Source organism: Mesorhizobium sp. AR10 (assembly GCF_024746795.1).
GTDB lineage: Bacteria > Pseudomonadota > Alphaproteobacteria > Rhizobiales > Rhizobiaceae > Mesorhizobium.
This window is the reverse complement of record NZ_CP080524.1, coordinates 1,900,001-1,956,299: the sequence shown is the minus strand read 5'-3', so window position 1 is coordinate 1,956,299 and position 56,299 is coordinate 1,900,001. Positions and strand designations below refer to the sequence as shown.

Annotated in this window: 51 protein-coding genes, 1 tRNA gene and 2 rRNA genes (2 of these 54 cut by a window edge); 26 read left to right on the top strand and 28 right to left on the bottom strand. The window is 62.8% G+C overall.

All coding sequences use genetic code 11. The features are described 5' to 3' along the window. Positions 1-900: the 5' portion of an MFS transporter gene (locus LHFGNBLO_RS12965; RefSeq protein WP_258607851.1), read on the bottom strand. It extends 315 nt beyond the left edge of the window; 900 of the gene's 1,215 nt are visible here — the first part of the coding sequence; the start codon lies at positions 898-900; the stop codon falls past the left edge of the window. Between the two features lie 180 nt (positions 901-1,080). Between LHFGNBLO_RS12965 and LHFGNBLO_RS12960 the strand changes: the two genes are divergently transcribed. Together LHFGNBLO_RS12960 and LHFGNBLO_RS12955 are read left to right on the top strand one after the other, a co-directional pair. After that, positions 1,081-2,046: an AraC family transcriptional regulator gene (locus LHFGNBLO_RS12960; RefSeq protein ID WP_258607841.1), complete on the top strand. Its 966-nt coding sequence runs from the start codon at positions 1,081-1,083 to the stop codon at positions 2,044-2,046. Positions 2,047-2,182: 136 nt separating this feature from the next. After that, a complete protein-coding gene (locus LHFGNBLO_RS12955) occupies positions 2,183-2,614 on the top strand; it encodes a DUF4437 domain-containing protein (protein WP_258607838.1) in 432 nt (143 codons plus the stop codon). Positions 2,615-2,627: 13 nt separating this feature from the next. On the opposite strand, the gene LHFGNBLO_RS12950 is transcribed toward LHFGNBLO_RS12955, so the two are convergent. The 7 genes from LHFGNBLO_RS12950 to LHFGNBLO_RS12920 all read right to left on the bottom strand — a co-directional run bounded on the left by LHFGNBLO_RS12950 (position 2,628) and on the right by LHFGNBLO_RS12920 (position 9,322). Further along, the gene (locus LHFGNBLO_RS12950; RefSeq protein WP_258607836.1) at positions 2,628-3,713 is read right to left on the bottom strand and encodes an ABC transporter ATP-binding protein; all 1,086 of its coding nucleotides are present in this window, start codon (positions 3,711-3,713) and stop codon (positions 2,628-2,630) included. After that, positions 3,713-4,816: an ABC transporter ATP-binding protein gene (locus tag LHFGNBLO_RS12945; protein WP_258607834.1), complete on the bottom strand. Its 1,104-nt coding sequence runs from the start codon at positions 4,814-4,816 to the stop codon at positions 3,713-3,715. Before LHFGNBLO_RS12945 ends, LHFGNBLO_RS12950 begins: the two co-directional genes overlap by 1 nt. Then, positions 4,813-5,034 carry a hypothetical protein gene (locus LHFGNBLO_RS12940; protein WP_258607832.1) on the bottom strand — a complete coding sequence of 74 codons (222 nt, stop codon included), beginning with the start codon at positions 5,032-5,034 and terminating at the stop codon, positions 4,813-4,815. Before LHFGNBLO_RS12940 ends, LHFGNBLO_RS12945 begins: the two co-directional genes overlap by 4 nt. Next, positions 5,031-5,990 carry a carbohydrate ABC transporter permease gene (locus LHFGNBLO_RS12935; RefSeq protein ID WP_258607829.1) on the bottom strand — a complete coding sequence of 320 codons (960 nt, stop codon included), beginning with the start codon at positions 5,988-5,990 and terminating at the stop codon, positions 5,031-5,033. The genes LHFGNBLO_RS12940 and LHFGNBLO_RS12935 overlap by 4 nt, the downstream gene beginning before the upstream one ends. A gap of 1 nt (position 5,991) precedes the next feature. Further along, positions 5,992-6,897, bottom strand: coding sequence for a carbohydrate ABC transporter permease (locus LHFGNBLO_RS12930; RefSeq protein WP_258607827.1), 906 nt, complete (start codon positions 6,895-6,897; stop codon positions 5,992-5,994). Between the two features lie 66 nt (positions 6,898-6,963). Continuing rightward, complete coding sequence (locus tag LHFGNBLO_RS12925; protein ID WP_258607825.1) at positions 6,964-8,280, bottom strand: ABC transporter substrate-binding protein; 1,317 nt, start codon at positions 8,278-8,280, stop codon at positions 6,964-6,966. A gap of 358 nt (positions 8,281-8,638) precedes the next feature. Next, positions 8,639-9,322: a TetR/AcrR family transcriptional regulator gene (locus LHFGNBLO_RS12920; protein WP_258607823.1), complete on the bottom strand. Its 684-nt coding sequence runs from the start codon at positions 9,320-9,322 to the stop codon at positions 8,639-8,641. A gap of 110 nt (positions 9,323-9,432) precedes the next feature. On the opposite strand from LHFGNBLO_RS12920, the gene LHFGNBLO_RS12915 reads away from it, so the two are divergent. From LHFGNBLO_RS12915 to LHFGNBLO_RS12905, 3 genes are read left to right on the top strand one after another with little or no spacing between them, the layout of a single operon-like run. Beyond that, a complete protein-coding gene (locus tag LHFGNBLO_RS12915; protein WP_258607821.1) occupies positions 9,433-10,629 on the top strand; it encodes a Tm-1-like ATP-binding domain-containing protein in 1,197 nt (398 codons plus the stop codon). A 12-nt stretch (positions 10,630-10,641) separates the two neighbouring features. Then, positions 10,642-11,508: a phosphoenolpyruvate hydrolase family protein gene (locus LHFGNBLO_RS12910; RefSeq protein ID WP_258607819.1), complete on the top strand. Its 867-nt coding sequence runs from the start codon at positions 10,642-10,644 to the stop codon at positions 11,506-11,508. Positions 11,509-11,512: 4 nt separating this feature from the next. Next, entirely contained in the window at positions 11,513-11,932 is a 420-nt protein-coding gene (locus tag LHFGNBLO_RS12905; RefSeq protein ID WP_258607817.1) for a cupin domain-containing protein, read from the top strand. A gap of 29 nt (positions 11,933-11,961) precedes the next feature. Here the strand turns inward: LHFGNBLO_RS12905 and LHFGNBLO_RS12900 are convergent, their stop codons facing one another. After that, complete coding sequence (locus tag LHFGNBLO_RS12900; protein ID WP_258607810.1) at positions 11,962-13,152, bottom strand: M24 family metallopeptidase; 1,191 nt, start codon at positions 13,150-13,152, stop codon at positions 11,962-11,964. 376 nt (positions 13,153-13,528) lie between these two features. Here LHFGNBLO_RS12900 and LHFGNBLO_RS12895 point away from each other — a divergent pair, with 376 nt between their 5' ends. The 6 genes from LHFGNBLO_RS12895 to LHFGNBLO_RS12870 all read left to right on the top strand — a co-directional run bounded on the left by LHFGNBLO_RS12895 (position 13,529) and on the right by LHFGNBLO_RS12870 (position 19,524). Then, a complete protein-coding gene (locus LHFGNBLO_RS12895) occupies positions 13,529-15,139 on the top strand; it encodes an ABC transporter substrate-binding protein (RefSeq protein WP_258607809.1) in 1,611 nt (536 codons plus the stop codon). Positions 15,140-15,397: 258 nt separating this feature from the next. After that, the gene (locus LHFGNBLO_RS12890) at positions 15,398-16,384 is read left to right on the top strand and encodes an ABC transporter permease (protein WP_258607807.1); all 987 of its coding nucleotides are present in this window, start codon (positions 15,398-15,400) and stop codon (positions 16,382-16,384) included. After that, complete coding sequence (locus tag LHFGNBLO_RS12885) at positions 16,381-17,211, top strand: ABC transporter permease (protein WP_258607805.1); 831 nt, start codon at positions 16,381-16,383, stop codon at positions 17,209-17,211. The genes LHFGNBLO_RS12890 and LHFGNBLO_RS12885 overlap by 4 nt, the downstream gene beginning before the upstream one ends. Next, a complete protein-coding gene (locus tag LHFGNBLO_RS12880; RefSeq protein WP_319944219.1) occupies positions 17,208-18,236 on the top strand; it encodes an ABC transporter ATP-binding protein in 1,029 nt (342 codons plus the stop codon). Before LHFGNBLO_RS12885 ends, LHFGNBLO_RS12880 begins: the two co-directional genes overlap by 4 nt. Then, positions 18,233-19,021 carry an ATP-binding cassette domain-containing protein gene (locus LHFGNBLO_RS12875; protein ID WP_258607803.1) on the top strand — a complete coding sequence of 263 codons (789 nt, stop codon included), beginning with the start codon at positions 18,233-18,235 and terminating at the stop codon, positions 19,019-19,021. Before LHFGNBLO_RS12880 ends, LHFGNBLO_RS12875 begins: the two co-directional genes overlap by 4 nt. After that, the gene (locus LHFGNBLO_RS12870) at positions 19,018-19,524 is read left to right on the top strand and encodes an L-2-amino-thiazoline-4-carboxylic acid hydrolase (protein ID WP_258607802.1); all 507 of its coding nucleotides are present in this window, start codon (positions 19,018-19,020) and stop codon (positions 19,522-19,524) included. The genes LHFGNBLO_RS12875 and LHFGNBLO_RS12870 overlap by 4 nt, the downstream gene beginning before the upstream one ends. A 1-nt stretch (position 19,525) precedes the next feature. Here the strand turns inward: LHFGNBLO_RS12870 and LHFGNBLO_RS12865 are convergent, their stop codons facing one another. The 6 genes from LHFGNBLO_RS12865 to LHFGNBLO_RS12840 form a co-directional block, all read right to left on the bottom strand. After that, the gene (locus tag LHFGNBLO_RS12865) at positions 19,526-20,308 is read right to left on the bottom strand and encodes a DeoR/GlpR family DNA-binding transcription regulator (protein ID WP_258607800.1); all 783 of its coding nucleotides are present in this window, start codon (positions 20,306-20,308) and stop codon (positions 19,526-19,528) included. Between the two features lie 179 nt (positions 20,309-20,487). Then, complete coding sequence (gene ggt, locus LHFGNBLO_RS12860; protein WP_258607798.1) at positions 20,488-22,074, bottom strand: gamma-glutamyltransferase; 1,587 nt, start codon at positions 22,072-22,074, stop codon at positions 20,488-20,490. A gap of 92 nt (positions 22,075-22,166) precedes the next feature. After that, complete coding sequence (locus LHFGNBLO_RS12855; RefSeq protein ID WP_258607796.1) at positions 22,167-23,456, bottom strand: NAD(P)/FAD-dependent oxidoreductase; 1,290 nt, start codon at positions 23,454-23,456, stop codon at positions 22,167-22,169. Next, a complete protein-coding gene (locus LHFGNBLO_RS12850) occupies positions 23,456-24,841 on the bottom strand; it encodes a glutamine synthetase family protein (protein WP_258607794.1) in 1,386 nt (461 codons plus the stop codon). The genes LHFGNBLO_RS12855 and LHFGNBLO_RS12850 overlap by 1 nt, the downstream gene beginning before the upstream one ends. Next, positions 24,834-26,129, bottom strand: a complete 1,296-nt coding sequence (locus LHFGNBLO_RS12845) for a glycosyltransferase (RefSeq protein ID WP_258607791.1) — start codon at positions 26,127-26,129, stop codon at positions 24,834-24,836. The genes LHFGNBLO_RS12850 and LHFGNBLO_RS12845 overlap by 8 nt, the downstream gene beginning before the upstream one ends. An 11-nt stretch (positions 26,130-26,140) precedes the next feature. Continuing rightward, complete coding sequence (locus LHFGNBLO_RS12840) at positions 26,141-27,079, bottom strand: GntR family transcriptional regulator (RefSeq protein WP_258607789.1); 939 nt, start codon at positions 27,077-27,079, stop codon at positions 26,141-26,143. A 237-nt stretch (positions 27,080-27,316) separates the two neighbouring features. Between LHFGNBLO_RS12840 and LHFGNBLO_RS12835 the strand changes: the two genes are divergently transcribed. The 9 genes from LHFGNBLO_RS12835 to LHFGNBLO_RS12795 all read left to right on the top strand — a co-directional run bounded on the left by LHFGNBLO_RS12835 (position 27,317) and on the right by LHFGNBLO_RS12795 (position 35,265). Then, positions 27,317-28,381: a spermidine/putrescine ABC transporter substrate-binding protein gene (locus tag LHFGNBLO_RS12835; RefSeq protein WP_258607787.1), complete on the top strand. Its 1,065-nt coding sequence runs from the start codon at positions 27,317-27,319 to the stop codon at positions 28,379-28,381. A 276-nt stretch (positions 28,382-28,657) separates the two neighbouring features. After that, entirely contained in the window at positions 28,658-29,500 is an 843-nt protein-coding gene (locus tag LHFGNBLO_RS12830) for an ABC transporter permease (protein WP_258609698.1), read from the top strand. Next, on the top strand, positions 29,493-30,287 hold the full coding sequence (locus tag LHFGNBLO_RS12825; protein ID WP_258607785.1) for an ABC transporter permease: 795 nt from the start codon (positions 29,493-29,495) through the stop codon (positions 30,285-30,287). Before LHFGNBLO_RS12830 ends, LHFGNBLO_RS12825 begins: the two co-directional genes overlap by 8 nt. After that, on the top strand, positions 30,284-31,357 hold the full coding sequence (locus tag LHFGNBLO_RS12820) for an ABC transporter ATP-binding protein (protein WP_258607783.1): 1,074 nt from the start codon (positions 30,284-30,286) through the stop codon (positions 31,355-31,357). The genes LHFGNBLO_RS12825 and LHFGNBLO_RS12820 overlap by 4 nt, the downstream gene beginning before the upstream one ends. 16 nt (positions 31,358-31,373) lie before the next feature. Next, the gene (locus LHFGNBLO_RS12815) at positions 31,374-32,648 is read left to right on the top strand and encodes a glycosyltransferase (RefSeq protein WP_258607781.1); all 1,275 of its coding nucleotides are present in this window, start codon (positions 31,374-31,376) and stop codon (positions 32,646-32,648) included. Then, entirely contained in the window at positions 32,645-32,995 is a 351-nt protein-coding gene (locus LHFGNBLO_RS12810; protein WP_258607779.1) for a cupin domain-containing protein, read from the top strand. Before LHFGNBLO_RS12815 ends, LHFGNBLO_RS12810 begins: the two co-directional genes overlap by 4 nt. Before the next feature lie 23 nt (positions 32,996-33,018). Continuing rightward, on the top strand, positions 33,019-33,360 hold the full coding sequence (locus LHFGNBLO_RS12805) for a cupin domain-containing protein (protein ID WP_258607777.1): 342 nt from the start codon (positions 33,019-33,021) through the stop codon (positions 33,358-33,360). Positions 33,361-33,391: 31 nt separating this feature from the next. Beyond that, entirely contained in the window at positions 33,392-33,736 is a 345-nt protein-coding gene (locus tag LHFGNBLO_RS12800) for a cupin domain-containing protein (protein ID WP_258607775.1), read from the top strand. Positions 33,737-33,756: 20 nt separating this feature from the next. Then, positions 33,757-35,265, top strand: a complete 1,509-nt coding sequence (locus LHFGNBLO_RS12795; RefSeq protein WP_258607773.1) for an aldehyde dehydrogenase family protein — start codon at positions 33,757-33,759, stop codon at positions 35,263-35,265. A gap of 69 nt (positions 35,266-35,334) precedes the next feature. Here LHFGNBLO_RS12795 and LHFGNBLO_RS12790 read toward each other — a convergent pair whose 3' ends face one another. Both LHFGNBLO_RS12790 and oiaX read right to left on the bottom strand, forming a co-directional pair. Beyond that, the gene (locus LHFGNBLO_RS12790; protein ID WP_258607771.1) at positions 35,335-36,669 is read right to left on the bottom strand and encodes a four-carbon acid sugar kinase family protein; all 1,335 of its coding nucleotides are present in this window, start codon (positions 36,667-36,669) and stop codon (positions 35,335-35,337) included. Between the two features lie 4 nt (positions 36,670-36,673). Beyond that, a complete protein-coding gene (oiaX, locus tag LHFGNBLO_RS12785) occupies positions 36,674-37,924 on the bottom strand; it encodes a 3-oxo-isoapionate-4-phosphate decarboxylase OiaX (protein ID WP_258607769.1) in 1,251 nt (416 codons plus the stop codon). A gap of 188 nt (positions 37,925-38,112) precedes the next feature. On the opposite strand from oiaX, the gene LHFGNBLO_RS12780 reads away from it, so the two are divergent. Continuing rightward, positions 38,113-38,826, top strand: a complete 714-nt coding sequence (locus LHFGNBLO_RS12780; protein WP_258607767.1) for a transcriptional regulator NanR — start codon at positions 38,113-38,115, stop codon at positions 38,824-38,826. 10 nt (positions 38,827-38,836) lie between these two features. Here the strand turns inward: LHFGNBLO_RS12780 and LHFGNBLO_RS12775 are convergent, their stop codons facing one another. From LHFGNBLO_RS12775 to LHFGNBLO_RS12740, 8 genes are all read right to left on the bottom strand, one after another. Then, positions 38,837-40,675 carry a hypothetical protein gene (locus tag LHFGNBLO_RS12775; RefSeq protein WP_258607766.1) on the bottom strand — a complete coding sequence of 613 codons (1,839 nt, stop codon included), beginning with the start codon at positions 40,673-40,675 and terminating at the stop codon, positions 38,837-38,839. After that, the gene (locus LHFGNBLO_RS12770) at positions 40,672-41,706 is read right to left on the bottom strand and encodes a Gfo/Idh/MocA family protein (RefSeq protein ID WP_258607764.1); all 1,035 of its coding nucleotides are present in this window, start codon (positions 41,704-41,706) and stop codon (positions 40,672-40,674) included. Before LHFGNBLO_RS12770 ends, LHFGNBLO_RS12775 begins: the two co-directional genes overlap by 4 nt. A 2-nt stretch (positions 41,707-41,708) precedes the next feature. Further along, positions 41,709-42,773, bottom strand: a complete 1,065-nt coding sequence (locus tag LHFGNBLO_RS12765; RefSeq protein ID WP_258607763.1) for an ABC transporter permease — start codon at positions 42,771-42,773, stop codon at positions 41,709-41,711. Continuing rightward, positions 42,766-44,313, bottom strand: coding sequence for a sugar ABC transporter ATP-binding protein (locus tag LHFGNBLO_RS12760; RefSeq protein ID WP_258607760.1), 1,548 nt, complete (start codon positions 44,311-44,313; stop codon positions 42,766-42,768). The genes LHFGNBLO_RS12765 and LHFGNBLO_RS12760 overlap by 8 nt, the downstream gene beginning before the upstream one ends. Continuing rightward, the gene (locus LHFGNBLO_RS12755; RefSeq protein WP_258607758.1) at positions 44,310-44,951 is read right to left on the bottom strand and encodes a DUF2291 family protein; all 642 of its coding nucleotides are present in this window, start codon (positions 44,949-44,951) and stop codon (positions 44,310-44,312) included. The genes LHFGNBLO_RS12760 and LHFGNBLO_RS12755 overlap by 4 nt, the downstream gene beginning before the upstream one ends. 95 nt (positions 44,952-45,046) lie before the next feature. Then, entirely contained in the window at positions 45,047-45,988 is a 942-nt protein-coding gene (locus LHFGNBLO_RS12750; RefSeq protein WP_258607749.1) for a D-ribose ABC transporter substrate-binding protein, read from the bottom strand. Between the two features lie 277 nt (positions 45,989-46,265). Continuing rightward, positions 46,266-47,093, bottom strand: coding sequence for a phosphogluconate dehydrogenase C-terminal domain-containing protein (locus LHFGNBLO_RS12745; protein WP_258607747.1), 828 nt, complete (start codon positions 47,091-47,093; stop codon positions 46,266-46,268). Positions 47,094-47,417: 324 nt separating this feature from the next. Beyond that, positions 47,418-48,287 (bottom strand): helix-turn-helix domain-containing protein, encoded by an 870-nt coding sequence (locus tag LHFGNBLO_RS12740; RefSeq protein ID WP_258607745.1) that lies wholly within the window; start codon positions 48,285-48,287, stop codon positions 47,418-47,420. Positions 48,288-48,393: 106 nt separating this feature from the next. Between LHFGNBLO_RS12740 and LHFGNBLO_RS12735 the strand changes: the two genes are divergently transcribed. The 5 genes from LHFGNBLO_RS12735 (at position 48,394) to LHFGNBLO_RS12715 (ending at position 54,829) form a co-directional block, all read left to right on the top strand. Further along, positions 48,394-49,665, top strand: coding sequence for an ABC transporter substrate-binding protein (locus tag LHFGNBLO_RS12735; protein WP_258607743.1), 1,272 nt, complete (start codon positions 48,394-48,396; stop codon positions 49,663-49,665). Positions 49,666-49,769: 104 nt separating this feature from the next. After that, the gene (locus LHFGNBLO_RS12730) at positions 49,770-50,630 is read left to right on the top strand and encodes a carbohydrate ABC transporter permease (RefSeq protein ID WP_258607741.1); all 861 of its coding nucleotides are present in this window, start codon (positions 49,770-49,772) and stop codon (positions 50,628-50,630) included. Continuing rightward, positions 50,627-51,463, top strand: a complete 837-nt coding sequence (locus tag LHFGNBLO_RS12725) for a carbohydrate ABC transporter permease (RefSeq protein WP_258607739.1) — start codon at positions 50,627-50,629, stop codon at positions 51,461-51,463. Before LHFGNBLO_RS12730 ends, LHFGNBLO_RS12725 begins: the two co-directional genes overlap by 4 nt. Positions 51,464-51,655: 192 nt before the next feature. Beyond that, a complete protein-coding gene (locus tag LHFGNBLO_RS12720; protein WP_258607736.1) occupies positions 51,656-52,741 on the top strand; it encodes an ABC transporter ATP-binding protein in 1,086 nt (361 codons plus the stop codon). A 57-nt stretch (positions 52,742-52,798) separates the two neighbouring features. Then, positions 52,799-54,829, top strand: a complete 2,031-nt coding sequence (locus LHFGNBLO_RS12715; protein ID WP_258607734.1) for an aldo/keto reductase — start codon at positions 52,799-52,801, stop codon at positions 54,827-54,829. 325 nt (positions 54,830-55,154) lie between these two features. Here the strand turns inward: LHFGNBLO_RS12715 and LHFGNBLO_RS12710 are convergent. The 3 genes from LHFGNBLO_RS12710 to LHFGNBLO_RS12700 form a co-directional block, all read right to left on the bottom strand. Next, positions 55,155-55,231: transfer RNA gene (locus LHFGNBLO_RS12710), tRNA-Met, on the bottom strand. A gap of 155 nt (positions 55,232-55,386) precedes the next feature. After that, positions 55,387-55,501, bottom strand: a 5S ribosomal RNA gene (rrf, locus tag LHFGNBLO_RS12705). Between the two features lie 153 nt (positions 55,502-55,654). Beyond that, positions 55,655-56,299 (bottom strand): 23S ribosomal RNA (locus LHFGNBLO_RS12700); it runs 2,162 nt beyond the window's last position.

Below are 56,299 nucleotides of genomic sequence, written 5' to 3'. Positions count from 1 at the left end.
TGCAATCAGCAGAGGCGCCAGCGCAACGGCTGCCTTGAGGTTGCGTTCGGCGAGGATGCCGCCGGCAACATTGCCGAAGAAGCCGCCTATGCCGTAGGCCAGCAGCACGAGCGAGATCGTCTCGATGTCGAGCACAGGGACCTTCTCGAGGAAGGGGCGGACATAGGTGAAGCCGGCAAAATGTCCCGAAGCCACCAGCAGCACGACCAGAAGTGCGATCCTGATCATCGGACGCTCCAGCACGTTGAGCAAGGTTCGGAAGCTCGCCACCCCCATGGGTGGCAGCCTCGGGATGGTGGCTATCTGCACCAGCAGCGCCAGCGCGCCAACGACGGTCGCGATCATGAACGCCGTGCGCCACCCCCAGATATCACCGACATAGGCACCGATCGGCGCAGCACACACGGTTGCCACCGAAACGCCGGTCAGGATGATCGACATGGCGCGCGGCATCAGCCGCATCGGCACCAGCCGCAGCGCCATGGCCGCCGACATCGCCCAGAAGCCGCCCAGGGCGACGCCGAGCACGACACGAGCCAGCAGAAGCACAAAAAGCGATGAGGCAAACGTGGCCAGAAGGTTGGACAGGATCAAAAGCACCGTCAGGCCCCACATCACCAGCCTGCGGTCCAGGCGCCTGGTGATGATGGCCATGGTCGGTGCGGCAATGGCGCCTACGATCGCCGTTGCCGTTACCGCTTGCCCTGCCACGCCCTCGGTGACGCCGAGATCGCGCGCCATCGGCGTCAGCAGGCTGGCTGGCAGGAATTCCGCGGTGACGAGACCGAAAACACCAAGCGCGAGCGATACGACCGCCCCCCACGCCGGTTCGGCTCGTTCGTCGGATTCTCCAGGGTTCAGAAGTGCGGCGTCGATGACGCCCGTCGCGGGTTCGGCCATGGTCAGTCTCCGGTTTGGTGCAGCGCCACCTAGAGAATGACCAACTGGGGTTCCACCCATTACCTGCCTGACCGTTGGGGCCCTGCTATGATCAGTCGGCGATTTCGTTGCGGCGCAACATTTGGCTGCAGTGCAACATAGGGAGTGACCGCGCGGAGTTTCCATGCTAGAAAATCCGGAATGACCTACAATTCGTCCAGAGATGCGATACTCGCTTCAACCGACCCGTTGACCGACATGCTGCGCGGCTTGAGGCTCGATGGTGTCGACTATGGCCGCTGCGAACTGGGTGAGCCCTGGGCAGTTCTCTTCCCGACGCAAAAAGCAGCGCGCTTTCATTTCATCGGTGGGCGCGGATGCTGGCTCTTCTCGCCATCCAAGGAGTGGATCGAACTGAAGGTCGGCGACGCATTGCTGCTGCCGCGCGGCGACGAGCACATTTTGGCCAGTGCGCCCGGCCTGCCCCCCTTGCCGATCGAGCGCTACAGCGTCGAGCCAGTGTGCGAAAACGTCTACAACGTATCGAATGATTGCTGCGGGCCGAAGACGCTGCTGTTCTGCGGCAGCATGCACTTCAATCTCGACGGATCGCATCCGCTGCTCGACATGATGCCTGACATGATGCGCGCGCACGAACTGGCGACGAACGCGCCCGGCATACCGCATCTGCTGGAAGCAATGGCGGGCGAAGTGACGATGGACCGCGTCGGCTCTGGCGGCATTCTGGCGCGACTAGCCGATGTCTTGGCTGCCAGCATCATCCGCTCGTGGGTCGAACATGGCTGCGGCGACTCCACTGGCTGGATCGCTGCGGTCAGAAACCCCGATGTAGGCCGTGTGTTGGCCGCCATCCACATGCACCCGGACCGGGACTGGTCCGTCGCAGCACTGGCCGGCGTCATGGGCGCCTCGCGTTCGGCCTTTGCCGAGCGTTTTGCCACGGTCGTCGGAGAGACGCCGGCGAAGTACGTCACCCGCGTGCGGATGCATCAGGCGCGGCAATGGCTGGTCCGCGACCGGCTGCGTGTATCGGTCGTCGCCGCCCGTCTGGGCTACGATTCGGACGCCTCCTTTAGCCGTGCGTTCAAACGGGTCATGGGAACGCCGCCCAGCCATTTCCGCGCCGCCGCCGAGGCCGCCGAATAGTGGCCAGTCCTGTCCTCCTGAATTGGAGGAACTGCCAAGCCTTTTGGACGCTCGGTCATTGCTGGCCGATGGCCGCGCGTTAGCCTGCCTCGCGAATAGCGGAAACCGGCAGCAGCCGGCCCCCAAGGAGGAGACTATGCCAGCTCGCTTTAAACTGCTTTTGTTCGCGGCTGCGGTTGCGATGCCGGGACAGGCACTCGCCCTTGAAGACAGCTATTTGCCGGCCGACAAGATCCCCTATGTCGCGGAAGCACCGGACCAGCCGCACCGCCTCGGTGCGCTGTGGGGTGACCGGGCGCAAGGCCCGGCGGGAACATTGCTAAAGGTCCCGGGCAACTGGCGCGCTCCTGTTCACGCTCACACCGCCGACTATCGCGCGGTCGTCATCCAGGGGCTTTGGGCGCACTGGCAAATGGACGGCGGCGAGGCAACGAAGGTGGAGCTTCCTCCTGGTTCCTACTGGACGCAGAAGGCGGATGAAATGCACGACGACGCCTGCCTGTCAGATACGGAATGCGTGATCTTGCTGATCAACGATACGCCTTACACCACCTACATGGCGAAGTGACTTCGGCCAGACCCTATCCGGCGTGCCGCAAGCTTACGCCGCTGCCCTTGTCGAACAGCACCACCTTGTCCTGGTTCCAGGCAAAGCGCACCGGTTGCTCGATCTGGACATCGGTCCTCGCCGGCACCGTGGCGCGCAGCGTGGTGTCGCCGACCCGCAGCGTCAGGATCTTTTCGACACCATGGTTCTCGACATCGTGGACGCGCGCTTCCACCGGCGCGTCGCTCTCGAGATAGACATCCTCGGGACGGATGCCGAAGACGAGCGGGCGACCGTCGGTCGCCGCGCCCGCCTTGGCGCCTCCCGAAAAAGGCAGCTCGAAATTCATTGGCGCCATCACCGCGCGGCCGTCGACCAGTCGGCCGTCGATCAGGTTCATCGGCGGCGAGCCGACAAAGCTCGCCACATAGGTGTCGCGCGGATTGTTGTAGATCTCATGCGGCGTGCCGGTCTGGACGATACGGCCATGATTGAGCACGCCGACCTTGTCGCCCATCGACATCGCCTCGATCTGGTCGTGGGTGACGAACAGGAAGGTGGCGCCGAGCTGCATCTGCAGGTTCTTCAGCTCGGTACGCAGCGCCTCGCGCAATTTGGCATCGAGCGCCGACAGCGGCTCGTCCATCAGGAACACGCGCGGCTTGCGCACGATGGCGCGACCGATGGAGACGCGCTGCATCTCGCCGCCCGAAAGCCGGTCGGTCTTGCGGTCGAGCAGATGCTCTATGCGCAACGTCCTGGCGGCGCGGTCGACCCGATCCTTGATCTCGGCGTCGGGCAGCCGGCGGATCTTCGGCTTCAGCGGAAATTCGAGGTTTTCGCGCACCGTGTAGCGCGGGTAGAGCGAATATTGCTGCAGCACCAACGCTACGTCGCGCTCGGCCGCACCCCAGTCGGCGACGTCGGCGCCATCGATCAGCACCTGGCCTTCGCTGGGCTTTTCAAGGCCGGCGATCATGCGCAGTGTCGTCGTCTTGCCGGCGCCCGTCTCGCCCAGCAGGACGAAGAACTCGCCATCCGCGATCTCGAGGTCGAGCCCGGTCAGCGCGGTGTGGTTGCCGAACTTCTTTGAAATGTTCTTAAGCTGGATATGGGCCATCAGAGTCTCACATCAAGCGACTTGCCGCTCGCCGTATCGAAGAAATGTGCCTGCGCCGGGTCGATCCTGGCGAAGACCTTCTCGCCGGGTCCGCCGACGAAGCCGCTCTTGGTGCGCGCGCGCAACATCTTGGAACCAACCTTGATGTCGACGATGTCGAAGGATCCGAGCGGCTCGACAATCTGGGTCTCGACCGGCAAAAACCCTTCCGCCGCGTCGTGGCGAACAAGCACGCCTTCCGGCCGGATGCCGAGCGCAAGCTGGTCGCTGGCATGGCCGTTGAGCTTCGACAGCAGCGCGCGCGGGAACTCGAAACCGGCCGCCGCGCCGCCGACCGTGACCGAGGCCGACGCGGCTTTTTCAGCGACCGACGCGTCGGCAACGTTCATCACCGGGCTGCCGACGAACTGGGCGACGAACAGATTGGCCGGATGCGAATAGACTTCATCGGGCGAGCCGACCTGCTGCAACACGCCCTCGTGCATGATGACGATGCGGTCGGCGAGGCTCATCGCCTCGATCTGATCGTGGGTGACGTAGATGGTGGTCGAGCCTTGCTTGATATGCAGGCGCTTGATCTCGGCCCGCATCTCCTCGCGCAGCTTGGCATCGAGCGCGCCGATCGGCTCGTCCATCAGCATCGCCTTCGGCCGCCGCACCAGCGCCCGGCCGATGGCCACACGCTGCATGTCGCCGCCGGAAAGCGCCGACGGCTTCTTGTCGAGAAGATCGGTGATCTGCAGCGTCTTGGCGACCGAACGTACCTCGCTATCGATCTCGGCCTTGCTCTTACGCGTTGCCCTGAGCGGGAAGGCGACGTTCTCGTAGACGCTCATATGCGGATAGAGCGAGAACGACTGGAAGACCATGGCGATGTCGCGGTCGGCGGCCTTGAGATGCTGGACCGGCTTGCCGTCGATGAGGACATCGCCGCCGTCGATCGTCTCCAGCCCGGCAATGGCCCGCAGCGTCGTCGTCTTGCCGCAACCAGACTGGCCGAGCAGCACAATGAACTCGTTGTCGTCGATCTTCAGGTTGAGGTCCTTGATGACCTGGACCGCGCCGAAATATTTCTGCACGCCGCGAAGCTCGATCTGGGTCAATGCGGTGCTCCCGGATTTGCCTTTTGCCCGGTGCCGGCCTTCTCCTCCGGTGCAATCTTCGACGTGATGTTGAAGCCGATCAGCCCGATCAGGATGATGGTCACGCCATAGCTGTGCAGCAGCATGTTCCAGGGCTGGCAGAGCGCGATGATGCCGAGCACCATCAGGATCTGAGAGCCCGGTTCGAGATATTTCTGGTTGATGGCGCGAAAGCTCATTTGCGGATCGCTCCGAACGACATGCCGCGCAGCAGATGGTTGCGAAGCAGGAAGGTGAAGATCGCGACCGGCAGCAGGAACAGGAAGGTTCCAGCAGCGATCACCGTCCAGTCCGGCAGGCCGGAGCCGATCTGGCTGGGGATGAAGGGCGGTGCTGTCTGGGCACGGCGGCTGGTCATGATCAGTGCGAAGGCATATTCGTTCCACGCCGTGATAAAGCAGAAGACGGCGGTGGCGGCGATGCCGGTTGCGGCCTCGGGCAGCACGATCTTGAAGAAGGCTTCCATGCGCGTGTAGCCGTCGACCAGGGCCGCCTCCTCGTACTCCTTCGGGATTTCGTCCATGAAGCCTTTCATCAGCCAGACCGAGAAGGACAGGTTGAAAGCGGTGTAGAGGATGATCAGGCCGAGGTGGGAATCGTTGAGGCCGACCGCCCGGTACATCAGGAACATGGGGATGGCGACGACCACCGGCGGCAGCATGCGCGTCGACAGGATGAAGAAGAGCAGATCCGCCTCTCCCTTCACCTTGAAGCGCGAGAAGCCGTAGGCGGTGAAGGTGCCCATGCCGACCGCCAGTACCGTCGAGGTTATGGCCACGATCAACGAGTTCATGAAGCGGCTCGGATAGCCCGACCATTGCACCTGACCTTTGCCGTCACGTACGATCTTTTCGCCGCCGTCGAAGACGACGCGCTCCCACCAGGGAGCGGCTGCATACTCCTCCGGCGACGCTGGGTTGCGCAGCTGCGAGCGCTTGGTGAACAGCTTGACGAAGGGCGAGATTTCCGGCTGGAAGACGACCGTCGGCGGGATGGTGGTGGCGAGATTGCGCGGCTTGAACGCCGTCGAGGCGATCCAGTAGATCGGCGCCAGGAAGATGATCGTCACCAACAGGACGGCGACGATTGCAACGCGATTGATGCCGATTTCGGAAGAAGTGCGCACGGCAGCCATATCAGCGCTCCTTCACCTTGTTGAGGTATTTGACGTAGATATTGGTTATAGCCAGCACCATGATCAGCACGATGTAGGCGAGTGCGCAGGAGCGCCCGGTCTGCCATTCCTGGAATGCCATCTTGTAGAGCCGGATCGATATCAGTTCGGCCGTCGGCTGGCTGGTCAGGATGTAGGCGAGATCGAAGGTCTTGAATGCCTCCATGGTGCGGAAGATGACCGCGATCATTAGGATCGGCGCGACCAGCGGCAGCGTAATGCGGAAGAAGGTGTAGAACGGCCCGGCCCGGTCGATCGCCGCTGCTTCGTAGAGATGCTTCGGCACAGCCGAGAGGCCGGCCAGCGACAAAAGCATGACAAAGGGCGACCACATCCAGATGTCGGTCAGGGCAACCGCATAGAGCGCCATTTTCGGATCCGACAGCCATTCGAAGGTGCCGAGGCCGAGCGCATAGTTGATGATGCCGAAAGACGGATCGTAGAGCAGTTTCCAGAACAGGCCGACGACCGCCATCGACAGCATCATCGGCAGCAGCAGAAGCGTCGTCAGCAGACCTTTGAGCGGAATGTCGCGGTTGAGCAGCATGGCAACGCCGAAGCCGACGACCAGCTGGCCGACGACTGAGATGATGACGTATTTCGCGGTGATGGCGAAATTGGACCAGACATAGGGATCCTTGAGCAGGTCGCGATAATTCTGCAGCCCAACGAAATTTGCCGGCGCGTTAGTCGACGCACGGAAATCGGTGAAGGAATATCCCAGCGAATAGATCAGCGGGAAGATGTTGAAGACGATCAGGAAGAGGATCGTCGGAATGATGAAGAGGTTGCGGATCGAAATGTCGCTGAGACCGCGTGCAGCGGCCCGCGAGGACGTGTCCAGCGTGGTGATCATCGTGGTCGCCAAGACCCTGCTCCCGTTACACAAAAAGAAACGGAGGAGGCACAAGACCCCCTCCGTGAGGCATGATGCTTATTGGCCGCGGCCGTATTTCTTGAACGTCGCGTTCCAGTCGGCGGCCAGCGCGTCCAGCGTCTCCTTGGCGGTGCCTTCACCGCCGATCATGTAGGGATAGATGCGCTGGTTGAGCTGCTGCAGCAGTTCGGCATATTCAGGCACTGCCCAGAAGTCCTTCACCTTGAACATGGTCTCGTAAAAGGCCTTGTTGTACGGCGTGGCGTTCTGGAATTCCTCCGACTTGAGCACGGCGGCACTGCAGGTGTAGCCGCCAAGCGCTGCCCATTTCTTCTGGGTCTCGTCCTTGATGAACCATTCAAGGAACTTCGTCGCCTCATCCTGCTTCTTGGAGTAGGAAACGATGGAGATGCCCTGACCACCGAGCGCTGCGAACTGGTCGCCGCCGGGGCCGGCAGGATTGGCGAAGAAGCCGGTGACCTTGGCATTCGGGTTCGACGCCTCGTTGATCAGCGAGGGGAAGAACGCGAAGTAGTTCATGCTCATCGCGGCCAGGTTTTCAGTGATCGCCTGGTTGTCTTCGACGAAGAACGACTTGGCCCAGCCCGGAGGCGTGAACTTGTAGAGTTCCTTGTAGGCGTCGAGCGCCGCGATCGCCTTGTCGGAGTTGATGAAGCCATCGACCTTGTAGGTCTTATAGTCACCCAGCTCGCCGCCAAAGGAGAACAGCGCGTTCTCGAAGCCCATCGCCATCGCGTCATAGGAATTGTCGGTGTAGATGGCGATGCCGTATCGCTTCTGATCCGGCCTGTGGAAGAATTCGGCGATGTCGCGCAGCGCCTTGAAATCCTTCGGCACGTCGAGATCGTAGCCATACTTGGCCTTGAAGGCTTCCTTTTCCTTGGGGTCTTCGAACCAGTCCTTGCGATAGGACCAGCCGACGGCGTCGCCTTCGAGCGGAATGGCCCAGTACTTGCTGCTGCCGCCCGGATATTCGGCATAGTATTTCACCGTCGCCGGTGCCATCACGTCGCCGACCTTGTGCTTGTTGAAGAAGTCGGTCAGGTCGACATAGTGGCCACCGGTCGAGCCGGCGCCGAGCCATTGCGAGTCGCCGACGACCATATCATAGGCATCGCCATGGGCGTTGAACTCGGTGAAGGCCTTGGTCTGGAAGTCGGGCCACGGTGTGGTTTCCACCGTGATCTTGACGCCGGTTTCCTTCTCGTACTCGTTGCCGAGTTCCTGCAGGTAGTTGGCCGGATCCCATTCCGCCCAGAAGATAGTGAGTTCCTTTTCCTGCGCGTAGACGGACGTTCCGCAGGCGAGCACTAAGCCGATACCAGCAAGCAGGCTGGTCATTGTCTTGCGCATAATGTTTTCCTCCCTTGTGCGCATTCTACCTTGTCGTGCGAGCCGGCAGCGAGGCCGGCCCTGGTAGTTCCTCTGTGATGGCACCCTCCCGGTTTGAGCCTCCTCGCTCGACCGGAAATGGATCGCAGCCCTCACGTTTCAATCAGCTTTATCAGTCCTGATCTGGTATTACCAATTCCAGATAGACGTCAAGCTCTTTCTTGGGCGATAGCCAGCACTCGCGCAAGCTGATTCCTGGTGTATCTGCCTGTTTTATCTGAATTTTCCTACTCCTTGATATGGACAGGCCTTGTTCTGACCTCAGAACCACGATTAGTATGGATAGTCGACTTGCAAATCTGGTCTAACCAGATTGACGCTATCCTGCGGCCGTCGCCGGCGCGATCCCGTCTCCTTCGGTTACTGATTCCGCCACCGCCGCCCGCACCAGCGCGCTGGCTGCCCATTGCGTGACCGACCTCATCTTGCGGCTGTCCAGCCCCCATATGTCCTTCAGCACGATGAGAACCTCGACACCGAAAATCATCGACAGGGCCTGCGCCAGGCGCTTGAATTCGCGCGGCGGCATGTGGCCCTTGAGCGGTGCGATCGCATCCTTCAGCAGGCCGACGCGATGGCCGCGCGTGAAGGCCGGCTCGCCCCCCAGCGTGCCTGCCTGCCGCCGGGCCCACTGGTCGAGCGACAGCTTGAGCGCCGCCTTGAATGTCGCCTCAAAAGCCTCGATGCGCGGCATGGCCGTATCGAACAGGTCGGCAACCCGCCGCTCTGGATCGGCTGAAGCTGAATGCCAGGTAAGGATTGGCCCGAGCCCCTGGTCGACCACCGCCTGCACAAGTGCTGCCTGGCTCGGGAAATAGCGATAGGCGGTGGCGCGGGAAACCTGCGCCGCTTCGGCAACCTCGCTGACCGAGGGCGTCGCGCCCGCCTGCATCAGCCTTGTCGCCGTCTCCAGCATCAGCCGTTTGGTGCGCGCGCGAGGTCCACGCTCGGCTCCCTCGCTGGCATCATCATTCAGCGCGGCTTGTTGACGTGAGACATTCATGTCAATACGATACGCGCGTCTCAAAAAATTGCAATGGCCTTTGCGTGCCGAACGGCCGGGCAAAGAGCGGCTGGCGAAACGTCGAGCGCACTGACGACCGGGGAAACGCGATGAAGCGCATCTATGTGGTGGCCACTGCCGACACCAAGGGCGAGGAACTCGCCTTCCTGGCTGATGCAATCACTGCCTCCGGCGCCGCTGTTGTCCGCGTCGATATCGGAACGCGCGCTGCAACTGTGCGGGTCGACGTTGCGGCGAGCGAAGTCGCCGACCACCATCCCGCTGGTCGCGGCACCGTGCTGGGCATCGATGATCGCGGTACCGCGGTCGCGGCCATGGGCGCCGCCTTCGCCCGGTTCGTCCAGTCGCGCTCTGACATATCAGGCATGATCGGCATTGGCGGTGGCGGCGGCACCTCGATCATCACCGCCGGCATGCGCACGTTGCCGCTCGGCCTGCCCAAGATCATGGTCTCGACGCTCGCCTCCGGCGACACTGCACCCTATGTCGATGTCTCCGATATCGTCATGATGCCGTCGGTGACCGACATGGCCGGCTTGAACCGGCTGTCTCGTGTCGTGCTGCACAACGCCGCCCAGGCAATATCAGGCATGGCGGCGAAACCGGCGCCGCCGCCCGACGGCAAACCCTCGATCGGCCTCACCATGTTCGGGGTCACCACGCCTTGCGTGACGGCCATCGCCGAGCAGCTTCGTTCGACCTATGACTGCATGGTTTTCCACGCCACCGGTACCGGCGGGCGCAGCATGGAAAAGCTCGCCGACAGCGGCCTGCTTTCCGGCGTCGTCGACATCACCACGACTGAAGTCTGCGACCTGTTGTTCGGCGGCGTGCTGCCGGCGACCGACGACCGCTTCGGCGCCATCGCCCGCACCAGACTGCCTTATGTCGGCTCGGTCGGCGCGCTCGACATGGTGAATTTCTGGGCGAGACCAACCGTTCCGGAGAAATATCGCGGACGGCTGTTCCACGAGCACAATCCGAACGTGACGTTGATGCGCACGACAGCGCAAGAGAATCGCGCCATCGGCGAATGGATCGGCACAAGGCTGAGCCTCTGCGACGGTCCGGTCCGTTTCCTCATCCCCGAAAGGGGCGTCTCGGCGCTCGACATCGAAGGCGGCGCCTTCTTCGACCCTGAGGCCGATGCAGCACTCTTCGAAGCCATTGAGCGGACAATCATGCCGAACAGCACTCGCCGCGTGACACGCTTGCCGCTGCACATCAACGACCCCGAATTCGCCAAGGCTGCAACAGCGGCTTTCCTCGACATCGCCAGACTGTGAGACACGAAAGCCATGGCCGCCATACCGCGCAAGAAGATCCTGGAAAAATTCCGCAAGATGATCGCCGACGGCGTGCCGATCGTCGGCGGCGGCGCCGGCACCGGCCTGTCGGCCAAGGCCGAAGAAGCCGGCGGCATCGACCTGATCATCATCTACAATTCCGGCCGCTACCGCATGGCCGGCCGTGGCTCGGCCGCCGGCCTGCTCGCCTACGGCAATGCCAACGAGATCGTCAAGGAGATGGCCTACGAGGTGCTGCCGGTGGTCAAGAAGACGCCGGTGCTGGCCGGCGTCAACGGCACAGATCCCTTCGTCATCATGCCGCTGCTTTTGGCCGAGCTGAAGACGATGGGCTTTTCCGGCGTGCAGAACTTTCCGACCATCGGCCTGTTCGACGGCCAGATGCGGCAGAGCTTCGAGGAAACCGGCATGGGCTTCGGGCTCGAGGTCGGCATGATCGCCGAGGCGCACAAGCTCGACCTGCTGACCACGCCCTATGTGTTCAACCCCGACGAGGCACGTGCCATGACCAAGGCCGGCGCCGACATCGTCGTCGCCCATATGGGGGTCACCACCGGCGGCTCGATCGGCGCGACATCGGCCAAGTCGCTCGACGACTGCGTGACCGAAATTGACGCCATCGCCGATGCCGCTCGCTCGGTGCGCAAGGATGTCATCCTGCTTTGCCATGGCGGTCCGATCTCGATGCCGGATGATGCCAGATACATTCTCGACCGCTGCAAGGGCCTGCATGGTTTTTATGGCGCCAGCTCGATGGAACGGCTGCCGGCGGAAGCCGCGATTGCCAGGCAGACGGCGGATTTCAAGGCCGTTGCTCTTGGCGGCCAAAACACCGCTACAAAGAAAAAGAAGGGATGAGACGATGATCGACACCAGCAAGGTATTTGTCTATCCGAAGGACGTCAGCGCTTTCGGCTTCGACTGGGGCAGGCTGGCACTGACCGTCGCGCCTGAGGTGAACGGTGCTGAGCGCTTTTCCGGCGGCGTCGTCGACCTGCCCTCCGGCAAGGGCCACACCCGACATAACCATCCGGGTGCGGAGGAAATCATCTTCGTCATCTCCGGCCATGGCGAGCAGATGGTCGAGGACGAGCAGGGCAATCCGGTTGTTGCCAAGGTCGGCCCCGGCTGCACCATCTATGTACCGGAAAGCCGCTTCCATTCGACGCTGAACACCGGCGATGCGCCGATGCAGCTCTTCGTCGTCTATTCGCCGGCCGGGCCGGAACTGGCGCTGCGCGATTTGCCGGATTTCAGGCTACTGCCGCCTGGCCAGAGATGAAGGGCTTTGTGGGACGCGCTGCCATCCGACTATGAAAAAGCACCCCTGTTCCATCCCCTTCCCCGGTCACCGAACATCACATAGCCGGTCTCAGTCACAGCCAGCGTGTCCTCCAGCTTGATGAAGCCGCGCGTCGGGTGAAGCATGGTCGTTTCGACTGACAGCACCATGTTTTTCTCCAGCGCCTTTGCCGCATACGTGCCTTCATACGTCACTGGGTGGTTGGTCATCAGGAAAGGTGCCTCATGCGTGATCAGCCCCATGCCGTGGGCGAAGAAATCGGCATAGGGCGAGACCTTGGATTTCTTCAGCACGCCCTCGGCATAAGAAATCATGTCGCCGCCCAGCGTGCCCGCCTTCACCTTTGAGAAAGCTGCCTGCTGCACCGTCTCAACCTCGGCCAAAAGATCTTCGAGCTCGGCATCCGGTTCACCCAGAATGCCCATCCGGCAGAGATCGCCGATATAGCCGTGATAGTTGCCACCGGAATCGATCGACATCACCTCGCCCTGCTTCCACGCCTGCGGCGAGGCGGCGCGGTTGTGGCTGGCACCCAGCGTCACCAAGCAGTACTCGAAATGCGCGCCGCGATTGGTCTCCTCGCGCCTGAGCTGTTCGATGATCTCCGCCTTGGTCGTGCCTTCATGCGCCCAGCCAATGGTCGCCAGCATGGAATCGGTGATCAGTTCGGAGGCGATGCGCAGCTTCTCCAGCTCCGCATCCGTCTTGATGGCGCGCATGCGCTCCAGCATGTCGGTCGCGTCGATAAGCTTGGCGTCCGGCAGCGCCTTGCGGATCAGCGTGTAGGCATCCGACGGCAGAAAACTTGGCTCGATGCCGATGCGCGCATTGCCCTTGCCGATTTTCGTCAGGTGTTCGACGGCGAGATTGGCGGCGTCCAGCGTGCCCCAGCATGCGGCATGCAGCGTCGGCGTCCAGAACGGATTGTTCTGGTGCTCTGCGCCCTCCATCCGGTTGCCGATATAGGCGGCATGATCCGGCCCGCCCTTCTCGTAGACGACGACAGGCAGGTAGCGGCTGTGGCCGATCGCATCCATGGCAGCGAAGAAGATGAACTTGTAGCCGCCAAGCAGATACTGCGTGTTGTGCTTGGAGGTGGCGAGCAGCACGTCGATGCCAGCCTCTTCCATCAGCCGGTCCACCCTCGCGTGGTCGAACGGTATGTTGCTGACGGCAGTCTTGCCCGGGACGACGTTCATCTCTCTCTCCCTGAATTCGCCAGCCGGTCGGTCGGATCGCCGGCTGTTATGGTCTGATCTTCTGGCTGTCGATCAAATCTGCACCATTTCGCCCGGTCTGGTCCAGCCAGAAATAGGTCAGACAGGCCTCGCTAGCCCATTCCTTCGCTTCGCGCCGCCATACTAGACGTTTCTGGTCCTACCAGAAAAAGTGCATTGAACCGCTTCCTGCAACTGGTCCAGCGGACGAAATTTTCAAAGCCACGCCAGGATGCGCCAATTCCGTCTCTGGCGAAACCCTCAGCAAAGCCCATAATCCCCTGGTGCAAGGATGCTCGCGAGCGTCCGAGGGGTACTGGCGCACCCGGCCGGGTCGCGGAGAGGACGGAGTTCGATCATGTCAGATTTCACGATTTCCAGGCGCACGGTGCTTGCCGGTTCGGCATTGCTGCTGGCCTCCACCGCCATGCCGACGATCGGCTGGGCGCAGACGCCGAAAAAGGGAGGCCGGCTGGTCGTCGCCGCCGATTCCGAGCCGCGCAATCTCAACCCGGCGATCGTCGCCTCCAACGGCGTGTTCTTCATCTCCAGCAAGATCGTAGAGACATTGGCCGAGGCCTCCTTCGACGGCAAGGACGGGCTCGAACCGCGGCTGGCGCTCAGCTGGGAAGGTGCGGCCGACGGCCTGTCGGTGACGTTCAAATTGCGCGAAGGCGTCAAATGGCATGACGGCAAGCCCTTCACCTCCGCCGACGTCGCCTTCTCGGCGCTGCAGATCTGGAAGCCGCTGCAGAATCTTGGCCGCACCGTGTTCAAGGATCTGGCTGCCGTCGACACGCCGGACGAACAGACCGCCGTGTTCAAATTCGCCAAGCCGACGCCGTTCCAGCTCATCCGCAACGCGCTACCGGCGCTGAGCAGCGTGGTGCCCAAGCACATCTACGAGACCGGCGACATTGCCACGAACCCGGCCAACAATGCGCCGGTCGGCACCGGGCCATTCAAATTCGCCGAATATAAGGCCGGCGAATATTACCGGCTGGCGAAGAACCCCGACTATTGGGGCAAGGACGAGCCCTACCTCGACGAGATCATCTATCAGGTGCTGCCTGACCGCACCTCGGCGGCCAGCGCGCTCGAGGCCGAAGAGATTCAGCTCGCTGCCTTTTCCGCCGTGCCGCTGGCCGACCTCGACCGCATCTCCAAGGTGCCGGGTCTCAAGGTGGTCACCAAGGGCTATGAGGGGCTGACCTATCAGCTCGTCGTCGAGATCAACCATCGCCGCAAGGAACTCGCCGACCTCAAGGTGCGTCAGGCGATCGCGCACGCCATCGACAAGGATTTCGTCGTCAAGACGGTGTTCCTCGGCTATGCCGCCGCAGCCACCGGCCCGGTGCCGAAAAACGATCCGCAATTCTACACCGCCGATGTGCCGACCTATGCCTTCGACGTGGCCAAGGCCAACACCTTGCTCGACGAGGCCGGCTACAAGAAAGGCGCCGACGGCAACCGCTTTTCGCTCAAGCTCTTGCCGGCGCCCTATTTCAACGAGACCAAGCAGTTCGGCGACTATCTGCGCCAGGCGCTGGCTGCCATCGGCATCGACGCCGAGCTGGTCAACAACGACTCGCCCGCGCACATCAAGGCCGTCTACACCGACCACGCCTTCGACCTTGCGGTCGGGCCGCCGGTGTTCCGTGGCGACCCGGCGATCTCGACCACCATTCTGGTGCAGAGCGGCATTCCCGATGGCGTGCCCTTCTCCAACCAGGGCGGCTACAAGAACGACGATCTCGACGCCCTCATCGCCAAGGCGTCCGAGACGCTCGACACCGCTGCCCGCACCGAGCTCTACAAGGAGTTCCAGAAAAAGGTCGCTGCCGACCTGCCGCTGATCAACGTCGCCGAATGGAGTTTTATCAGCGTCGCGCGCGATACGGTCGGCAATATCGCCAACAACCCGCGCTGGGCGGTCTCGAACTGGGCGGACACGTATTTGGAATCGTGACACACTCGCGCGGATGAAAATTCGCGAAATCATCGTAGACGTTGAGCTCTACGAGGCCCCCCTCTGTCCTGCCGGACATCTCCCCCTCAAGGGGGGAGATTGGCTGGCCGCGACGTTGGCTCATCCGCTTTCAGCGAAGATTGGCGAAATCGCCGATGACTTCCGATCTCCCCCCCTGAGGGGGAGATGTCCGGCAGGACTGAGGGGGGTGCCTGGGCGCAACATTTCCTTCTGTCGCCTGGCGCTGCCGAGACCCGCATGACCCGCGCCCTCACCCTCCTCCGCCGCCGTCTCGTCGGCAGCATCTTCGTGCTGCTGATCGTCATAATCGGCACCTTCCTGCTGCTGGAATTGGCACCCGGCGACGCGGTCGACGCCTATATCGTCTCGACCGGCGGTGACGCCGGCATGATCGAATTGCTGCGCCATCGTTGGGGCCTCGACCAGTCGGAATTGACGCGGCTCGCCAACTATCTCTGGGCGCTGCTGCATCTCGACCTCGGCCAGTCGGTCACCTTCTCGCGGCCGATCCGCGACGTGATCCTCGAACGCCTGCCCAACACGCTGCTTTTGATGGGCAGCGCCACCGCGCTCTCCTTCGGCCTCGGCTCGGCGCTCGGCATCTATGCCGGCGCCAGACCCGGCAGTTTTCGCGACCGCTTCCTGTCGATCGGCTCGTTGGCCCTCTATGCCGTGCCGGGCTTCTGGCTCGGGCTGGTACTGATCGTCGTCTTCGCCGTCGATCTGCGCTGGTTTCCGATCGGCGGCATCGAGAGCATCGCGTCGAGCAAGACCGGCATCGACCGCGCTGCCGATATTGCCAGCCACCTCGTCCTGCCGGTGTCGGCGCTGGGCTTCATTTATCTGGCACTCTATCTGCGAATGATGCGGGCCGGCATGGCCGAGGTCTGGCGGCAGGATTTTGTCCTCGCCACACGCGCCAGGGGGTTGTCGCGCCGCCGCATCGTGCTCGCCCACGTCGCCCGCAACGCACTCCTGCCGCTGGTCACCATGCTCGGGCTGCAATCGGCGCAGATGCTGGGCGGCAGCGTCGTCATCGAGAGTGTCTTTGCCGTGCCCGGCCTTGGCCGGCTGGCGCAGGAAGCGGTGGGAGGACGCGACACGCCGCTGCTGCTCGGCGTCATCCTCGTCAGCGCCGTTCTGGTCATCGTCATCAACCTTCTCGTCGACATCGCCTACGCCTTCCTCGATCCGCGCGTCGGCGCCAGCGAGGCCGGCGCTTGAACCCGCTTGCCCGCTTCCTGCGCACGCCGGAGGCTGTCGCCGGCGCGGTCATCCTGGCCGCGCTGTTTGCGATAGCGCTGTCGGCATCGCTGTTCTTTCCCGGCGACCCGCAAGCCATTGCCGGGCCGGCGCTTCTGCCGCCGTTTCAGGACTGGTCGCTGCCGCTCGGCACCGACAGGCTCGGTCGCGATGTGCTGGCCGAGCTTTTCCACGGCGCCCGCACCTCGCTTGCGGTCGGGTTGGCGGCGGCAGCCGCGGCTCTTGTGATAGGTGCGGTAGTCGGCACGCTGGCCGGCTTTGCCGGCGGCCTCGTCGACGAGGTGCTGATGCGCATCACCGACGCTTTCCAGACGGTGCCGAGCTTCCTGCTGGCCCTGGCCTTCGTCAGTGTCGTCGGCCCATCGCTCGGCGTCGTCGTCGCGGCGATTGCGCTTGGCGCCTGGACCGGACCGGCGCGTGTGGCGCGCGCCGAAGTGCTGTCCATCCGCGAGCGCGACTTTGTCGCCGGCGCCCGTGTCATCGGCATGCATCCGCTGGCGATCGCCTTTCGCGAGGTGCTGCCCAACGCATTGCCGCCGGTGCTGGCATTGTCGTCGGTGATCGTCGCCGCCGCGATCCTCACCGAAGCAGCCCTTTCGTTTCTCGGCCTTGGCGACCCCAACCGGGTGACATGGGGCGGCATGATCGCCGAGGGTCGCGCCGTGTTGCGCACCGCGCCGTTCCTGTCCATCATTCCGGGCATTGCGCTGGTGATGACGGTGCTCGGCGTCTATCTCGCCGGCGAAGGCGTCGTCGAGACGACGGCGGTGCGAAGGAGCCTGTCGTGACGGCGCTGCTTTCCATCCGCGACCTGACGGTCACCTACCGCCGCGATGGCAGCGACGTTACGGCGCTGAAGACCATCAGCTTCGATGTCGCTGCCGGCGAGCGGCTCGCCATCATCGGCGAGAGCGGTTCGGGCAAGAGCACGCTGGCGCTGGCCATTGCCGGGCTGTTGCCGGCGGCGTCGTCCGTGATCAGCGGAAGCATTGAGTGGTCCTTGCGGCCGCCACCAACATTGGGTGCCAGGGCACCCCCCTCTGTCCTGCCGGACATCTCCCCCTCAAGGGGGGAGATTGGGAGTTTCGCTGTTGGCTCCCCTCCTGCAACCTTGGTGATTGGCGAAAGCGACGATGAGGGCGCAATCTCCCCACTTGAGGGGGAGATGTCCGGCAGGACAGAGGGGGGCGTGACAGATCGCCAACCATCCAAGTCTGCTGCAAGGGCGAACAACATCCCCCTCGGTGGCCGCGACATCGGCTTCGTCTTCCAGGATCCGTCGTCCAGCCTCGATCCGGTGATGGCCGTCGGCAAACAGGTCGCCGAAGTTGTACATACCCATCTCGGGCTAGGTTGGCCGAACGCCTACGCGAAGGCTAGAGAGCTACTCGAACGTGTCCGCTTGCCCGATCCGGACGCCACCATGCGCGCCTTTCCGCACCAGCTTTCCGGCGGCCAGAAGCAGCGCGTGGCGATCGCCGCCGCGATTGCTGCCGGTCCGAAACTGCTGATCGCAGATGAGGCCACCAGTGCGCTGGACACCATCGTGCAGGCCGACATCGCAGCACTGATCCGGCACTTGGTGGCCGAGGACGGCATGACGCTGCTGTTCATCAGCCACGACATCGCACTGGCCTCCGAGCTTGCCGAACGCATCGCCGTGTTCCGGCATGGCGAGTTAGTCGAAATCGGTGCGACGGCGCAAATCGTCAATGTTCCGCGCCACGCCTACACGCGCTCGCTGCTCGATGCGCATATCGGCCTCGACGCCGAGCCGCTGCTTGGCCGAGCCACTGTTGAGCTGACGGCATGAGCTTGCTGGCGGTTTCCAGTCTCGCTAAACGCTATCGTCGCGGTGGCAAGGCCATCGCTGCCGTCGATGATGTATCCTTCCACATCGAACCCGGCGAGACGCTGGCGCTGGCCGGCCCTTCCGGCAGCGGCAAGTCGACCATAGCGCGGCTGGTGCTGCGGCTGACCGAACCTGATGCCGGCCGTATCGAATTCGAGGGCGACGATTTCCTCGCCTTGAGCGGTGCTGCCTTGCGCGCCCGGCGCGCGCGTCTGCAAATGGTGTTCCAGGATCCGCTCGCCGCCCTCAACCCGCGCGCCACCGTGGCGCGCGTGCTTGACGATCCCTTGCGCATTCATGGCATCGTCTCCCGCAGCGAGCGTCCGCGCCGCATCGCCGCCCTGCTGGAACGTGTCGGCCTGAGTGCCGATCTCGCTTCTCGCGCTATCCACGAAATATCCGGTGGCCAGCGCCAGCGCGTCGCAATCGCCCGTGCCATCGCGACAAGGCCGTCGTTGATCGTGCTCGACGAAGCGGTGTCGGCGCTCGACGTCTCGGTGCGCGGGCAGATCCTGCAACTGCTGCTCGATCTGCAACGTGAGGAACGCATCGCTTATCTGTTCATTTCGCATGATCTTGGTGTCGTGCGCGCCATCGCCCGCCGCGTCGTTATTCTGGAGGCCGGGCGAATTGCCGAGAGCGGGGACGCCCGTACCGTCATCGACGCGCCGCAATCTTCCATCGGCAAGGCGCTGGTGGCCGCGGCGCCAAGACTCACTCGATCCACTCCACAGGACGCAACATGACCGACGCCGAAGCCAGAGCCGAAACACTGTCGCGAGAACTCGATTCCGCCTTCCGCAACCGGGCCGATCTCTACCGCCTGTTTCTCGACGAACTGACCGGAGAACTGGGCGCCGAAAGAGCCGAGGCGATCATGATCCGCACCATTGAGCAGCGCGGCAAGGAGGTAGCGGCGGCAGCCTTCTCTGGCTTCGGGCCGAATGAAGCACGCGCGATCGGCGAGGCGTTTCTGGCCGTCAGCCCGGATGGCGGCCGCATGTATCCAACCGATATCGAACGCAGCGACGATCGCATTGCCTTCAAGGTCAAGCGCTGCCCGCTGAAGGACGCCTGGGTCGAGGCGGGCGTCGGCGACGAAAAGCTCGCCACGCTCTGCCGCATAGCCGGCGCCTTCGACCGCGGCCTGTTCGAGGCGACCGGCGTTCGCTTCGACAACGTCACCTGGACGCCAGGCCATGGCTCCGGCTGCTGCCACATCGCCTTGACCAACCGGGATGCCGGATAGGTCAGCTGCTGGCGAAAACGTGTATTTCGGCGCCGGTCCCTTCAATCGCCACACGCAATTCGGCCTGCGGTTCGCGGTCCGTGACAAGATCGGAAATGTCGCGCAGGGCGCAGATGCGCTCGAGACTGGCGCGACCGAATTTGTCATTGGTCACCACCAAAACTGTCGACAGTGATCGCGCCATCATCGCACGTTTCACCGCCACGGCACCGGAGATCATGTCGTTGGGACCATCCGTCGTCACCCCCGAGGCCCCGATGATGGCGAGGTCGGCATTGTAGCGGTTGACGAACTCGACCGTGTCTTCACCCAGCACGCTGCCTTCCCGGCTGTCGTAGGTCCCCGGACAAAGGATGACGCGAAAGGTCGGATTGGCGCCGGCCACCGACGCAACGCCAGTTGAGTTGGTGATGATGATCAGATCCTGTTTCAGTTGCGAGAGGCTGCGCGCCACCTCATAGGTGGTCGACCCGCCGTCGATCATCACGATCTGCCCCTTCTTGACCAGACCCGCCGTGCCGCGCGCGATCCGCGCGCGCTCCTCGACCATGGTCAGGGCGCGCTCGGAAATCACTGGCTCGGACGTCATCAGCGAGATTGTCGCGCCGCCATAGGTGCGGTTGAGAAGCCCGGCCTTGCCCAGTTCGGCCAGATCGCGGCGGATCGTCTCGCCAGCGACGCCGATGCGCCTGGCCAGCTTGGAGATGCGAATCGAGGCCGACCTGCGCACTTCCGAAAGGATGAGCTGGTGCCGCTCCTTCTTCGTCAGTCGGCCTGGTCCCATGATTGTTCCCGCTCCTTGCATGCTCGGCAAACCCGTCCGCCCCTCCTCCGCTGGTGATGAAGGCGGGCGACGCCGAAAGTTCGTCGACGAAATCAAGGACACTAGCGACGCCGACGTTGTTGGGGAAGAAGCCGAACATCGGTGCGTCGCTTTGGACTGAACGCCCGTTCGGCGTGTCGTCAGTAACCGAGCGCGCAACCGTCCTTGCGTGGATCGGATGCGCCGGTAAGCGTTCCCTCGTCCCAGTCGATCAGCACCAGTTGGCCGCCGCCATGCGGCTTTTCCGCGACGGAAACCTGATGGCCCCGCTTGCGCAAACCGGCGATCGCGCTGGCCGGAATGCCGCGCTCCACCAGCACCGCATTGTCTTTGTAGAACACCCTTGGCGCATCCAGCGCCTGCTGCGGGTCCATGCCGAAATCGAACATGTTGGTGAGCAGGTGGACATGGCCGAACGGCTGGTAGCCGCCGCCCATCACCCCGAACGGCATCACCGCCCGGCCCTTCTCCGTCACCATGCCCGGCATGATGGTGTGCATGGGACGCTTTCCAGGTGCGATGCGATTGGGATGGTCCACTGCCAGACGGAAGCTGCTGCCGCGATTCTGCAGCACCACCCCGGTTTTGGGCCCGACCACGCCGCTGCCGAACGAACCGTAGGTCGAGTTGATGAAACTGACCGCATTGCGATCACGATCGACCACGGAGATGTAGACGGTATCGCTCGGCTGAAGCTCAAGCCGAGGCAGATGTGTCATTGCCCGTTCCGGATCGATCGCGGCGCGCAGGCGGTCCGCATGGCCTACCGACAACAGTTGCTCGACGGGGACCTGCACGAAATTCTGATCGCCGATGAAATTGTCGCGGTCCTGGTAAGCGAGCCGCCCCGCCTCGATCTCGAGATGAAGCCGCTCGGCGCTGTCCGGCTCCAGGGAGCCGAGCGCAAAGGCAGAAAGCACATTCAGCATGATCAGCGCCGTCATGCCCTGGTTGCTCGGCGGCATCTGAAAGACGTCATAGCCTCGGTAGGATGTACCCACAGGCCTGACATACTCGCCTTTCGTCGCCGCGAAATCCTCAAGCGCATGCAGCCCGCCGAGCGCACGCAGGCGCCCCACAATGTCTTCAGCGATCTCGCCTTCATAGAAGCCAGCGCGGCCGCGCTGCGAGACGATGCGCAACGTGTCGGCCAGTTGCGGTTGCCGGTGCAGGTCGCCGGCCTGCGGCGCCTTGCCGTCCGGCAGGAAGATCCGCGCGGCATGTTCGTCGGCTGCGAGCAGGTCAAAGCTATCGGCCCAGTCGAAGGCAACGCGGTCATGAACGACGTAGCCCTGTTCGGCGTAGCGAATGGCGGGCGCCAGGGCAGCGTCGATGCCCTTTCTGCCGTGGTCGTCGAGCAGCCGGCACCAGGCGTCGATGGCGCCAGGCACAGTGACCGCGTGCGGACCAGACTCCGGCAATCCGTCATAGCCCTTGCCCAGATACCATTCTGCTGTTGCAGCAGTGGGTGCGCGGCCCGAGCCGTTGAAAGCCAGAACCGCGCCTTGGCCTTTGGGGCTGTAGAGGACAAAGCAATCACCGCCGATACCGGTCGATTGCGGCTCGACGACCGCCTGCACCGCTGCCGCGCAAACGGCTGCGTCCATGGCATTGCCGCCGGACCGCAACATGTCGATCGCCGCCAGCGTGGCCAGCGGGTGCGATGTCGCGGCCATCGCTTCCGTCGCGCGAACCGGCGACCGTCCGGGGAACTGAAAATCACGCATGCAAGTCAACCATCCAATCTAACCGAGCGAGATCTGGCATCTAGGGCAAACCGATAGCACGACCAGACAGTTCGTTGCCCATCCGGGCGTCATCAGTGCTTGATGCGGTCGCGCATCGCGTACCAGAGCATGCCCAGCACATAGAGTGGACCGCGCAGCGCCGTGCCGCCGGGAAAGGGCATCGGGCTCAGCGTCGAAAACAGATCGAGCCGCGACGCGTCACCGGTGATCGCCTCGGCCAGCAGCTTGCCCGACAGCGTCGACAGGATCACGCCCTTGCCGGAATAGCCATGCGCGAAATAGACCTCGCCATAGTGCCCGACATGCGGCAGCCGCGAGGTCGTCACCGAGACCAGCCCACCCCAGGCATGATCGATGCGGCAGCCGCGCAATTGCGGAAAAGTCTTTTCCATATGCGGCCGCACGAAGCCGGCAATGTCGGCTGGCGGTGACGGCGTGTAGCGTTCGCCGCCACCGAACAGCAGGCGGCCGTCTGCCGACAGCCGGTAGTAGTTGACGACGAAGCGGGTGTCGGACACCGCGACATTGGCCGGGATGACATTGCGTTTGCCCTCCAGCGGCTCGGTGGCGACGATGTAGTTGCCGACCGGCATGATGCGGCTGTTGACGCGCGGCTCCAGCCCGTTGAGCAGCGCGTCGCCGGCGAGCACGACATGCTTTGCCCGAACCGAACCCTTGTCGGTAAAGACCCGAATGGCAGGTTCCCGCTCCAGCCGCAGCGCGACGGAGTTTTCATGGATGATGACACCTGCCGCAACTGCGGCGCCGGCAAGACCGAGCGTGTAGTTCAACGGATGCATGTGGCCGCCGAGCTGCTCATACATCGCCCCATGATAGGGCGTGTCCACCCTGCTGCGTGCCTCAGCGGCAGTCAGCAACTCGACATGGGAAAAGTTCATCACGGTAACGAGGCACTCCGCCTCGTCTTCGAGGTCGCGTAGGTCGGAGCCGTTCACCGCCCCGACAAGGTGACCGGTCAACCTGAGGTCGCAATCGATGGCGTGGCGCTCGATCAGGTCGAGCACCAGCCCGCGCGCCTCGAAGGCGAGATCGAACAGCGCCTTTGCCCGCTCGGGTCCGTAGAGTTTGACCAGTCCCTTGGCGCCCTTGCGCAAACCGGGGATCATCTGGCCGCCATTGCGCCCGGACGCCCCCCATCCGATCTTGCCGCCTTCGAGCAGAACCACTTTCAGCCCGCGCTCGGCGGCATGAAGCGCCGCCGACAGGCCGGTGCAGCCGCCACCGACGACCACAAGGTCGGCATCGATGTCCCTCTGCAGGGCGGGGTAGTCAGGCGACGGATTTGCTGTCGCGACATAATAGGATTTGCCGATATCCAGGCCGGAATTGAATCCCATCATTACACCTTGAGCAGCAGATGGTCGCGTTCCCAGCTCGTCACGACGCTCTGGAACAGGTCGAGTTCCACGCTCTTGACGCGCAGATAGGACTGGAAGAAATCCTCGCCGAGCAGCGCTCGCACCGGGCCGCAAGCAGTGAAGCGGTCGAGTGCTTCCTCCATGGTTTTCGGCAGCGTGCTCTTGATCTTGTAGGCATTGCCCGACGCCTCGGCCGAACGCGCGATTTTCTGCTCGACGCCGAGATAGCCTGCCAGCAGCGAGCCGGCGATCGCCAGATATGGATTGGCATCGGCACCGGGCAGCCGGTTCTCAATTCGCCGCGCGGCGCGGCCACCGGCCGGCACGCGCAGGCCGCAGGAGCGGTTGTCATGCGACCATTCGACATTCGCCGGCGCGCTGTGGTTCGGCCGGATGCGGCGGAACGAATTCACGTTCGGGGCAAACAGCGGCATGATCTCGGGAACGTATTTCTGCAGGCCGCCGATGAAATGGCCGAACATTGTCGTGTCGGCATCGTCGCTGCCAGCAAACAATGTATTGCCAGCTTCGTCGATGACCGACATGTGCAAATGCATCGAGCTGCCGGCTTGGGCGGCGATTGGCTTGGCCATGAAGGTCGCATGCATGCTGGACTGCTGCGCGGCCTGGCGTGTCATCCTTTTGAACAGCAGCACCTTGTCGGCCAGCGGCAGCGCATCGCCGTGCAGGAAATTGATCTCCAGTTGCGCGGTGCCGGATTCATGGATCAGCGTGTCGAGCGGCAATCCAGCCGCCGCCGCGTAATCATAGATGCGCCGGATCACTGGCTCGAACTCTTCCAGCGCCGCCATGTCGTAGGGGTGCTGGACCGTCTCGGCGCGGCCATTGCTACCGACTGGTGCGGTCAAGGGACGGTCGGGATCGGGATTGGGCGCGGTCAGGTAGAATTCGAGCTCCGGCGCCACCACCGCCCGCCAGCCGCGCTGGCGATAAAGATCGAGAACAGCCCTCAAGACATGGCGCGGCGAGGCCATCCACGGACGGTCATCCATGTGGAAAGCGTCGGCAAACACATAGGCCTTCCCCACGCCGGCACCGGGCGCAAGGCAGAGCGTCGAAACATCCGGCACCATGCGCATGTCGGGGTCCTGGTAGGCGAAACCCTCATCGATCGAGCCGGAATAGCGGCCGTCTATGCTGACCAGGAAGGCGCTGCTTGGCAGATAAAGCGCGCGATCCTCCAGCGCCTTGAGGAACTTGGCCACCGGCAAGGCTTTGCCGCGCAAGACGCCATTCAAGTCGGGCACCAGGCATTCGACTTCGCTGATCGCATGCGCGATCAGCCAGCTTTTTGGATCGTTGGCGCCGCTCACGGGCGGCATGGTCGTTGTGTGGTTTTCAGGCATTTCGTTCATGTCCGATCAGAGAGAGGATCGCTTCGGCGGCCGCATCCGTTCCGGGTTTCAGCGCCATCTGGGCTGCATTGTCCCTGAGGCGGGCGCGCATGGCGTCGTCGGCCAGCAGGCCGAGAATGGCTCTCTCCAATCCTCCTTCGGTCCAGGCATCCCGGCCGATATGATCGCCGACGCCGGTTTCCTCGGCGCGTTGCGCATTGTCGTGCCCGTCCCAGCAATACGGCATGATCAGCGACGGCACGCCAAAGCGCAGCGCTTCGCAAAAGCTGTTGTTGCCGCCATGGTGGATGAACAAGTCGGACTTCGCCACCACCGATGGCTGCGGAAACCAGGCGTCGAGATAGACATTGTCGGGAACCGCGCGATAGGCGTCGCGCAGGCCGCCAACATTGACGATGAAACGCGCGGGCAGCCGGTCGAACACGGCAAGCATGCGCTTGATCAGGCCGACATCCATGGCCCCTAAGCTGCCGAAGCTGGCATAGACAAGCGGGCCGCCATTGCGCGGAAAGACCGGAACGTCGAACGGCCCTTCCGAACGCACGCAGCCCTCAAGATACACGAAGCGGTCCGGATCGAGCGGCTCGGCGCGCTGCCGGCGCACGATGGTCGGCGTCAGCAGCAGGTTGAGGTCGGGCGAAGCCTCCAGGAACAAGCCTTTCGGCAAGGGCGCCAGACCGGCATCTGTGCGAAACCGGTTGAATCGGTCGTGCGCCGGAGCGGCGGCGGCCAGATAGCGCGTCTCGAATGTCGTGCGGCTTGGATCCTCGGCAGCCAGGCCGGAAAGATACGGCGGCACTTCCGCATCGGGCAACTCGGTCTCGGCACAGGAGACGACACGCACCCACGGACAGCCAGCGGCAGCCAGCGCCGGAAACATGATGACATTGTCGAGCACGACGGCGTCCGGCTTCAGCCGGGCCAGCAATTGGCGCAGCGGCGCTTCGGCATTGACGGCGGTGTCGACGATCGCTTCCCAGGTCGGCGCGACGTAGGTCTCGAGCTGATCAATCGGGCTCAGCCTGAAATGCGGCAGATGTCGGCGCACGAAGGCCTGCCAATAGCTCTGGCGTTCACTGTCGCTCAGCGGATCATCGGTCGGCAGCTGGTATTCCTGGAAACCGTAATCGGCAAAGACGCCGGAAAAACCGGCATGGCAGATGAACACTGGCCGGGCGCCACGCGCGCGCAGGGTCTGCGCGATGCCGACGCAATTGAGCGCGGCGCCAAAGCTCGCTTCGGGAAACAGCGCGATGGTCGGGCTGGCTTTGCGCGTCACCAAGGTCCTCGTCAATCCGGCCGGCTGATCATGCCGAACAATGCGGGGGCCCCGCGACTGGCCGCCTGCGGTCGCTGGCTGCGGGACAGTCGCAGATGCACGCGAAGCAGATCGGCTGCAACCTCATACTGCCGGCCTTCCAGATGGTCGAGTATGGTTACGTGCTCGCGCAGCGACTGCTTGAGCCGGAAGACGTTGACGCCGGCATAAGTTCCCGGCAGCCGGCGCAGCCTGAGGTGATCGGACAGCGCATCGGTGACGAACCGGTTGGCGGCGCCATCGGCGATCATGCCGTGAAATTCGATGTCCAGCCGCTGGAACTCCCTGATATCGAACGCAGCCTCGGGCAGCGCCGATAGCGCTTCCATGCCCTGGCGAAGCGCCGCCGCCCGCGCGCCATCCAGCCGGAAGCCGGGCGCCACAATGGCCGCGGGCTCCAGCAACAGGCGGAACTCGTAGCTTTCCCCTTGCGCGTCCGGATCGTCCGGTGCCCGGCGGAAAAGCCAGGACTGTCCTGGCGCGCGGTCCAGCAGATTTTCATCTGTCAGTTTCTTGAGCGCTTTTAGTACCGTCTTGCGTTCGGCGTTGTACCGCCGCATCAGCGCGCCGACGGTTACCGTCTGGTCCAGCCGGCGCGCCGACCGGTCGCGCAGAATCATGTCGGCGAGTTCGTCCTCCTCGGTAACAGGCAGGTCGGCGGCAACGGTTGCCTGGTTGGCCGGATCAATGGCCAGGCGATAGCCGGTCTCAGCTTCCCAGCGCACGACGCCCTGCTCGGTGAGCAGCCGTAGAGCGGCCCGAACCGGTGTTCGCGAGACATTGCAGAACGACGCGATCTGCTGTTCGGGAAGGTGAGCGCCGGTTTCGAAACCGCGTTGCCGGGCCATGTCCAGAATGCGTTGCGCGAGATCGAGATGGTTGGTGCGAGGTCGTCTGGCTACGGCTTGCATGACAATTCTCGTGAACGGACTGGACCGACATGGTTTGGCCGATCGCCTTTGCGGACGCAATCGGTCAGATTCCTCGGTCATGCGTCAAATTATGGATTGACGTACTTTTTTCTGCAATAGTACTGTTAGCTCAATCGGCAACAAAAAGACCGGGGAACAGGATCGAAGCAGCGGCATGGGTCGCAAGCGCTGGTCCGACGAATGAATTTCGACGATCAACCAGAATGGGAGTCTGTCATGACCGCCACCTATCTGCGGCACCGTTCGCTGAAGATATCTTCAATCGCAGTCGGCTTGGCTTTGGCGCTGTCGGCGCCTGCATCTGCCGCCGACCTCGTCATTTCCAACTGGGATGGCTACATGGCGCCCGATGCCATGGCTGCCTTCAAGACCGCAACCGGTGTTGCCGGAGAAGTCGTTGTTCATGCGACCAACGAAGAGATCATGGGCAAGCTCATCGCCGCCGGCGGCAAGGGCTATGACGTGGTCTTCGTCTCCTCGCCCTTCGCCGAAGTGCTGAACAAGCTCGGCCTGACCGAGCCGATCGACCACGCCAAGGTCCCCAATCTCGCCAATCTTTACCCGGAAGCGACCAAGTTGCCGCACGATGCCGGCAATGCGTTTTCCGTGCCCTATACCTGGGGCACCACCGGCCTCTGCTACCGCTCGGATCTGGTGAAGGCCGAGCCGGCGAGCTGGAACGATCTCCTGGCCCCGTCCGACGACCTCAAGGGCAAGACCACCATGCTGGCGACCGACCGCTGGCTGCTGGCCGCCGGACAACTCGCCAAGGGCTATTCGGTCAACGAGACCGATCCGGCCAAGATGGCTGAAGTCAAGGATCTGCTGATCTCGGCCAAGAAGACCTTGCTCGCCTATGACGACACCACTTTCTATTCGAAGCTGGTCTCGGGCGAGGCGCTGATGGTCCAGGCATGGGACGGCTGGTGCAATTACGGCATCGCCGAGAAGCCCGAGATCAAATATGTCATTCCTCGGGAAGGTTCGGACCTGTGGGTCGACACGATGGTGGTGATGAAGGCCTCCGCCAACAAGGATGCCGCCTTCCAGTTCATCAACTTTATGCTCGACGCCAAGAACCACGCCTGGGCGGCGCAGAACATCGACTACAAGGTGCCGAACAAGCCGGCGATGGAAAGCCTGCCGGCTGATTTCCTAGCCAAGTTCCCCAACATGGCCATGCCGGTGGCCGACCTCGTCAAATTCGAGCAGCTGCGTGACGTCGGCGACGCCCAGCGCGACTATTCGAAGATCGTCAGCGAGATCAAGGCCGCGCAGTAACTACCCGTCATTTGAGTTACTGGGATCAAGCTTGCGTTCCTTCGCGCCCCTCTCTGGCCTGCCGGCCATTTCCCCCTCAAGGGGGGAGATTGGCTGTGGCATGGCCTTCGCCAATCCTCAACGCTTGAGGATGAGCGATACGCTGGAGCTCCTGATCTCCCCCCTTGAGGGGGGTCCGAAGGACGGGCCGAGACCCGTGGCTCGGGCCAGGCAAGCCGGCAGGCCAGAGGGGGGTGCTGCGTGACGCTTCCCACTCCCTCCCGCTCCTCTTTGCTGATGGCGCCGGCGCTGGCTTGGCTGACCGCCCTGATGGTGGTGCCATGCGCGCTGGTGCTGGCGCTCGCCTTCTTCCGCCGCGGCATCTATGGCGGCATCGAATACACCTTCACGCTGGAGAATTTCGGGCTGGTCTTCGACCCGCTCTATGCTGGCATCTTCCTCAATTCGGCGCGCATCGCCGGCACGGCCACCCTGATCGCGGTGGTGATCGGTTACGCCGCGGCCTATGCCATATCAGCCGCCCCGCGCCGGCTGCAGCCGGTGTTCCTGTTCTTTGCTGTGCTGCCTTTCTGGTCCAACTACCTGATCCGCACCTACGCCTGGATCGTGCTGCTCAACCGCGAGGGCCTCATCACCCAGCTGTTGCGCTGGTTTGGCTACACCGGCGAGCCGCCGTCGATGCTCTACACCGAAGGCGCCGTCATCGCCGGCCTGGTCTACAATTACCTGCCCTTCGTCATCCTCGCCTGCTACGCGCCGCTGTCACGGCTCAATCCCGAACTCGCCGAAGCATCGCGAGACCTCGGCGCCTCGGCCATGACCACGTTTCGCCGGGTCATCCTGCCGTTGACGGTGCCCGGCATCGCCGCCGGCGCCGTCTTTGTCTTCGTGCTGTCGATCGGCAATTTCGTCACGCCCGCGCTGCTCGGCGGCGGCCGCTTCCAGATGATCGGCAACCTCGTCTACGACCAGTTCCTGACCGCCAATGACTGGCCCTTCGGCGCTGCACTCGCCATGGCGCTGATCGCCATCATGCTGCTGGTGCTGATGGCGCAGGCGCTGGCCGCCAATCGCGCCTCGGGCCACACCGCGCAAGCCAGCGGAGACACCGATGGCTGAGCGCTCCCCTGCCACGCGGCGCACGCTCTGGATCGTGCTGAGCCTGGTCTTCGCTTTCCTCTACATCCCGATCGCGGTGTTGGTCGCGCTGTCCTTCAACGAAGGCGGGTTGCCGACGGCGTGGTCGGGCTTTTCGCTGAAATGGTATGCCTCGCTCGCCGGCAACGCTGCCATCCTGTCCGCCGCCCTCAACACGCTGATCGTGGCGCTCGTCTCGACGGCCATCGCCACGCTGCTTGGCACGCTGCTGGCGATCGGCATCGAGATGCGCCGGCAATATGGCAAGGGGCTCGAGGCGCTGATCTTCGCGCCGATGATCATTCCCGACATCGTGCTGGCGATCGCGCTGCTCTCTTTCTTCTCGATGCTCGATTTCACCATGGGCCTGCACACCATCATTCTCGCCCATGTGGTCTTCAACCTCGCCTTCGTCTGCTCGGTGGTGCGCGCCCGGCTGAAGAGCTTCGACTGGTCCATCGTCGAAGCCTCCGCCGATCTCGGCGCCTCCGCCATCACGACCTTCCGGCGGGTGACCTTGCCGGTCATCCTGCCGGCGGTCGTTGCCGGTGCGCTGCTTGCCTTCACCCTTTCGGTCGACGAGTTCATCATCGCCTTCTTCACCGCCGGGGCCGGGCGCGCCTCGACCACGCTGCCCATGCAGATCTACGCTATGATCCGCTTCGGCATCACGCCGGAGATCAACGCATTGGCGACCATCGTCATGGCGGTCAGCATCACCGCGCTGACCCTGTCGCAGCGGCTCAACCGTGGGGTGATCGGCCAATGAGTGAGCCCCGCACATTGCTGGCGATCGACAAGGTGTCGAAGAATTTCGGCCGGGTGACCGCCGTCGATGGCATCTCGCTCGACATCCGTGAGAACGAGTTCTTCGCCTTGCTCGGACCTTCCGGCTGCGGCAAGACCACGCTGCTTCGCATGCTGGCCGGCTTCGAGACACCGAATGACGGGCGCATCCTGCTCGACGGCCGCGACATCGCGAAAATCCCGCCCAACAAGCGGCCGGTCAATCTGATGTTCCAGTCCTATGCGCTGTTTCCGCATATGAGCGTCAGGGCGAATGTGTCCTACGGCCTCGAAATGGAGCGTTTGCAGGCGTCAGAAATCCGCACGCGCGTCGACGCCATCCTGGCGACGACCGAGCTTGTGCCTTTCGCCGACCGCAAGCCGGAGCAATTGTCGGGTGGACAGAAGCAACGCGTGGCGCTTGCGCGGGCACTGGTCAAGCGGCCGCGGCTGTTGTTGCTCGACGAGCCGCTCGGCGCGCTCGACAAGAAACTGCGCGGCGCCATGCAGCTGGAGCTGAAGCGCCTGCAGCACGAGGTCGGCATCACCTTCGTCATCGTGACTCACGACCAGGAGGAATCGCTGGTCATGGCCGACCGCATGGCGGTGCTGAGGGATGGCAAGCTGCTGCAATGCGACACGCCGCACGCGATCTATGAGCACCCCGCCGACCGCTTCGTCGCCGACTTCATCGGCGTGATGAACTTCGTACCGGGCAAGGCCACCGCGGATGGCGTACTCGCTGCGAACGGTGCTCGGATCGCCGGCACGGTTCCCGCGACGCTTTCGCCCGACGCTGCGGCCGTGGCTTCGGTGCGACCGGAACGCATCCGGTTGTTCCCGTCGGCGCAGACAGCCAACCGTGTAGCCGGCACCGTCGAGGCGCTTGCCTATCACGGGCTTGACCTGCAGCTGCACGTCCGCACCGCTCTGTCACAAAAGCCGTTCCTGGTGCGTGTCACCGCCGACGCCGCCGACCGCCGGCCGGTCGCGACAGGCGATGCGATCGAACTCGGCTGGGACGCTGCCGACGTCAGAATTTTCGCAGATTGATTGAAGGAGAAGCTTGATGGCGCAGAAGACGATCGCGTTTTTTCCAGAAGCGGCCTTTGGCCCGGCGCTCAATTCCGTCGGCATCGCCCAGGCGGTCGAGGCGCGCGGCCACAGAGCGGTGTTCCTGTCGGATCCCGGCTTCGTCGACGTCTACAAGGGCTACGGCTTCGAGGCTCATCCGGTGAACCTGTCCGAGCCGATGCCGCCGGAGCAGATGGCCAAGTTCTGGGAGGACTTCATCAACGGCCACATCCCGAACTTCCGCAAATCACCTTACGATCAAGTCGACAACTATGTGAAGGATTGCTGGACGGCGATCGTCGACAGCGCCAAATGGGCGCAGAAGGATCTGCCGCGCGTTCTCGATGCCATCAAGCCGGACGTGATCTGCGTCGACAATGTCATCCTGTTCCCGGCGATCAAGCAGTATGGCAAGCCGTGGGTGCGCGTCATCTCCTGCTCGGAGAACGAGATCGAGGACGAGGACATCCCGCCGCATCTGTCCGGCTGCGGCGAGAACGACCATGCCGGACACCAGCGCTATCGCGACCATTTCAACGCGGTCATCAAGCCGATCCACGACGACTTCAATGCGTTCCTCACCGCCAACAATGAGACGCCTTATCCGATCGGCCAGTTCTTCGAAGCTTCGCCCTATCTCAACCTGCTGCTCTACCCCGAGGCGGCGAAATTCAAGCGCCGTCATCCACTGGATCCGGCAAAGTTCCAGTATCTCGAAGGCTGCGTGCGGCAGGAAAAGCCGTATACGGTGCCGACCTTTGCGAAAAACAATGACGGACCGCTGCTCTATGTTTCCTTCGGCAGCCTCGGCGCCGGCGATGTCGACCTGCTGAAGCGTATCATCGCGACGCTCGGCAAGACGCGCTACCGGGCGCTGATCAATGTCGGCGGCTATAAGGACCAGTACACCGACGTGCCCGGCAACGTCATCGTCGACAGCTGGTTTCCGCAGCCCTCGGTCATTCCGCAGGTCGATGCGGTGATCCACCATGGCGGCAACAACTCGTTCACCGAGTGCCTCTACTTCGGCAAGCCGGCGATCATCATGCCCTATGTCTGGGATGGCCACGACAACGCCACCCGGGTCGAGGAAACCGGCCATGGCTTCGGCATGCCGCGCTACGACTGGACCGACGCCGAGCTGGTCGCCAAGCTGGAGGCTTGCCTGACCGACCCGAAGATGAAGGCCAAGCTGGCGAAAACGTCGGCGCAGATGCAATCGCAGAATGGCCCGGAGAAAGCGGCGGGTCTCCTGGAGACTTTGCTGTGACCTCCTCCGCGCCGCATCTCTATCAGGCTTCCTCTCGCACCGACCTCGTCGACTGGGGCGCCCAGCCGGATGCGCTGGAAGGCGCTTCGCACTCGACTGGCAGGCTGGTGCACAAGGGGCCGAACAACCAGCCGGAATCCGGCATCTGGGTCTGCACGCCCGGCCGATGGCGCCTTAGCATCCCGCGTGACGAATTGTGCCATTTCGTCGCCGGTCGCGCGACCTACAGGTCGGATGTCGGTGAGGTGATAGAAGTCTCCGCCGGAACGGTGATCATGTTCCCGGCCGGCTGGGCCGGCGAATGCACCGTCCACGAGACCATCCGCAACATCTACATGCTGGCCTAGGCCAGCAGCATCGGAGCCACAACATGCCGACACCGCACTGGCCGAACGCCGCGTCCGTAGAGCTGGAAGACTGGGGCGCGAGCGCGTCGCCGATCGCCGGCTCGCCGCGCGCCTCTGGCAAGGTCCTGTTCCAGAACCCGGACGGATCGAGCGAATGCGGCCTCTGGTCGTGCACATCAGGCACGCGCCACATCATCTTCGCGGTCGATGAATTCTGCCATTTCCTGTCGGGACGTGGCAGCTACATCCACGACAATGGCGAGAAGATTTCGGTTGAGGCCGGGACGATGGTGTTCTTCCCCGCCGGCTGGGCCGGCACCTCCATCATCACCGAAACGCTGACCAAGGTCTTCATGTGCCGGTGATCATGCCAACACAGTTCCAGGGAATATCGATATGAGAACGCCGATAATGAAATCCCCGCTCGTCATCACCGACCTTGTCGACTGGGGTGTCATCCCGACAATGATCGAGGGCGAATCCCGCACCTCGGGCAAGCTGCTGCACAAGGGGCCGGAGGGCCGCTCCGAATGTGGGCTTTGGGTCTGCACCCCTGGCAAATGGCACTGCCACGTCACCCGCGACGAGTTCTGCCACTTCCTCGCGGGCCGCTGCACCTATGTCCACGAATCCGGCGAAGTGATCGAGATCGAGCCGGACACGGCAGCGTTCTTTCCGCAGGACTGGAAGGGCGTCTGCACCGTCCATGAGACGATCAAAAAGGTCTACATGATCCGCTGAGCGGGCCTGAAAGGACGACCATGGATTTCCCCGCTGACCAGCCGGCCTTCTTCGTCAATCCGGACTACCGGCCGATGACCGGCGCGGAAAAACCAGTGATCGATCCCGCGACGCTGGAAACGGTCGGCGCCATCGCTGCCGCTACCGATGGTGAGATCGACGCCGTGCTCACCGCTGCTACGCAAGCGCAGGCCGCGTGGAAAAAGCTCGACGCCAAGAGCCGCGCCAAGCATCTGCATGCCGTCGCCAATGCCATCGAGGCCGCCGACTTCACCCGCTGTGCCGAGCTGATGGTGCGCGAGATGGGCAAGCCCTATCCGGAAGCCATCGGCGAGATCGCCAATTGCGCGCCGATCTTCCGCTACTATGCCGAAATGGCGCGCGACGATGCCGGCAAGATTGCCGGCACGACGCAGGCCGGTTCGTTCCAATATGCGCGCTACGAACCCTATGGCGTGTCCGTGCACATCATGCCTTACAACTTTCCGATCCTGCTTATGTGCTGGACCGTCGCCGCCTCGCTTGCCGCCGGCAACGCCTGCATCATTAAGCCGGCCGAAGCGACGACGCTATCGACGCTCGACTACATGGCGGTGTTCCGCTCGCTGCCTGAGGGCCTGGTCTCCTGCCTGCCCGGCGGGGCTGCCACGGCACAGGCGCTGATCGCGTCGGACCGCACCCACGCGGTCGCCTTCACCGGCTCGGTCGCGGCCGGCAAGGGCGTCGCCGTCGCTTGCGCCGAACGCATGAAGCCTTGCGTCATCGAGGCCGGCGGCAGCGATCCCCTGATCATCAGCGAACACGCGCCGCTGGAGGTGGCCGCCGCCGGCAGCGTCACCGCCGCATTCCACCTCACCGGTCAGGTCTGCACCTCGGCCGAACGCTTTTTCGTGGTCGATGCCGTCCATGATCGCTTCGTCGAACTGTTCGCCGAGAAGACGCGCGCGCTGCGCATCGGCAACGGGCTGGACAAGACCGAGATCGGACCGCTGGTCAGCGAGGCAGCGCGAGCCAAAGTCATGCGGCTGGTCGACGATGCGGTGCGCAGCGGCGCCAAAGCGGTCACCGGCGGGCGCATTCCTCCGGCGCACAATGTCGGCTGGTTCTACGAGCCGACGATCCTGACCGGCGTCACACCTGATATGGCGATCGTACGCGAGGAATGCTTTGGACCGGTCGCCGCGATCTGCCGGGTGAAAAATTTCGACGAGGCGATCAGACTGGCCAATGACAGTCCGTTCGGGCTCGGCGCCTCGGTCTTCACCACCGATCTCGCCGAAGCGCACGAGGCTGCAGAGCGGCTCGAGGCCGGCATGGTCTGGGTCAACAATCCGCTGATCGACAACGACGCGCTGCCCTTCGGCGGCTGGAAGGCGTCGGGCCTCGGCCGCGAGCTCGGCCGCCAGGGGCTGGATGCCTTCCGCCGCTCGAAGATGGTGATCATCGACCACAAGCCCGAGATCCAGGGCTGGTGGTACCCCTATCCCGACAGCTGGTTCCGCGAGGCCGGCGGCCGCAAGCATGTTTGAGGCGGAGCGACATCGCGCAATCTTCACGCGTTGAATGCATAGTCAACCGCGGATTTCGCCCGCCGTCGATCAACCACTGACGCCGTCGCGGATGGCTGAGAAATAACGGTCGGTTCCGACCTGCCCGCCCTTGAGCGCGACCTCCAACCCATCGATCGCCTTGATGCGCGAGTGAGCAACGCAAAGCGGCGAGCCTGGCGACGCCGGCAGCGGCATCCTCACCGTCAGCGCATCGACGCCGATCTGACCAAGCGCATGGCTCGACGTGTCGCCACCGGCGATGACCACGCGCTTCAACGCCTGTTCGATCGTCAGCGCGCGAAGCAACTTGCCGAGGCCGCGGCCAAGTTTGTGGCGCGAGCCTTCCTGGCGGTCGATTTCCGCGCCGCGGTCCGCTGCAGGACCGAGGGCGGTGTAGAGGATGACGCTGCGCCCAGCTTCAAGGCTGGCAAGGCCGGCGGAAACTGCGCGCGCGATTGCGTCGGCCGACGCTTCCGAGACCAGTTCGACAGGATCCACCTCGATCCCGTCGAAGCCATCGGTCAGCGCATGCTGGATCTGTCGTTCCGTTGTCGGCGAGCAACTGCCCGAGACCACTGCCATCCGATCGGCGGCGCCGGGCGGCGAAAAGTTGGACTGGACGCTGACGGTCTCGTTCGACGCCCATTCGGCGAGCAGCGCATATTCGATCCCGGACGAGCCGACGACGAAGGAGCCGCCGGGCTTGCGGACGCGCCATAGCTCCTTGCCGGCAAGGGCCTGGCTTTCCGGACTGTCGACATCGACAAGCACGATGCCGGTGCCGTCGGCGATCAGGCGATCGAACGCTTCAGATCGTGACGCAGATTGCAGGGTCGCGAGGTCAACCAGCCCCGACGTAAGCTCCGTCTGCCGCGACAGGTGGATCAGCAGGTCGGATTCATCCATCGGCGTGGTCGGGTGGCGACTCATCACCGGATGGCGGTCGATGCGAAAATACTTTTCACGATAGGCCGCGAACAGATGCCCGAAGGCAGTGTAGCGCTTGAGCTGCGGCGCGCCGACCAGCAGTGGCACGCTGTCCTGACTGAAGACAGAGCGGCCGATCTCGATCGCCCGGCCGATGCTGCCGATTGTCGGGCTGGAATCGAAGGTCGAGCAGACTTTGTAGTGGCAGATTTCGGCGTTGAGCGTCTTTAGCCAGGCGAAGGCGCTCTTGAGATTCGTGTCCATCCACTGCGGCGTCTCGCTTCGGCTGGTACCAGCCAGCCCGATGGCCTGGCAATGGCTGAACTGCGCAAGCAAGGCCTTGTCCGGCTGGCGCATGAACAGCACGGTCGGCACGCCGCCGAGCTCGAGCGCCTCCATGACGTCGGTCGAGCCGGTGAGGTCGTCGCCATAATAGCTGAGCAGCAGGTTTTGCATCGCTTCAGGCCGCCTTGCCGTCGCCGAATTTTTCGATCGAGCGCGCCAATTCTGCATGATTGTGGGCGAAGTCCGCCAGCGGTGTGCCGTCGACCGCCGCTTGCCACGCCTGTTGCACGGCGCGCACACCGGCGCCCGGACCGTCCGGATGGCTGACGATGCCGCCGCCGCAGAGATAGAGAAGATCGACCGTCCGGCCGGTTCGCTCGTATGTCTCGGGCGCCTGTCCGCCCCACTGGCCGGAACCCGCAACCGGCAGCGCGCAATCATCAGGCGCAAAGATCGGCGTCGTCACCGCCTTGAAGGACTCGACGAACGACTCGTCCGGCTCCCAGTATTTCGAGGCGATGCCGTTGATCTGAAACTGGTCGACACCGAGCAGCCGCCAGAACTGCTGCCAGACCTTGAAATCCATGCCGAGGCCGGGATGTCGTGTGAGGATATCCCAGCCATTGCGATGGGCGTGGATCACCAGGCTGGAGCGCTTCCTCAAAAAGGCCATGCCACCAAAGCCGATGGAATTGATGTTGACCACCGCGCAATTGCCGCCGGCCTTCGCCACCAGATCGTGGTTGCGCATCATCTCGTCCGGGTCGGCATGCGAAATGCCGAAGGCATACATCACCTTTTTGCCGGTCTTCTGCTCATGGTCGAGGATGAGCGGCATGATCGCCTTCACCCGCTCCGCCAAGGGCGAATAGGCCGGGCTCATCAGCTTCTCGTCGTCCTTGATGAAATCGACGCCGGCCGCGATCAGTTCTGCCACCATTGCGGCCGTCTCGTGCGGCCGCAGCCCCAGCGCCGGCTTGACGATCGTGCCGATGATCGGCCGATCCGCGACGCCAGTCAGCCTGCGGCTGCCGGCGACGCCGAACTGCGGACCTGGATGCGCGCCCCGATAGTCCTCCGGCAGCTTCATGTCGACGATGCGGATGCCGGACAGGCCCTTGATCGAATAGACGCCGCCAATGGCGATGGTCATCAGCGCCGAAAGGTCGGTGCCGATGGCGTCGAACGGAAAGGCGATATCTACATCCGCACGCTTGAACGGCCCATCACCGGCCTCGGGAATGGAGGGCTGAAGGGCTTCGGGCAGGTGACGTATCGCCAGAACGCGTGCAGCCACCCTGGCCTTGAGTTCCTCGGTCTCGCCCGGTAGCGCAACGAAGGTTCCGGTCGACTGGTCGCTGGCGATCTTGGCCGCCAGCGCATCGATGCCCCCCGACGTTTCGATGCGGTAGGTAAGGGTGATCATGATCTGCAATCTCAGGTCGAAAGGAGGTTCGAAAATAGTTCCCTGATCCTCGAAATCTGGTATAATGAGTACATAAGTATTGCAAGCAATATCCTGCTCGCGGGTGGTGGCCCGACCAGCGGACAGGCATTCCGGAAATCGCGGCGGCAGTGCTAGATAGAGGCCGGTCAAGGGAGTGATTCGCGACGATGAACCGTTCGGAGCCGATCGTCCGGCGCAAGCTTTCCGACGAAGTCTTTTTGCGGTTGAAGCGGCTGATCACCAGCGGCGAATTGTTGCCGGGCGACGACATGCCGTCGGAGCGCGAGCTGATGGAGCGCTTTGAGGTCGGCAGGCCGGCGATCCGCGAGGCGATGCAGGCGCTGAGCAATATGGGCCTCGTCGCCATCTCGCATGGCGAGCGCGCCAAGGTGCTGCAGCTGACCGCCAAGTCGATCATCAGGCAGGTCGACGGTGCGGCCAAGATCATCCTGTCTTCGTCGAAGGACACGCTGGAGCACCTCAAGACAGCGCGCATCTTCTTCGAGCGCGGCATGGTCAGGGAAGCCGCCGAAAAGGCCACTGCAGAGGACGTGCAGCGGCTGCGCGCCACCGTTGCCGAACAGCGCAGCTTTCGCGGCGACTCCGAAGCCTTCATATCCGCCGACATGAAGTTTCATACCCAGATCGCCGCGATATCTGGCAACCCGATCTATGTTGCCGTCAGCGAAGCGATGCTGGGCTGGCTGAAGGAATACCACACCGAAATGCTGATCTGGACCGGCAAGGAACAGTTCACGCTCACCGAGCACGAAGAGATCATCGGCCGCATCGAGAAGAAGGATGCGGAGGGCGCCGAAAAGGCGATGATCAAGCACCTCGAACGCTCGCGCGCGCTCTATGTGATGAATTCGGAAAAGTGAATCCGCAAGTTCAGCCGATCCGGGTGATCGCGTAAGGCGCCATCACAAGCCGGCTTTGGCCAAGCGCTGAGGTATCGACCTCCACGTCGTTCGCTGTCAGGTTCGCCAGCCACAGGACGGTCTTGCCCGAGGCGGAGCGCCCGGCCAGCGCCAGCACCTTGGTCTCATCGCTCGTCCTTGCCGTCAAATGCGCAAGGCCGGCCATTTCGCAAAGCCCCTTGATGGCCCTGAAGATCGGCCGGGGTGTTCCCTCCGCGACGGGTTCTCCGGATGCCGCCAGCACGCCAAACGGCCCGGTGAAAGCGGAGAGCGTGAGTTGCTCCAGCCCAACCGATGCGACTCGCGCGGCATAGCCGATCGTCCATGCCGCCGAGAACAGGCCGGCATGGCGGGGATCGCGGTCGGCCATGGCAATGCGCTGTCCCCCGGGATTGGCCTTGGTCGCGCCGCCGTAAGGGTTCTGCCGCATGGCGATGGTCGACGGACCGATGCGGTAGGGCTTTGTTCCAAAGATCGCCCGCACGGATGCGATGATGAATGGCAGCGCCTCCAGCGATTGCATGACGCTGAGATCGTCGGCGGCATGCACGATCGGACAGGTGCAGTGGGTGACGAAATCAAGCTGGTTGGGCGGCACACGCTTGCGGTTGAGTTCGGTGAAATAGCTGAACATGCCGCCGCCGAGGCGCATATCGGGAAAAGCGCGGCGGGCAGCGGCATAGACCTCTTCGAGCGGCGGACACTCGGGCCAAGCATTGCCGGGCGGCGTCGACTGCCGGTCGACCGAAGGCGAGACGGCGATTGCCGAGAGCGTCAGCCCGGCCTGGCGTACCATGTCGGCGACGCCTGACAGCTCAGCACTGAGATCACCCGCGCCGGCAACAACGCATTCGAGGGTGGTGGAAACCGGATAGGCCATCGCAAGCCGGGCATACGAGCGCAAGGCGTCGAGCCCATGGCCGCGCGTCGGATCGTAGTGGAAGATCAACTGCTGAGGACCCAGCGCGGCGAGTATCGGAAGGTGTGTGAGCGCAGTGTCGACGTCGTCCGGGTAGATGATCACGCCGATATCGGGCAGCTTCGGTCCGGCTTCGCCGAGTTCGACGCGAACCGGCTCGTCGATTGCTGCAGCGACCGGGATTTTCGCGTCGCCGGTTATGCGCAGGCTGATCGTCTGGCGCAGGCTTTGGCCTGCAGGCAGCACATAGGGCCATGGCAGCGCTAGCGGTCGAACATAGGTCTTGTAGGATGCATCGGACCAGTTGCGCTGGTCCTCCATCTCGAAGGTGTCGCCTTCCATCCGGCATTCGGCGGTGACGCCAGACTGAACCTGATGGGTAATCGACTGCAGATTTTTGAAGGGCTGCCAGGGGTCGATCAGGTCGGGAAGCTTCGTCGCCACCACGCTGCCGTCGGTATGCTCGACCGTGACCGGGCTGCCGGCCAGGCCGGCAATCGGATGCAGGATGCAGAAGCCGCAGCGATTGGTCTCGAAATCGCTTTCTGGAACAGCGGTGACGTCGAAGATCAGATGTCCGTCGGCTGAACCCTTGATCGTTGCTTGAAAGCCAAGCCGGCTTCCGCCCGGCCCCAAGCAGCTTGCCGAGTAAATGACAGTGAAGGCATCGGCGCCCTGGTCGATGACAAGATCCGTCAGCGTCGGTTCGTAGGTACCCCAGTCGCGATCCCTGACGATGTAGGCGATGGCGCGCAGCACTTCGATGCCGCCATAGTGGACGGAGCGCAGGTTGCCATTGACGAAGTCGGCGCTGAGCGTGCCAGCCCGCAGCCTGACCGGTTCGGCTTCAACCGCGCGCGTGCCGTAGAGGAGGAAGGCGTCGGCAGTCATCTCAGCAAGGCGTCGAGCTGCACCGGTGCGCGGCTCCCAGCACCCGCATAGGCGGCCTCGACCAGCGCGAACGTCTTGAGATTGTCCGCACCCGAGGTTGCTGGCTCGATTCCCTTTGCAAGGCAGTCGACCCAGTGCTGTTGAATGGCAACGACACTTTCCTGGATGTTGTGCCAGGGCCGCGATGCCCAGGGCAGCAGGGGTGGCGAGGTGTCAGTCACCTTCGTGCCGTTCTTGCCGGCGACGGTAAGCCGGTACCCTTGCGCAAGCCGGATGGTGCCGTCGCTGCCGTCGATCTCGATCAGCGTTTCGGGAAACGGCTCGGTGGCGAGCTTCGTCGCGTAGCTGCAGTCGACCACCGAGGTGGCGCCGCTCTTGTGGTCCATCAGCATGGTTGCGACGTCCTCGCCGGCGATAGCAGGGTTGATCCGCGCGGTTCGTGTCGTGATCGTCGACACGTCGCCCAGCAAGAAGCGGGCTATGTCAAGACTATGGATGCCGAGATCCTCGATGATGAAGCGCTTTCCCGTCGCCAGATAGGGCTGGCCGGAAAACACGTCATAGGCGGAGCGGAAGGAGATGCGTCCGAAGAATGGCGTGCCGATCTCGCCACTGTCGAGAACGGCGCGTACCGCCTGGATCGGTGACTGCCAGCGAAAATTCTCATGCACCATCAGCGGCACGCCGGCATCGGCGCATGCCCTGACCATCGCCTTGGCATCGGCAAGCGACGGCGCGAACGGCTTTTGGCAGATTGCCGGAACACGGTGCCGTGCTGCCATCTCGACCAGCGGACGATGGCTGGGTGCTGTGGTGGCGATATCGACGAAATCCAGCCTTTCGCCGGCAAAAAGCGCCGCCGCGTCAGTATAGCGCGTTGCAATGCCGAACTGGTCGCCGACGATCCTCAATCGTTCCGGGTCGCGGTCACAGATGGCGACGATCGAGACGCCGGCAATGTCGCGCCAGCCATGCATCTGGTTGACGGCAAAGAAGCCGCAGCCGATCAGCGCTCCCCGCAACTCCGCCATGCTCAGCCTGCCTTTGCCATCTGCATCAGCGTCACGCGGCTCTGCAGCCGGCGCTGCGCCTGGTCGACGACGACGGCGACGATGATGACCAGACCTTTGATCACCATCTGCCAGAAGGAACTCACGCCCATCATCACCAACCCGTCCGAGAGAATGCCGATGACGAAGGCGCCCACAATGGTGCCACCGATCGTGCCGCGCCCGCCCGACATCGAGGTGCCGCCGAGCACCGCCGCCGCGATGGCGTTCAGCTCGAAACTTTCGCCAGTTGCCGGATGCGAGGCCATCAATTCGGAGGAGATGATCAGGCCGACGATCGCCGCGCAAAAACCGGAGAACATATAGACGAACATCTTCACCATATTGACACGCACGCCCGAAATGCGCGACGCCCGCTCATTGCCGCCGACCGCGAAGATGTGGCGGCCGAGCGGGGTGTATTTGGCGAGATAGGCCGCCGCCAGCGCAACGACGATCAGGATCCAGATCGCCACCGGCAGGCCGAGCAGCCGGCCGGCGCCGAGGAAACCGAACCCCGTCGTGCCGAGCTCCGGTTTGCCGACCAGGTTGGGAAAGGTGCGGCCATCCGACGACAGCAGCGCTAGGCCGCGCGCGACATAGAGCACGCCGAGCGTTGCGATGAACGGCGCGACGTTAAGCCTCGTGATCAGCAATCCATTGACGGCGCCGATCAATATGCCGACGGCAAGCGTGATCAGCGCGATCTCGAAGACGTTGAAATAGAAGGTGTAGCCGATCTGCAGGTCGATGCCGTTGAGCACGAGATAGCCGGCCACCATCCCGCACAGGCCGACGATCGAGCCGACCGAAAGGTCGATGCCGCCGGTGATGATGACGAAGGTCATGCCCATGGCCAGGAACGCGTTCAGCGCCACGTGTTTCGACATCAGGATGAGATTGGCGGTCGACAGGAAGTTCGGCGCTGCGATCGAAAAGAAGATCAGCACGGCGATCAGCGCGATGAAGGTCCGCGCCTTCATCAGCGTCAGCAGCAGCGAGCCGCTCGCGACGGAGGTGACAGCCGCCTTGGCCGGGATGTCAGTCATGGGCGGTGTTCTCCGTGTGCGGGGCTGGTCCGTGGCCAAGCGCCGAGGCGGCGACAAGAACTGCCTCCGTCGCCTCGGCGCGATCGAACATGCCGGTCAGTTTTCCATTGCTCATCACCGCGATCCGGTCGGACAGCGCCATCACCTCATCGAGATCCGAGGTCGCGAAGAGAATGCCCAATCCTTCGCGCGACAGTTTGCGCATGGTGCGGAAGACGTCGGCCTTGGCGCCGACATCGATGCCGCGGCTTGGCTCGTCCATCAGCAGCACCTTGGGCCCGGTGAGCAGCGCCTTGCCGATCACCACCTTTTGCTGGTTGCCGCCGGACAACGACGAGACCTCCTGTGCCGGATCGGCAACCTTGATCGCCAGTTCCCGCACCATCTGCACCACCGCCTGCCTTTCAGGGCCGCCGCGGATATGAAACAGGCGGACAAACCGCGACAGGCTGGCCAGCGTCAGATTGCTGGCAACCGACAAGATCGACACCAGCCCTTCGCGCTGGCGGTCTTCGGGGATCAGCGCCAGCCCGCGCCGGATGCGCCGTGTCGTATCGCGCTCCTTGACCCTCTTACCGGCGATGAAGATCGTTCCAGTGGCCTGGCCATGACGGCCCATGATGCAGTCGAACAGCTCGCTGCGTCCGGCGCCCATCAGGCCATAAATGCCGAGGATCTCGCCGGCACGCAGCGACAGCGAGACGTGGTCGACCGCAAGACCGCCGGTCGCGCGCGGCAGGCAGATGTCCTCGGCGCGGAATATCTCTTCGCCTGGGACATGGCCGTCGGCCTTGGCAAAATCCTTGGCGTCGGAGCCAATCATTTGCCGCACGATCCACCGCGTGTCGACGTTTTTCATCTCCTCCTGGCCGGTGATGTGCCCGTCGCGTAGCACGGTGATGTAGTCGCCGATGCGGATCAGCTCCTCGAGCCGGTGCGAAATGTAGACGATGGCGACACCGCGCGCCTTGAGGTCGGCAATCACTTTGAACAGGATCTCGACTTCCGCTGCACTCAGGGCCGAGGTCGGTTCGTCCATGATCAGGATGCGCGCATCGAGCGAGACCGCCTTGGCGATCTCGACCAGCTGCTGCTGGCCGATGCGCAGATCCTCCACCTGCATGTCGGGCCGGATCCCGGCCTGCAAGCGTTCGAGAAATTGCGCAGCGCGGCGCTCCTGCTCCTTGCGGTCGATCTTGCGGAACCGGTTGGTGATCTCGCGGGTGGCGAAAATGTTCTCGGCGACGGTCAGGTTGCCGAACAGGTTCAGCTCCTGGAACACCATGCCGATGCCGCGGTTCACCGCGTCTCCCGATGACGCGAAGGAGACCTCTTCACCTTCGAGCAGAATACGGCCGGCGGTCGGCTGCTCAACCCCGGCAATGATCTTCATCAGCGTCGATTTGCCGGCGCCGTTTTCGCCGACCAGCACATTGACCGCGCCCTTGCGCACCTCGAAGTTCGCGCGCTTGACCGCAACAGTGCCCGAATAGACCTTGGAGACGTCCTCCAGCTTCAGAATGACATCGTGGTGACTCATGGCTTCGGCCCGATTTCTGCCTCCGCCGGCGTCACCAGCGGCAGGTCCTGGCCGCTTTCGAGCGTGTAGGCGCCGAGTATCTTGGCCGTCCGGCCTTCCAAGGCGTCGCGCGGCAGTTTGGAAAGCACGGTCTTGCCGGCATAGGCGTTGAACGCCTTGCCGAACTGGGCAAAATCGATCTGGTTGGTGAAGTCGTTGAACTGGACGAAATCGAGGCTATCGCGCAGCGCGGTTCCCCGCATCGCTGGTCCGGTCTGCACCCGCGCATCCGCCTTGCCGTCGCCGTCGACATCGACATCCATCGTCGCCGCGCGCGACTGGGTGTTTGAGGCGACGATCTTGCCCTCCAGGCGAACGGCGAAGGTCCATGGCGAGTTCGCCTGCTTATTTGGGTTGCCGTATTTGGAACCGGCAGCGGCGGGATCGGTTTTCGCCAAGGCGTGCACCTCGGGAAACGGCCCGGCTTTCTGCTGGAGATAGGGCACGACCTTCGCCGCCCATATCTCCTCGACCATCTTGTCCGGATTGAAAGCGGCAGCGTCGCCGCTGTCCGCCGATTGTGTCGGAAGAATCTTGCAGGCGGTCAGGCTGATGCCCACTGTCACGGCAAGGATCGACCAGGTCGGCTTGTTCAGCATGGCGGCCTGTTGTGCAGCATGGTGGTCGGTACCCACAGAAAATGGCGGCGAGGGACGAACCGAAATTCGCCCCTCGCTATTCATGTCACGCTGGCTCAGTTCGTCAGCGCGAAGGTTTCCAGCTTCGGAGCGTTTTCACCGTTGACCAGAACGCAGTCCATCAACTGCTTTTCCTTGGCGGGCGACTTCTTGTTCTTGATGAAGTCGTTGGCCTGTTCAACCGCCATCTGCGCCTGCGCATAAGCCGGCTGCAGGACCGTCGCCTTGATGCCGCCCGCGGTGATTGAATCGCGCACGTCGTTCGATCCGTCGAAGCCGACGACGATGACGTCCTTGCGGTTCGCTGCGACCAGCGCCGCATAGGCGCCCATCGCCATCGTGTCGTTGCCGGAGATGACGCCCTTAATGTCGGGGTTAGCCTGGAGAATCGATTCCATCTTGGAATAGGCCTCGGTCTGGCTCCAGTTGGCCGATTGCTGGGCAACCATCTTGAGGTCCGGATAATCGTCGATGACGTCGTGATAACCCTTGGAGCGGATACCGGCATTGGTGTCGGATTCCTTGCCGACGAGCTCGACGAAATTGCCCTTCTCGCCCATCAGCTTGACAAATTCCTGCGCGCCGAGTTGGGCGCCCTGGTAGTTGTTGGAAACGATCTGCGCGACGGCAACGCCGGTGGCGTTGATCTCGCGGTCGATCAGGAAGGATGGAACGCCCGCGTCCTTGGCCTTCTGCACGGCAGCGACGGTGGCATCGGCGCCGGCATTGTCGAGGATGATCGCCTTGGCGCCACGACCGATCGCCGTGTCGATTAGTTCGGACTGCTTGTTGGCGTCATCGTCATGGACGAGCACCAGCGCTTCATAGCCGAGTTCCTTGGCCTTGGCTTCCGCGCCGACGGCTTCCGCCTTGAAGAACGGATTGTCGTGTGAGGGCGTGATGATGGCGATGAGGTCCGCCGCATAGGCGGGCGCTGCCGTGCCAAGTGCCAGCATGCCGGCGAAAGCCGCGAGTGTCATTCTGCGAGTGAGTTTCATGAAGTCCTCCCGTTGAAAAAGCCTTGATCAATTCAGGCCACTGTCCGCATTTCAGACTGCGGATCGTCTCAGTTGCAAAACCGTTTGTTTGCCGGCCTAACGGACCGTCGTGCACCCGGTCCCCGGCCGTCCTCGCTCGTCCAGGCCACGAATCCCCTGCGAAGGCGTGTTGGCCCGAGCACAGCAACAGCTAAGCCAACTGGTATGATGAGTCAATCACAAATTCAGATGATATGTACCTGATGAGTATGCCATCTCCCCTTTGTTCCGCCTCTTTTCAGGTGATGCGCTGAATGCTTGCGGCGATCTCTTCCGGCTCGAACACCCGCTTCCAGTCGTCGCGCATCAGCACCGGCTTGCCGAACTCGATCGCCTTGTTGCAGGCGTCGGAGAACACCCCCTTGGTTTCGCCGAAGATGACGGCGCCGAGCACGTTCATGTGGCCGAGCAGGAAGTCGAGTGCGGCCTGCTGGTCGACGCCGCGCGCAACCACTTCATCGACGGCTTCCTTCATGACGACGAGCAGCGAGGCGCACACGGTTTCCGAAAGGCCGGGCTCCAGCAACGCCATCTGATCGACAGTGACGCGGTGCGAGCGCATGACCGGGGCCCAGATGATCTTGGCGATCGCCTCGCCCTTGGCGAAGTCCTCTTCCGGCCCCTGCATCAGCGCGCTGACCATATGCTGCTTGGCCTTGACGCCGCCGAAATAGTCCTTCTTGGCTGCCATGTCGGTCTCGTCGTTGAAGATCGGCGGATGGCAGGGATGGGTGACGAAATAGGTCAGGTCCGCCCGCTTCGGCAAATGGCCGGCGAACGGTGCGGCGGCGTCGAGCACCACCACCATCGTGCCTGATGCAAGCTTGCTCTCGATGCTGGCCGCGACCTTGCCGATATGCGTGTCGGGAACCGCTAGGATCACCACATCGGCGCCTTTGAGCGCATCGTCGGCGCTGATGGCATCGAAACCCAGCCCTGACTTCAGCCGCTCGCGGCCGGCCTCGCTGACCTCGACATGGCGTATCGTATAGGGCGAACCGCGAAAATTGGTCGACAGGCGGTAACCCATTTTCCCGCCGGCACCGAACAGCGCGATCGTTGTCATGTGTCCACTACTCCTGATGTCCAACGACGGCCCGCCGATCGTTATGTTATCAACTGGTATAATCACTCTACCAAGGTTTGGCAATCTGGATCGGCATGGAACGCCGCTGAATCGCGTTGGCGCATCCCCGGACCTGCGAACGATATCGCCATCTGTGCTTGCTGGGTCGACGGACTCTCGCCTCGGCATCGGACAGCCGGTCTACGAGGTAATCGCCGATCACGGCGCCACCCGTCTGTGGGTGCACCTGAGTTGAGCGGATGGCAATGCTTGAGTTAGCGACGATTTGGCAGCGAGGCTCCCCCTTCGCTACCCCAGACAGGCTTACCTGACGCCTGCACCCTTGCGGAAATCGGAAGGCGACATGCCGGCAAGTTTGCGGAACGACTTGTTGAAGGCGCTGAGCGAGCCGAAACCCGAGTCCATGGCGACCCTGAGCACGTTGGCGTCCTCATGCATCAGCATTGCCTGAGCGTAGCTGAGCCGCAACAGGTTCACATATTCGTTGAGCGTCATGCCGGTCGATTTCTTGAAGATGTTCATGGCGTATTTGGGATGGATGTCGGCCGCTGCCGCAATGTCCACGCAGTCGATCTCGTAGAGGAAATTCTCGGCGATGAAGTCGCACATGCGCCCAACATTGCGCGAGGATTGCTGATCGAAGGGGCTGCCCACATCCTGCCCGACCGAGGTTTCGGATACCAGCCGGTAAGGCTCGAACCGCACCCGCTCCAGCCGCAGCAAAAGCTCGTTGACGGCATGCTCGGCTTTAACCGGATCGCCTGACCTGGCATAGCGGTTCCAGCGCTCGAAATTGTGGTTGTCGGATGGATCGGTGGCACTGGTCACCAGTATCGCGCCGGTCATCAGCCGATGCCGGACATCGGTGGGCAGGTGGAGCCGGAAGAAATGCACCAGCGGCAGGTGCGCCCCGGCGTAGACGGCATCGTCGGACAAATCGTCCATCTGGTGCGGCAGGCCACCCCAGAACAGGCACATCTCGCCCGCCGAAAGCGATATCTCGTGATCGTTCATGCGGTAGTGCACGGTACCGCACACAATGAAATTCACCTCGACCTGGGCATGCCAATGCGGCTTGAGCATCACCAGGGGCTGCGTGTGAAACATCTGCAAGAGGAGCGGCAAGCCCTCCACGCTGCTGGCGCCAGGCTGATAAAACGGCCGTTCCGGCATCTTACTTTCCGCCAATTTCTTATTCCCTTTGTCGGGGACAAGCCTTCCGCACGGCCTAGTCTAGCCACGCTCACCAAGAGAGAGCAAATGAAATGGGAGGATTTCAATGCGCATCACACTGACCTGCGCCGCGCTCGCGCTTGCCCTGGGCTCCGGCCCGGCCTTTGCCCAATCTGGCGAAATCACGATCTGGAGCTGGAACATCGCCGCTTCATCGTTGAAGGCAACCGTCGCCGGCTTCAACAAGCAATTCCCCGACATCAAGGTCACGGTTCAGGATCTCGGCAACCAGCCGACCTACGACAAGTCGATCGCCGGCTGCGCCGCCGGCGGTGTGGGATTGCCTGACATCGTTTCGGTCGAGAACGGCGAGGCCGAGAACTACTGGAGCCAGTTCCCGGACTGCTTCGTCGACCTCCACACACTGGGCTACACCGCAGAGGACCAGGCAAAGTTCCCCGACTTCAAGCGCACCGAGCTCGAAGTCGGCGACAAGGCCTATGCCATGCCCTGGGATTCGGGTCCGGTGGCCGCCTTCTACCGCCGCGACTTCTATGAGAAGGCCGGCGTCGACCCCGCCTCGATCAAGACCTGGGACGATTTCATCGCCGCCGGCAAGAAGATCCAGGAAGCCAATCCGGGCGTGACGATGACCAATGCCGATTTCAACGGAGACACCGAATTCTTCCGCATGATCGCCAACGAACAGGGCTGCGCCTATTTCGCGGCCGACGGGCAGTCGATCACGGTCAATCAGCCCAAATGCGTCGATACCCTGACCAAGATCAAGGAAATGAAGGACGCCGGCATCATTTCCTCGGCCGACTGGAGCACCAAGGTCACCAACAACACGGCTGGCACCGTCGCCACCCAGGTTTATGGCGGCTGGTATGAAGGCACGATTCGCACCGAGTCGGCCGGCGAGAACGGCAAATGGGGCGTCTACCTGATGCCGAGCCTGACCGCCGACGGCCCGCGCGCCGCCAATCTCGGCGGGTCCTCGCTCGCCATCACCTCGGCGAGCAAGAACAAGGAAGCCGCCTACGCCTATCTGAAATACACGCTGGAGACCAATGAAGGCCAGATAACCATGCTGAAGGATTTCGGCCTGGTGCCGTCGCTGATCTCGGCGCTCGACGACCCGTATGTCTCCGAGGGTCTGCCCTATTGGGGTGGTCAGGCGGTGTGGAAGGACATCCTCGCCACCTTGCCCAAGGTCGTCCCCAGCCGCGGCACGCCGTTCCAGAGCGACGCCGAGATCATCATGCGTGCGGTGCAGACCAAGTATCTCGGCGGCGGCTATCCCGACGCCAAGGCGGCACTCGACGATGCCGCAAGCCAGATCGCCTCGGCGACCGGCCTGCCGATCAAGGAGTGATCCAGAGCATAATGGATCCGGGCGGCATCCGTGCTGCCCGGACCATTCGGGGTTTGCAGCGTTTCAGCAGGGGCGTGCCACCCTGAAAGCGGGAAGGAGGTAACATGCGCAATCAAAATGCCACGGCGTATCGCTTCCTCACGCCCTATCTCTTGATCTTTGCGGTCTTCTGGGTGTGGCCGATCATCAGTTCGTTCCTGATTTCCTTCCAGGCGACGCGCACCGTGCCGTGGCGGTTCGCGCCAGGCTTCAACTGGGGCCGGCTGATCGGCGACCCGGCCTTCTTCAATGCGCTGAAGAACACACTGCTGATCCTCGTCATCCAGGTGCCGGTGATGCTCACGCTGGCGATCGTGATGGCGGTACTCTTGAACTCGCCGCTGCTCAAGGCGCGTGGCCTTTACCGCTTTGCCTTCTTCGCCCCGGTCGTGGTCGGCGAAGTCGCCTATTCGGCGGTGTTCCGGCTGATGTTCAATCTGAATTTCGGCATCATCAACAAACTGCTGAACAGCGTCGGACTGCCCAGCATCGACTGGTTTTCCAACGTCACGCCAGCTATGGCGCTGATCATGATCGCAGTGACCTGGCGCTGGGCCGGCTACAACGCCATCATCCTGCTCGCCGGCCTGCAATCCATCCCGGAAGACGTCTACGAGGCGGCGACGCTGGACCGGGTCAGCAAGGTGAAGCAGTTCTTCTATATCACCCTGCCGCTGCTCAAGCCGGTCATCGTCTTCTGCGCCGTTCTGTCGATCATCGGCACCATGCAGCTGTTCACCGAGCCCTTCCTGATCACCGAGCGCGGCGGCCCAGGCGGCGGCACCGAAACACTCGGGCTCCTGCTCTACCGGCAGGGCTTCAGGTCGCTCAACTTCGGCTACGCCTCAGCCGTCGCCTACACGATGGCCGGCCTGGCGATCGCTATTACGCTGGTGCAACTGTGGCTGACGAGGGACCCGAAATGAGCTCGCGCTCCCAAGCCAGACTGGGACGCAGCATCGCGCTGCATCTGTTCCTGACGCCGCTGGCGCTGATCTGGTTGTTTCCGCTGTGGATGATGGTGGTTTTCTCGACCATGCCCGACAACGGCATCTTCAGCCCCGGCATAGAGCTTTTGCCGCACGACAATTTCGTCGAGAATTTCAACAATCTGCAGCGCGATACCAATTTCGTCGGCGCCATCGGCATCTCGGTCTCGGTGGCGGTGACCTATACGGTGCTGTCGGTGCTGCTCACCTCGATGGCCGGTTGGGCGCTGGCGCGCTACCAGTTCGTCGGCAAGGGCGTGGTGGTCGCCATCATCCTCGGCACCATCACGCTTCCTTATGCGGTGGTGCTGATCCCGCAATTCATCATGGTGGCGCGCGACTTCAAGATGGCCAACACCTGGGTGGCGCTGATCGTGCCGCCGCTCTTCAATTCGCTCGGCGTCCTCTTTATGCGGCAGAGCTTTTCGATGATGCCGGGCGACCTGTTCGATGCGGCGCGGGTCGAGGGGGTCAAGGAATGGCGCATCTTCCTCTTCGTTGCTCTGCCTTTGGCACGGCCGATGCTGGCGGCGCTCGCCATCATCCTGTTCCTTGCCTCCTGGAACAATTATCTCTGGCCGCTGCTGATCAACAGCCAGCCCGGTTCGATGACGGCTCCCGTGGCGCTTGGGACGCTGATCGGCCTGACCAAAGTGTCGTGGGGCGGCATCATGGCAGGTGCCGTGATGCTTACGGTGCCGATGCTTGTCGTGTTCGTGCTCTTGCAGCGTCATTTCATCGCCGGCATCGCCGCTGGCGCCATCAAATAGGATAGAGCGAGATGAGGTTGGATCGGAGCATTCTGCCGGTGATGGTTTGGGCCAAGGTCGAGGACTTTGTCGCAGGCCGTGCTAGCAGTTCGGCCAAGACAAAGGCCGCTGGATTTGGTCCAAAACAGCCCGGCCCTTCGGGTTTCCGAGCGGGAAACAGAATGCTCCAATCTAACCTCGTCTCGCTCTGACATGGCGGCGGTAACACTTACGAATGTCGTCAAGCGCTTCGGCGTCTATGAGGTCGTCCATGGCGCCAACATCGACGTCAAGGACGGCGAGTTTGTTGTCTTCGTCGGGCCCTCCGGCTGTGGGAAATCCACACTGCTCAGAATGATCGCCGGGCTGGAGGACATCAGCGATGGCGAGATCGCCATTGGCGGCAAGCTGGTGAACGATGTCGAGCCGGCCGATCGCGGCATCGCCATGGTGTTTCAGTCCTACGCGCTCTATCCGCACATGACGGTCGAGCAGAACCTGAGCTTCGGCCTGAGAATGACCGGCAACCCGAAGGCCGATACCGAGCGGCGCGTCAAACGAGCCTCCGAGATTCTGCGGATCGACGAGTTGATGCAGCGGCGCCCGCGGCAATTGTCGGGCGGCCAGCGCCAGCGCGTCGCCATCGGCCGCGCCATCGTGCGCGAGCCGCAAGTGTTCCTGTTCGATGAACCGCTGAGCAATCTCGACGCCGAACTCAGGGTGCAGATGCGGGTCGAGATATCGCGTCTTCACAAGGAACTCGGCGTCACCATGATCTATGTGACGCACGACCAGACCGAAGCGATGACGCTGGCCGACAGGATCGTCGTACTCAAGGCCGGCAATATCGAGCAGATCGGCGCGCCGCTCGATCTCTATGACGACCCGGCCAACCGTTTCGTCGCCGGCTTCGTCGGCTCGCCGAAGATGAATTTCTTGGCCGCGAAGGTGGTGGGTATCGAGAACGGCGCGGCGACCGTAGAACTCGTCAAGCATGCCGGCGTCCGGCTCAAGAAGCCGCTTTCTCAAACGCCGCCCGCCGTGGGCAGCGATGTCGTGCTCGGCGTCCGGCCAGAGCACTTTTTCGATGCCGGTCAAGGCGACTGCGACATAGCCGTCAAGGCCGACGTCGCCGAGCACCTTGGATCGGTGAGCTATGTCTATGCCGATGCCGGAGACGAAGAACTGATCATCGAGCGCGAGGCATCGCGGCATCGGGCGAGCGGCGACCATCTGGTGGTGTCGATCAAGGCCGAGCGGGCGCTGCTCTTCGACACATCAGGCGCACGCATCCGCTAAGCGCCTAATTTTGTTTGCCTGACCGGACGCGTCGAGGCGGCCCCAAGGAGATTTGAAATGAGTTCCGAAACAAGAAAAATTCGTTGGGGCATTCTCGGACCGGGCAGCATCGCCAAGTCCTTTGCCGGCGGCGTGGCGCAGTCGCGCACTGGCACGATTGCTGCGCTCGGTGCCCGCAATCCCAGCAAGCCGGGCCTCACTGAGGCCTTCCCTGGCGCCCGTATCCTCGATGGCTACGACGCGCTGCTCAAAGACCCCGAAATTGACGCCGTCTATATTTCGATACCGCATCCTGGCCACGCTGAATGGGCGATCAAGGCGGCCGAGGCTGGCAAGCACGTGCTTTGTGAAAAGCCAATGGGGCTGACCGCCTTCGAGGCCGACGCGATGATCCATGCGGCACGCAAGGCCGGCACGTTCCTCGGCGAAGCCTTCATGTACCGGCTGCATCCGCAGACGCTGAAGCTGGTCGAGCTGATCAAATCCGGTGCGATCGGTGACGTCAGGATGGTGAAGTCGAGCTTCGGCTTCGCCATGCCGGGCTTCATGCCGGAGCATCGGCTCTATGCCAATGATCTCGCCGGCGGCGGCATTCTGGATGTCGGCGGTTATCCCGTGTCGATGGCGAGGCTGATTGCCGGAGCAGCGACAGGAGCCCCCTTTGCCGAGCCCGACAAGGTCACCGGCGCCGCACATCTCGGCCAATCCGGCGTCGATGAATGGGCCTCGGCGCTGCTGCATTTTCCGGGCGGCATCGTCGCCGAAGTGTCCTGCAGCATCTCGCTGACGCAGGACAATGTGCTGCGCATCCTTGGCACCAAGGGCCGCATCGAGGTACCGGATTTCTGGTTTGCCGGCGGCAACCGTGACGTCGGCCTCGGCCGGATCGACCTGATCCTGTCCGACGGGACGCGTGAGACCATCAGTGTGAACGAAACCCGCCATCTCTACTCGTTCGAGGTCGACGGCGCCGGCCTGGCAATCCTTGCCGGCAGACAGGAATTCGCCTGGCCGGGCATGGGCTGGGCCGATAGCCTCGGCACTCTGAGCGTGCTCGACAAATGGCGCGCCGCGGTCAGGCTCGAATACGAGATCGAGAAGCCGGCCACACGCGTCAACACGATTTCCGGCCGGCCGTTGCGCACCGATGGCACTGCCATCTCGAAACGTCAGATTCCGGGTTTGCGGCGACCGGTTTCGCTTCTCGCGCTCGGCTTCGAGGATTTCCGCAGCTTCTCGTCGGGCACGATCCTGCTCGATGCTTTTTTCGAGGCGGGCGGCAATCTGTTCGACACCGGCTATGTCTATGGCGCGGGCTACACCGAAGCGCTGCTTGGCGAATGGTTGAAGAACCGCGGCGTGCGCGAGCAATCGGTCGTCATCGGCAAGGGCGCACACTCGCCGCTCTGCTATCCCGATGTGATCGGCAAGCAGCTCGCCCAGTCGCTCGACCGGCTGCAGAGCGACTATGTCGATATCTACTTCATGCACCGCGACAACCCGGACGTGCCGGTCGGCGAGTTCGTCGACGCCATGGACGCCGAGGCCAAGGCCGGCCGCATTCGCGGCCCTTTCGGCGGCTCGAACTGGACGATGGCGCGCATGGACGAGGCGATTGCCTATGCCGAACGCACTGGCAAGCAGAAACCTGGAGCGCTTTCCAACAATTTCTCGCTGGCCGAGATGCTGGAGCCAATCTGGGCAGGTTGCGTCACCTCGTCCAGCGATGAATGGAAGGCCTGGTTGACCGCCCGCCAGATGCCGAATTTCGCCTGGTCGAGCCAGGGGCGCGGTTTCTTCACCGACCGCGCCGGGCGCGACAAGCGTGACAATGAGGAGCTTGTCCGGGTCTGGTACTCGGAGAAGAATTTCGGCCGCCGCGACCGGGCGATCGAGCTGGCGAACAGCTTGGGCAAAGCGCCGATCCATGTCGCGCTCGCCTATGTTCTGGCCCAGCCATTTCCGTCCACGCCGTTGATCGGCCCGCGCACACTGGGCGAACTGGAAGACAGCCTCCAGGCGCTCGACATTGCGCTCTCGCCGGACCAGCTTGAATGGCTGGACAGCGGTTCGGATCGAGGCCGGTAGTTCTCTGAAGTTAGGGCGGGCAATGCGGGAAAAGACCAAACGTTCGTCCGCCGTGCAATTGGCCTGGTTCCGGCCGCCATACCGAAACGCAAAAAACCCCGGCGCCATTGACTACCGGGGTTTTGATGCTTGCAATGGCGGTCCTTCAGCTTCCAAAGGGAAAAGCTCGCCGGCTGACGTCTGACGGGCTTGTTGTTTGGTTGCGGGGATTTGACTTTTTTATCCCGCCGCGCGGGCTCCTTGCAGACCCCTGATGAGATCAAAAGCAACCGGCCGCCACAGCTGAATAGCAAAACGGCCCGCACGAGGCGGGCCGTTTTGTATTTGGTTGCGGGGACAGGATTTGAACCTGTGACCTTCAGGTTATGAGCCTGACGAGCTACCGGGCTGCTCCACCCCGCGTCAACCTTACAGGTAAGCCGAAACTTACCGGATTCAAGCCATCGCCAAATGAAAGGGCCGCTTGCGCGGCCCGAAATCCCGTTGGCGGGCCTATCGTAATGAGAAGATTTCACTCCATCCAATTTCTGGATGTGAGTTCAACGTGCGTTTGGCAGACCTGGCAGCGACCTACTCTCCCGCGTCTTGAGACGAAGTACCATCAGCGCTGGAGCGTTTCACGGCCGAGTTCGGAATGGGATCGGGTGCAGCCGCTCCGCCATAACCACCAGGTCGGCAAAACGCACGTTGTTCGAGAAGCTTTTTGAGCGATTGGCCGCGACATTGCATCAGGCGAGAAGCCTGGGGCTCTGTCGGAGCTGTTTCGCTGGTCTTTGTCGTGCCTGCACATCCTCCGTTATGGAGCGATGGACATAAGGAATGAGAACGATCAAGCCGATCGAACTATTAGTACCGGTAAGCTTCAAGCGTTGCCGCTCTTCCACACCCGGCCTATCAACGTGGTCGTCTTCCACGGTTCTCAGGGAATACTCGTTTTAAGGTGGGTTTCCCGCTTAGATGCCTTCAGCGGTTATCCCGTCCGGATATAGCTACCCTGCTATGCGGCTGGCGCCACAACAGGTCCACCAGAGATCCGTCCATCCCGGTCCTCTCGTACTAGGGACAGATCCTTTCAATATTCCTACACCCACGGCAGATAGGGACCGAACTGTCTCACGACGTTCTGAACCCAACTCACGTACCGCTTTAAATGGCGAACAGCCATACCCTTGGGACCTGCTCCAGCCCCAGGATGCGATGAGTCGACATCGAGGTGCCAAACAACCCCGTCGATATGGACTCTTGGGGGTCATCAGCCTGTTATCCCCGGCGTACCTTTTATTCGTTGAGCGATGGCCCTTCCACGCGGGACCACCGGATCACTATGACCGACTTTCGTCTCTGCTCGACTTGTCAGTCTCACAGTCAGGCAGGCTTATGCCATTGCACTCAGCGAACGATTTCCGACCGTTCTGAGCCCACCATCGCGCGCCTCCGTTACTCTTTAGGAGGCGACCGCCCCAGTCAAAC

Bases quoted from the DNA above. Each gene is read 5' to 3' on its own strand.
- LHFGNBLO_RS12960 (WP_258607841.1), top strand. From the start codon at position 1,081: ATGACCTACAATTCGTCCAGAGATGCGATACTCGCTTCAACCGACCCG.
- LHFGNBLO_RS12955 (WP_258607838.1), top strand. From the start codon at position 2,183: ATGCCAGCTCGCTTTAAACTGCTTTTGTTCGCGGCTGCGGTTGCGATG.
- LHFGNBLO_RS12950 (WP_258607836.1), bottom strand. From the start codon at position 3,713: ATGGCCCATATCCAGCTTAAGAACATTTCAAAGAAGTTCGGCAACCAC.
- LHFGNBLO_RS12940 (WP_258607832.1), bottom strand. From the start codon at position 5,034: ATGAGCTTTCGCGCCATCAACCAGAAATATCTCGAACCGGGCTCTCAG.
- LHFGNBLO_RS12935 (WP_258607829.1), bottom strand. From the start codon at position 5,990: ATGGCTGCCGTGCGCACTTCTTCCGAAATCGGCATCAATCGCGTTGCA.
- LHFGNBLO_RS12925 (WP_258607825.1), bottom strand. From the start codon at position 8,280: ATGCGCAAGACAATGACCAGCCTGCTTGCTGGTATCGGCTTAGTGCTC.
- LHFGNBLO_RS12920 (WP_258607823.1), bottom strand. From the start codon at position 9,322: ATGAATGTCTCACGTCAACAAGCCGCGCTGAATGATGATGCCAGCGAG.
- LHFGNBLO_RS12915 (WP_258607821.1), top strand. From the start codon at position 9,433: ATGAAGCGCATCTATGTGGTGGCCACTGCCGACACCAAGGGCGAGGAA.
- LHFGNBLO_RS12910 (WP_258607819.1), top strand. From the start codon at position 10,642: ATGGCCGCCATACCGCGCAAGAAGATCCTGGAAAAATTCCGCAAGATG.
- LHFGNBLO_RS12905 (WP_258607817.1), top strand. From the start codon at position 11,513: ATGATCGACACCAGCAAGGTATTTGTCTATCCGAAGGACGTCAGCGCT.
- LHFGNBLO_RS12900 (WP_258607810.1), bottom strand. From the start codon at position 13,152: ATGAACGTCGTCCCGGGCAAGACTGCCGTCAGCAACATACCGTTCGAC.
- LHFGNBLO_RS12895 (WP_258607809.1), top strand. From the start codon at position 13,529: ATGTCAGATTTCACGATTTCCAGGCGCACGGTGCTTGCCGGTTCGGCA.
- LHFGNBLO_RS12890 (WP_258607807.1), top strand. From the start codon at position 15,398: ATGACCCGCGCCCTCACCCTCCTCCGCCGCCGTCTCGTCGGCAGCATC.
- LHFGNBLO_RS12875 (WP_258607803.1), top strand. From the start codon at position 18,233: ATGAGCTTGCTGGCGGTTTCCAGTCTCGCTAAACGCTATCGTCGCGGT.
- LHFGNBLO_RS12870 (WP_258607802.1), top strand. From the start codon at position 19,018: ATGACCGACGCCGAAGCCAGAGCCGAAACACTGTCGCGAGAACTCGAT.
- LHFGNBLO_RS12865 (WP_258607800.1), bottom strand. From the start codon at position 20,308: ATGGGACCAGGCCGACTGACGAAGAAGGAGCGGCACCAGCTCATCCTT.
- ggt (WP_258607798.1), bottom strand. From the start codon at position 22,074: ATGCGTGATTTTCAGTTCCCCGGACGGTCGCCGGTTCGCGCGACGGAA.
- LHFGNBLO_RS12855 (WP_258607796.1), bottom strand. From the start codon at position 23,456: ATGATGGGATTCAATTCCGGCCTGGATATCGGCAAATCCTATTATGTC.
- LHFGNBLO_RS12850 (WP_258607794.1), bottom strand. From the start codon at position 24,841: ATGCCTGAAAACCACACAACGACCATGCCGCCCGTGAGCGGCGCCAAC.
- LHFGNBLO_RS12840 (WP_258607789.1), bottom strand. From the start codon at position 27,079: ATGCAAGCCGTAGCCAGACGACCTCGCACCAACCATCTCGATCTCGCG.
- LHFGNBLO_RS12835 (WP_258607787.1), top strand. From the start codon at position 27,317: ATGACCGCCACCTATCTGCGGCACCGTTCGCTGAAGATATCTTCAATC.
- LHFGNBLO_RS12830 (WP_258609698.1), top strand. From the start codon at position 28,658: ATGGCGCCGGCGCTGGCTTGGCTGACCGCCCTGATGGTGGTGCCATGC.
- LHFGNBLO_RS12825 (WP_258607785.1), top strand. From the start codon at position 29,493: ATGGCTGAGCGCTCCCCTGCCACGCGGCGCACGCTCTGGATCGTGCTG.
- LHFGNBLO_RS12820 (WP_258607783.1), top strand. From the start codon at position 30,284: ATGAGTGAGCCCCGCACATTGCTGGCGATCGACAAGGTGTCGAAGAAT.
- LHFGNBLO_RS12815 (WP_258607781.1), top strand. From the start codon at position 31,374: ATGGCGCAGAAGACGATCGCGTTTTTTCCAGAAGCGGCCTTTGGCCCG.
- LHFGNBLO_RS12805 (WP_258607777.1), top strand. From the start codon at position 33,019: ATGCCGACACCGCACTGGCCGAACGCCGCGTCCGTAGAGCTGGAAGAC.
- LHFGNBLO_RS12800 (WP_258607775.1), top strand. From the start codon at position 33,392: ATGAGAACGCCGATAATGAAATCCCCGCTCGTCATCACCGACCTTGTC.
- LHFGNBLO_RS12795 (WP_258607773.1), top strand. From the start codon at position 33,757: ATGGATTTCCCCGCTGACCAGCCGGCCTTCTTCGTCAATCCGGACTAC.
- LHFGNBLO_RS12790 (WP_258607771.1), bottom strand. From the start codon at position 36,669: ATGCAAAACCTGCTGCTCAGCTATTATGGCGACGACCTCACCGGCTCG.
- oiaX (WP_258607769.1), bottom strand. From the start codon at position 37,924: ATGATCACCCTTACCTACCGCATCGAAACGTCGGGGGGCATCGATGCG.
- LHFGNBLO_RS12780 (WP_258607767.1), top strand. From the start codon at position 38,113: ATGAACCGTTCGGAGCCGATCGTCCGGCGCAAGCTTTCCGACGAAGTC.
- LHFGNBLO_RS12775 (WP_258607766.1), bottom strand. From the start codon at position 40,675: ATGACTGCCGACGCCTTCCTCCTCTACGGCACGCGCGCGGTTGAAGCC.
- LHFGNBLO_RS12770 (WP_258607764.1), bottom strand. From the start codon at position 41,706: ATGGCGGAGTTGCGGGGAGCGCTGATCGGCTGCGGCTTCTTTGCCGTC.
- LHFGNBLO_RS12765 (WP_258607763.1), bottom strand. From the start codon at position 42,773: ATGACTGACATCCCGGCCAAGGCGGCTGTCACCTCCGTCGCGAGCGGC.
- LHFGNBLO_RS12760 (WP_258607760.1), bottom strand. From the start codon at position 44,313: ATGAGTCACCACGATGTCATTCTGAAGCTGGAGGACGTCTCCAAGGTC.
- LHFGNBLO_RS12755 (WP_258607758.1), bottom strand. From the start codon at position 44,951: ATGCTGAACAAGCCGACCTGGTCGATCCTTGCCGTGACAGTGGGCATC.
- LHFGNBLO_RS12750 (WP_258607749.1), bottom strand. From the start codon at position 45,988: ATGAAACTCACTCGCAGAATGACACTCGCGGCTTTCGCCGGCATGCTG.
- LHFGNBLO_RS12745 (WP_258607747.1), bottom strand. From the start codon at position 47,093: ATGACAACGATCGCGCTGTTCGGTGCCGGCGGGAAAATGGGTTACCGC.
- LHFGNBLO_RS12740 (WP_258607745.1), bottom strand. From the start codon at position 48,287: ATGCCGGAACGGCCGTTTTATCAGCCTGGCGCCAGCAGCGTGGAGGGC.
- LHFGNBLO_RS12735 (WP_258607743.1), top strand. From the start codon at position 48,394: ATGCGCATCACACTGACCTGCGCCGCGCTCGCGCTTGCCCTGGGCTCC.
- LHFGNBLO_RS12730 (WP_258607741.1), top strand. From the start codon at position 49,770: ATGCGCAATCAAAATGCCACGGCGTATCGCTTCCTCACGCCCTATCTC.
- LHFGNBLO_RS12725 (WP_258607739.1), top strand. From the start codon at position 50,627: ATGAGCTCGCGCTCCCAAGCCAGACTGGGACGCAGCATCGCGCTGCAT.
- LHFGNBLO_RS12720 (WP_258607736.1), top strand. From the start codon at position 51,656: ATGGCGGCGGTAACACTTACGAATGTCGTCAAGCGCTTCGGCGTCTAT.
- LHFGNBLO_RS12715 (WP_258607734.1), top strand. From the start codon at position 52,799: ATGAGTTCCGAAACAAGAAAAATTCGTTGGGGCATTCTCGGACCGGGC.